Annotated in this window: 50 protein-coding genes (1 of these 50 cut by a window edge); 33 read left to right on the top strand and 17 right to left on the bottom strand. The window is 69.2% G+C overall.

Annotation, left to right across the window (positions count from 1 at the left end):
• The 4 genes from ABD866_RS07730 to gpmA all read right to left on the bottom strand — a co-directional run.
• Positions 1 to 152, bottom strand: partial view of a response regulator gene (locus ABD866_RS07730; protein ID WP_345062862.1) — the 5' end (the start) only. Its footprint begins 262 nt before the window's first position; the window shows 152 of its 414 coding nt (coding positions 1-152); it begins with the start codon at positions 150 to 152; the stop codon falls past the left edge of the window.
• Between the two features lie 109 nt (positions 153 to 261).
• The gene (locus ABD866_RS07725; protein ID WP_345062860.1) at positions 262 to 1,014 is read right to left on the bottom strand and encodes a HesA/MoeB/ThiF family protein; all 753 of its coding nucleotides are present in this window, start codon (positions 1,012 to 1,014) and stop codon (positions 262 to 264) included.
• Positions 1,015 to 1,108: 94 nt separating this feature from the next.
• Positions 1,109 to 2,551, bottom strand: a complete 1,443-nt coding sequence (locus ABD866_RS07720; protein WP_345062858.1) for a S41 family peptidase — start codon at positions 2,549 to 2,551, stop codon at positions 1,109 to 1,111.
• 147 nt (positions 2,552 to 2,698) lie between these two features.
• Positions 2,699 to 3,442, bottom strand: a complete 744-nt coding sequence (gene gpmA, locus ABD866_RS07715; RefSeq protein ID WP_345062856.1) for a 2,3-diphosphoglycerate-dependent phosphoglycerate mutase — start codon at positions 3,440 to 3,442, stop codon at positions 2,699 to 2,701.
• Positions 3,443 to 3,512: 70 nt separating this feature from the next.
• Here gpmA and ABD866_RS07710 point away from each other — a divergent pair, with 70 nt between their 5' ends.
• From ABD866_RS07710 to ABD866_RS07695, 4 genes are all read left to right on the top strand, one after another.
• On the top strand, positions 3,513 to 3,917 hold the full coding sequence (locus ABD866_RS07710) for a rhodanese-like domain-containing protein (RefSeq protein WP_345062854.1): 405 nt from the start codon (positions 3,513 to 3,515) through the stop codon (positions 3,915 to 3,917).
• Between the two features lie 23 nt (positions 3,918 to 3,940).
• Positions 3,941 to 4,201 (top strand): glutaredoxin 3, encoded by a 261-nt coding sequence (grxC, locus tag ABD866_RS07705; protein WP_345062852.1) that lies wholly within the window; start codon positions 3,941 to 3,943, stop codon positions 4,199 to 4,201.
• A 108-nt stretch (positions 4,202 to 4,309) separates the two neighbouring features.
• Positions 4,310 to 4,759, top strand: coding sequence for a protein-export chaperone SecB (gene secB, locus ABD866_RS07700; protein WP_345062850.1), 450 nt, complete (start codon positions 4,310 to 4,312; stop codon positions 4,757 to 4,759).
• A 74-nt stretch (positions 4,760 to 4,833) separates the two neighbouring features.
• A complete protein-coding gene (locus ABD866_RS07695; RefSeq protein WP_345063030.1) occupies positions 4,834 to 5,856 on the top strand; it encodes an NAD(P)H-dependent glycerol-3-phosphate dehydrogenase in 1,023 nt (340 codons plus the stop codon).
• A gap of 151 nt (positions 5,857 to 6,007) precedes the next feature.
• Here the strand turns inward: ABD866_RS07695 and lysA are convergent, their stop codons facing one another.
• Positions 6,008 to 7,255 carry a diaminopimelate decarboxylase gene (gene lysA, locus ABD866_RS07690; protein ID WP_345062848.1) on the bottom strand — a complete coding sequence of 416 codons (1,248 nt, stop codon included), beginning with the start codon at positions 7,253 to 7,255 and terminating at the stop codon, positions 6,008 to 6,010.
• A 140-nt stretch (positions 7,256 to 7,395) separates the two neighbouring features.
• Between lysA and ABD866_RS07685 the strand changes: the two genes are divergently transcribed.
• The gene (locus tag ABD866_RS07685; protein WP_345062846.1) at positions 7,396 to 8,466 is read left to right on the top strand and encodes a LysR family transcriptional regulator; all 1,071 of its coding nucleotides are present in this window, start codon (positions 7,396 to 7,398) and stop codon (positions 8,464 to 8,466) included.
• A gap of 288 nt (positions 8,467 to 8,754) precedes the next feature.
• On the opposite strand, the gene panC is transcribed toward ABD866_RS07685, so the two are convergent.
• Both panC and panB read right to left on the bottom strand, forming a co-directional pair.
• Entirely contained in the window at positions 8,755 to 9,609 is an 855-nt protein-coding gene (panC, locus tag ABD866_RS07680; protein WP_345062844.1) for a pantoate--beta-alanine ligase, read from the bottom strand.
• 29 nt (positions 9,610 to 9,638) lie between these two features.
• Positions 9,639 to 10,550: a 3-methyl-2-oxobutanoate hydroxymethyltransferase gene (gene panB, locus ABD866_RS07675; protein ID WP_345062842.1), complete on the bottom strand. Its 912-nt coding sequence runs from the start codon at positions 10,548 to 10,550 to the stop codon at positions 9,639 to 9,641.
• Between the two features lie 185 nt (positions 10,551 to 10,735).
• On the opposite strand from panB, the gene nadC reads away from it, so the two are divergent.
• The 3 genes from nadC (at position 10,736) to ABD866_RS07660 (ending at position 15,003) form a co-directional block, all read left to right on the top strand.
• Entirely contained in the window at positions 10,736 to 11,629 is an 894-nt protein-coding gene (nadC, locus tag ABD866_RS07670) for a carboxylating nicotinate-nucleotide diphosphorylase (RefSeq protein WP_345062840.1), read from the top strand.
• Positions 11,630 to 11,983: 354 nt separating this feature from the next.
• Positions 11,984 to 13,102, top strand: coding sequence for a quinolinate synthase NadA (nadA, locus tag ABD866_RS07665; RefSeq protein WP_345062838.1), 1,119 nt, complete (start codon positions 11,984 to 11,986; stop codon positions 13,100 to 13,102).
• A gap of 50 nt (positions 13,103 to 13,152) precedes the next feature.
• Positions 13,153 to 15,003 (top strand): chorismate-binding protein, encoded by a 1,851-nt coding sequence (locus ABD866_RS07660; RefSeq protein ID WP_345062836.1) that lies wholly within the window; start codon positions 13,153 to 13,155, stop codon positions 15,001 to 15,003.
• A gap of 102 nt (positions 15,004 to 15,105) precedes the next feature.
• Here ABD866_RS07660 and ABD866_RS07655 read toward each other — a convergent pair whose 3' ends face one another.
• The 4 genes from ABD866_RS07655 to ABD866_RS07640 form a co-directional block, all read right to left on the bottom strand.
• The gene (locus ABD866_RS07655; protein WP_345062834.1) at positions 15,106 to 15,465 is read right to left on the bottom strand and encodes a 5-carboxymethyl-2-hydroxymuconate Delta-isomerase; all 360 of its coding nucleotides are present in this window, start codon (positions 15,463 to 15,465) and stop codon (positions 15,106 to 15,108) included.
• A 51-nt stretch (positions 15,466 to 15,516) separates the two neighbouring features.
• Entirely contained in the window at positions 15,517 to 17,106 is a 1,590-nt protein-coding gene (nadB, locus tag ABD866_RS07650) for an L-aspartate oxidase (RefSeq protein ID WP_345062832.1), read from the bottom strand.
• Between the two features lie 137 nt (positions 17,107 to 17,243).
• Positions 17,244 to 18,107: a segregation and condensation protein A gene (locus tag ABD866_RS07645; protein WP_345062830.1), complete on the bottom strand. Its 864-nt coding sequence runs from the start codon at positions 18,105 to 18,107 to the stop codon at positions 17,244 to 17,246.
• 180 nt (positions 18,108 to 18,287) lie between these two features.
• A complete protein-coding gene (locus ABD866_RS07640) occupies positions 18,288 to 18,494 on the bottom strand; it encodes a DUF3460 family protein (protein WP_345062828.1) in 207 nt (68 codons plus the stop codon).
• A 45-nt stretch (positions 18,495 to 18,539) separates the two neighbouring features.
• Here ABD866_RS07640 and ABD866_RS07635 point away from each other — a divergent pair, with 45 nt between their 5' ends.
• Positions 18,540 to 19,124, top strand: coding sequence for an outer membrane protein assembly factor BamE (locus ABD866_RS07635; protein WP_345062826.1), 585 nt, complete (start codon positions 18,540 to 18,542; stop codon positions 19,122 to 19,124).
• A gap of 45 nt (positions 19,125 to 19,169) precedes the next feature.
• On the opposite strand, the gene ABD866_RS07630 is transcribed toward ABD866_RS07635, so the two are convergent.
• A complete protein-coding gene (locus ABD866_RS07630) occupies positions 19,170 to 20,933 on the bottom strand; it encodes a SulP family inorganic anion transporter (protein ID WP_345062824.1) in 1,764 nt (587 codons plus the stop codon).
• 277 nt (positions 20,934 to 21,210) lie between these two features.
• Here ABD866_RS07630 and ABD866_RS07625 point away from each other — a divergent pair, with 277 nt between their 5' ends.
• Positions 21,211 to 21,870, top strand: coding sequence for a YitT family protein (locus ABD866_RS07625; RefSeq protein ID WP_425549560.1), 660 nt, complete (start codon positions 21,211 to 21,213; stop codon positions 21,868 to 21,870).
• Positions 21,871 to 21,979: 109 nt separating this feature from the next.
• Here the strand turns inward: ABD866_RS07625 and metG are convergent, their stop codons facing one another.
• Positions 21,980 to 24,061 carry a methionine--tRNA ligase gene (gene metG, locus ABD866_RS07620; protein ID WP_345062822.1) on the bottom strand — a complete coding sequence of 694 codons (2,082 nt, stop codon included), beginning with the start codon at positions 24,059 to 24,061 and terminating at the stop codon, positions 21,980 to 21,982.
• Positions 24,062 to 24,348: 287 nt separating this feature from the next.
• Here metG and ABD866_RS07615 point away from each other — a divergent pair, with 287 nt between their 5' ends.
• Positions 24,349 to 25,419 (top strand): SMP-30/gluconolactonase/LRE family protein, encoded by a 1,071-nt coding sequence (locus tag ABD866_RS07615; RefSeq protein WP_345063024.1) that lies wholly within the window; start codon positions 24,349 to 24,351, stop codon positions 25,417 to 25,419.
• 174 nt (positions 25,420 to 25,593) lie between these two features.
• Positions 25,594 to 26,487 carry a hypothetical protein gene (locus ABD866_RS07610; RefSeq protein WP_345062820.1) on the top strand — a complete coding sequence of 298 codons (894 nt, stop codon included), beginning with the start codon at positions 25,594 to 25,596 and terminating at the stop codon, positions 26,485 to 26,487.
• 251 nt (positions 26,488 to 26,738) lie between these two features.
• Here the strand turns inward: ABD866_RS07610 and ABD866_RS07605 are convergent, their stop codons facing one another.
• Positions 26,739 to 27,977, bottom strand: a complete 1,239-nt coding sequence (locus ABD866_RS07605; protein WP_345062818.1) for a patatin-like phospholipase family protein — start codon at positions 27,975 to 27,977, stop codon at positions 26,739 to 26,741.
• Between the two features lie 87 nt (positions 27,978 to 28,064).
• The gene (locus ABD866_RS07600) at positions 28,065 to 28,640 is read right to left on the bottom strand and encodes a restriction endonuclease (protein ID WP_345062816.1); all 576 of its coding nucleotides are present in this window, start codon (positions 28,638 to 28,640) and stop codon (positions 28,065 to 28,067) included.
• A gap of 371 nt (positions 28,641 to 29,011) precedes the next feature.
• Here ABD866_RS07600 and apbC point away from each other — a divergent pair, with 371 nt between their 5' ends.
• The 19 genes from apbC (at position 29,012) to ABD866_RS07505 (ending at position 52,341) form a co-directional block, all read left to right on the top strand.
• Complete coding sequence (apbC, locus tag ABD866_RS07595; RefSeq protein WP_345062814.1) at positions 29,012 to 30,103, top strand: iron-sulfur cluster carrier protein ApbC; 1,092 nt, start codon at positions 29,012 to 29,014, stop codon at positions 30,101 to 30,103.
• A gap of 24 nt (positions 30,104 to 30,127) precedes the next feature.
• Entirely contained in the window at positions 30,128 to 31,084 is a 957-nt protein-coding gene (locus tag ABD866_RS07590) for a LysR family transcriptional regulator (protein ID WP_345062812.1), read from the top strand.
• Between the two features lie 99 nt (positions 31,085 to 31,183).
• Complete coding sequence (locus ABD866_RS07585; protein WP_345062810.1) at positions 31,184 to 33,136, top strand: NADH-ubiquinone oxidoreductase-F iron-sulfur binding region domain-containing protein; 1,953 nt, start codon at positions 31,184 to 31,186, stop codon at positions 33,134 to 33,136.
• A complete protein-coding gene (gene fdhF, locus ABD866_RS07580) occupies positions 33,133 to 36,015 on the top strand; it encodes a formate dehydrogenase subunit alpha (RefSeq protein ID WP_345062808.1) in 2,883 nt (960 codons plus the stop codon). The genes ABD866_RS07585 and fdhF overlap by 4 nt, the downstream gene beginning before the upstream one ends.
• Before the next feature lie 93 nt (positions 36,016 to 36,108).
• A complete protein-coding gene (locus ABD866_RS07575; RefSeq protein ID WP_345062806.1) occupies positions 36,109 to 36,660 on the top strand; it encodes a DUF3305 domain-containing protein in 552 nt (183 codons plus the stop codon).
• Positions 36,653 to 37,285, top strand: coding sequence for a DUF3306 domain-containing protein (locus ABD866_RS07570; protein WP_345062804.1), 633 nt, complete (start codon positions 36,653 to 36,655; stop codon positions 37,283 to 37,285). Before ABD866_RS07575 ends, ABD866_RS07570 begins: the two co-directional genes overlap by 8 nt.
• Entirely contained in the window at positions 37,212 to 39,314 is a 2,103-nt protein-coding gene (locus tag ABD866_RS07565) for a 4Fe-4S binding protein (RefSeq protein WP_345062802.1), read from the top strand. Before ABD866_RS07570 ends, ABD866_RS07565 begins: the two co-directional genes overlap by 74 nt.
• Positions 39,311 to 39,946 (top strand): TorD/DmsD family molecular chaperone, encoded by a 636-nt coding sequence (locus ABD866_RS07560; RefSeq protein WP_345062800.1) that lies wholly within the window; start codon positions 39,311 to 39,313, stop codon positions 39,944 to 39,946. The genes ABD866_RS07565 and ABD866_RS07560 overlap by 4 nt, the downstream gene beginning before the upstream one ends.
• Before the next feature lie 141 nt (positions 39,947 to 40,087).
• Positions 40,088 to 40,300 (top strand): twin-arginine translocation signal domain-containing protein, encoded by a 213-nt coding sequence (locus tag ABD866_RS07555; RefSeq protein WP_345062798.1) that lies wholly within the window; start codon positions 40,088 to 40,090, stop codon positions 40,298 to 40,300.
• 12 nt (positions 40,301 to 40,312) lie between these two features.
• Complete coding sequence (locus ABD866_RS07550) at positions 40,313 to 43,276, top strand: formate dehydrogenase subunit alpha (RefSeq protein WP_345062796.1); 2,964 nt, start codon at positions 40,313 to 40,315, stop codon at positions 43,274 to 43,276.
• 29 nt (positions 43,277 to 43,305) lie between these two features.
• Entirely contained in the window at positions 43,306 to 43,926 is a 621-nt protein-coding gene (gene fdh3B, locus ABD866_RS07545) for a formate dehydrogenase FDH3 subunit beta (protein ID WP_345062794.1), read from the top strand.
• Positions 43,923 to 44,165, top strand: a complete 243-nt coding sequence (locus ABD866_RS07540) for a hypothetical protein (protein ID WP_345062792.1) — start codon at positions 43,923 to 43,925, stop codon at positions 44,163 to 44,165. Before fdh3B ends, ABD866_RS07540 begins: the two co-directional genes overlap by 4 nt.
• A 14-nt stretch (positions 44,166 to 44,179) precedes the next feature.
• Positions 44,180 to 45,358, top strand: coding sequence for a formate dehydrogenase subunit gamma (locus ABD866_RS07535; RefSeq protein WP_345062790.1), 1,179 nt, complete (start codon positions 44,180 to 44,182; stop codon positions 45,356 to 45,358).
• A 16-nt stretch (positions 45,359 to 45,374) separates the two neighbouring features.
• Positions 45,375 to 45,770, top strand: a complete 396-nt coding sequence (locus ABD866_RS07530; protein ID WP_425549559.1) for a hypothetical protein — start codon at positions 45,375 to 45,377, stop codon at positions 45,768 to 45,770.
• Between the two features lie 127 nt (positions 45,771 to 45,897).
• On the top strand, positions 45,898 to 46,875 hold the full coding sequence (locus ABD866_RS07525; protein WP_345062788.1) for a formate dehydrogenase accessory sulfurtransferase FdhD: 978 nt from the start codon (positions 45,898 to 45,900) through the stop codon (positions 46,873 to 46,875).
• Between the two features lie 48 nt (positions 46,876 to 46,923).
• A complete protein-coding gene (locus ABD866_RS07520) occupies positions 46,924 to 48,507 on the top strand; it encodes a C13 family peptidase (RefSeq protein WP_345062786.1) in 1,584 nt (527 codons plus the stop codon).
• A 106-nt stretch (positions 48,508 to 48,613) separates the two neighbouring features.
• Positions 48,614 to 51,199 (top strand): ABC transporter permease, encoded by a 2,586-nt coding sequence (locus ABD866_RS07515; protein ID WP_345062784.1) that lies wholly within the window; start codon positions 48,614 to 48,616, stop codon positions 51,197 to 51,199.
• Between the two features lie 174 nt (positions 51,200 to 51,373).
• Entirely contained in the window at positions 51,374 to 51,784 is a 411-nt protein-coding gene (locus ABD866_RS07510) for a group II truncated hemoglobin (RefSeq protein ID WP_345062782.1), read from the top strand.
• Between the two features lie 47 nt (positions 51,785 to 51,831).
• Complete coding sequence (locus tag ABD866_RS07505; protein ID WP_345062780.1) at positions 51,832 to 52,341, top strand: DUF2199 domain-containing protein; 510 nt, start codon at positions 51,832 to 51,834, stop codon at positions 52,339 to 52,341.
• Between the two features lie 48 nt (positions 52,342 to 52,389).
• Here the strand turns inward: ABD866_RS07505 and ABD866_RS07500 are convergent, their stop codons facing one another.
• Both ABD866_RS07500 and radC read right to left on the bottom strand, forming a co-directional pair.
• Positions 52,390 to 53,121, bottom strand: coding sequence for a Smr/MutS family protein (locus tag ABD866_RS07500; protein WP_425549558.1), 732 nt, complete (start codon positions 53,119 to 53,121; stop codon positions 52,390 to 52,392).
• 13 nt (positions 53,122 to 53,134) lie between these two features.
• Complete coding sequence (radC, locus tag ABD866_RS07495) at positions 53,135 to 53,848, bottom strand: RadC family protein (RefSeq protein ID WP_345062778.1); 714 nt, start codon at positions 53,846 to 53,848, stop codon at positions 53,135 to 53,137.
• Positions 53,849 to 53,971: 123 nt separating this feature from the next.
• On the opposite strand from radC, the gene ABD866_RS07490 reads away from it, so the two are divergent.
• Positions 53,972 to 54,436 (top strand): FKBP-type peptidyl-prolyl cis-trans isomerase, encoded by a 465-nt coding sequence (locus ABD866_RS07490; protein WP_345062776.1) that lies wholly within the window; start codon positions 53,972 to 53,974, stop codon positions 54,434 to 54,436.
• Positions 54,437 to 54,518: 82 nt separating this feature from the next.
• The gene (gene ispH / locus ABD866_RS07485; RefSeq protein ID WP_345062774.1) at positions 54,519 to 55,505 is read left to right on the top strand and encodes a 4-hydroxy-3-methylbut-2-enyl diphosphate reductase; all 987 of its coding nucleotides are present in this window, start codon (positions 54,519 to 54,521) and stop codon (positions 55,503 to 55,505) included.
• Positions 55,506 to 56,047: the final 542 nt, after the last annotated feature.

The following is a 56,047-nucleotide window of genomic DNA, read 5'->3' as shown; positions in this document are numbered from 1 at the left end:
CAGTCTTGCGGGTGTTGCTGCAGCCAGCGCTTGCCTTCCTCTTCGGTTTCCGCAACGCCCACGGTCTCGACTGCGGCCAGTTCTTCCAGCGTTCCGATGAGGTTCTCACGGATGGTGGCGTTGTCTTCAACGATGTATGCGCGCAGTTTCACGGCCTGAATCCCGGGTGGCACCAGACCTCTCCGGTCGCCTGACTGCAATGTAGGGCAGCGCCGGGCGGGATTGTGCCAGCGGCGACGGGCTGAGCCTGTAGGTCCGCTCCTACAGGCGATCCGAGCACACCGGGCACCCGGGATCGCGGGCGGTGCGCAGGCTGCTCCATTCCATGGTGCGACCGTCGAGCATCAACAGTCGGCCTGCCAGTGACGGGCCTGCGCCGGTTACCAGTTTGAGCGCTTCGGCCGCCTGCATGGCCCCCACCACCCCCACCAGGGGAGCGAATACCCCCATGGTGGAGCAGCGCACCTCTTCGAAATCGGCTTCTGGTGGAAACAGGCACCCATAGCAGGGGGCGTCCGGCACGCGGGGATCCACCACCGTGATCTGGGCGTCGAAGCGGATGACCGCGCCGGCGACCAGCGGAACGTTGTGGCGTACGCAGGCCGCATTCACGGCCTGGCGGGTGCGGTAGTTATCGCTGCAGTCCAGCACGACATCCTTGCCCGCGACGAGCCGATCGAGCAGCGCTTCGTCGGCGCGTTCCGCCACAGTGGTCACCTGCACTTCGGGGTTGATGGAGTGCACAGCGCACGCGAGGGATTCGACCTTGTGGTGCCCGATCCGGTGGGTGGTGTGGGCGATCTGGCGCTGCAGGTTGGTCAGGTCCACGCGGTCGTGGTCCACCACCGTGAGCCGACCGACACCCGATGCGGCGAGGTACAGCACTGCCGGGCACCCCAGGCCGCCTGCGCCGATGACGAGCGCATGGGCCTCAAGTGCGCGCTCCTGTCCTTGGATGCCGACTTCATCGAGCAGGATGTGGCGTGAGTAGCGCAGCAGTTGATCGTCGTTCATGGCATTCGGGCAGTGCAGGATGGAAGACGGGCCGGACTTTCTTGCGAAAGACCGGCCCGTCGGTCGGATGCGCAGCGGCAGAGGCCGCTCAGCGTCAGTTTTCTTTCTTCTCGTCCGGGCGTTCCGTCAGGGTCTTGCTGACCATCACCGGCCGTCCCTTGAGCTGGTTGAGCGCCTGTTGCAACTGGAAGTCCTTGTCCGAGCCAAACTCGGGCAGCCGACGCTCGCTGCTGGCCTTGGCATTGCGGGCTTCTTCTTCCAGACGCTTGCGCGCTTCCTCCCGTGCTTTTTCACGGGCAGGGTCCTTGCGTTCTTCGCCCTGGCCGCCCGACAGGTGCTTGTCCAGGTCGGCCTCGCGCATGCGCAGGGCCGCAAACACGTTGCCTTCCTCAGACTCGTCCAGCATCACGTCGGGCACGATGCCCTTGGCCTGGATGGTTTTGCCACTGGGGGTGTAGTAGCGCGCCGTCGTCAGCTTGAGCGCAGTATCGGGCCCCAGCGGTCGTACGGTCTGCACCGAACCCTTGCCGAACGTCTGGCTGCCCATGATGGTGGCGCGCTTGTGGTCCTGCAAAGCACCCGCCACGATTTCGCTGGCCGAGGCCGAACCTTCGTTCACCAGCACCACCAGCGGCACATTCTTGAGCGAGGCCGGCAGGCGTTTGAGCGGATCCGGCCCGCCGCGGCGCTGGTAGTACTCGGGCGACGCCTTGAATGTCGCCTTGCTCTCAGGCAACTGGCCGTTGGTGGTCACCACCGTTACGTTCTCGGGCAGGAAAGCGGCCGAGATGGCCACCGCCGCATCCAGCAGGCCGCCGGGGTCGTTGCGCAGATCCAGCACCAGCCCCTTGAGCTGCGGATCCTGCTTGTAGACCTCTTCAACCTTGCGCACGAAGTCTTCCACTGTGCGCTCCTGGAACTGCGACACCCGGATCCAGGCGTAACCCGGTTCAATCAGCTTGCCCTTGACGGATTGTGTGCGGATCTCTTCGCGCGTGATCGTCACCGGGAAAGTGCGGTTTTCCTCGCGGCGGAAGATGGTGAGCGTGACCTTGGTGTTGGGCTCGCCACGCATGCGCTTGACGGCTTCGCTCAACGTCAGGCCTTTCACCGCCGTGTCGTCGATCTTGGTGATCAGGTCGTTGGTCTTGAGGCCCGCGCGGAAGGCGGGCGAGCCTTCGATCGGCGACACCACCTTGACCAGCCCGTCTTCCTGGCTGATCTCGATGCCCACGCCCACGAATCGCCCGGAGGTGCCTTCGCGGAATTCCTTGAACGACTTTTTGTCGAAATACTGCGAGTGCGGGTCGAGGCTGGCCACCATGCCCGAGATCGCGTCGGTGATGAGCTTTTTGTCGTCCACTGGCTCGACGTAGTCGGTCTTGACCAGACCGAACACGGCCGACAGTTGCTGGATCTCTTCCAGCGGCAGCGGTGTCATGGCGCCGCGCGCCACCGTCTGCAAAGACACGGTCGTGAGCGCACCCGCCACGACCCCGATCGACACCCACCCCGCAATTTTGAGTTTCTGACCCATACAGCACCTACAGAACCGCTTCAATATACACCTTGGAACGCGCGCAGGCGCGCCGGTTCCGCAGAGCGCAAAGCTTTGCGGGGTTTTCGTGTCCGCCAGAGGAGGGCTCCCGGCGCTTGGTGCGCTCCGGAGCCAGACGGGCGGCGGTCAGCCCTTGCCCTGGGCGGCCACGGCCGCTGCAGCACGGGCCGCTGCTTCGGCGTCGCCCAGGTAGTAGTGGCGCACGGGGCGCAGTTCAGCGTCCAGTTCGTACACCAGCGGAATGCCGTTGGGGATGTTCAGGCCCACGATGTCGGCGTCCGAGATGTTGTCCAGGTACTTGACCAGGGCGCGGATGGAATTGCCATGCGCCGCCAGTACCACGCGCTGGCCGGCGCGGATGGCCGGGGCCATGGTCTCGTTCCAGAAAGGCAGCACGCGCGCTACGGTGTCCTTGAGGCACTCGGTCAGCGGCACCTGGGCGGGGTCGAGGCCCGCGTAGCGGATGTCGCCGCGCTCGCAGCGCGGGTCGGTCGGCTCCAGCGCCGGTGGCGGCGTGTCGTAGCTGCGGCGCCAGACCAGCACCTGCTCGTCGCCGTACTGTTTGGCCATGTCGGCCTTGTTCAGGCCCTGCAGCGCGCCGTAGTGGCGTTCGTTCAGGCGCCAGCTGTGTTGCACAGGCAGCCAGGTGCGGTCCATCTCGTCCAGGCAGTGCCACAGTGTGCGCGTGGCGCGCTTGAGGACGCTGGTGTAGGCGATGTCAAACTCGTAGCCTTCGGCGCGCAGCAGGCGGCCGGCGTTCTTGGCCTGTTCGATGCCGGTGGCGGTCAGGTCCACGTCGGTCCAGCCGGTGAACCGGTTCTCCAGGTTCCAGGTCGATTCTCCGTGGCGAATCAGTACGAGTTTGTGCATGTTGTCCTTCAGCGGCGCGGGTCAAAACCGCGCATTCTAAAATCCAAGGTTCTGTAGCCCTTTCACGACCATGAAATTCGTCCTTGACAACTGGTATCTGATCGTCCTTGCGCTGGCTTCTGGCGGCCTCCTGCTGTGGCCTACGCTGCGCTCGGGCGGCGGCTCGCTCACGCCGGCCAGCGCCGTGCAGCTCATCAATCGCGAGAAAGCCGTGGTCATCGACGTGTGCGAAACCGAAGAGTTTGCGGCCGGCCATGTGGTGGGGGCCAAGAACCTTCCTCTGGGCCAGTTCGAAGAACGCCTCGCGGGCACCGTCAAGAACAAAGCCCTGCCGCTGGTCATCGTGTGCGCCAGCGGCGCGCGCGCGCAACGGGCTGTGGGTCTGGCCAAGAAGCTGGGCTACGAGAACGCCCAAGCCCTGTCGGGCGGCATGCGCGCATGGCGCGAGGCCAACCTGCCGGTCGAAAAGGCCTGACCCCCACTGCACCAGGAGCCGCCATGCCCGCCGTGAAGATGTACACCACCGCCGTCTGCCCCTACTGCATCCGTGCCAAGCAGATCCTGCACGCCAAGGGCGTCGAGTCCATCGAGGAGATCCGCGTGGACCAGAACCCCGAGGAGCGCATGCGCATGATGGAGATCACCGGCCGCCGCACCGTGCCGCAGATCTTCATCGGCGACACCCATGTGGGCGGCCACGACGACCTGGTGGCGCTGGACGCCCGCGGTGGCCTGATGCCCCTGCTGGCCGGTCAGTGAACCGGCTGTTGGCCGCTGCATAATGCAGGCCGTGTGCCCGCTCTGGGAGCCTCTCCCGGGCGGGCTTTGTTTTGTGACCCTTACCGTTGAGCAGAGAGAGACCTCACCATGGCCGACCAAGAGACCCCCGTGTTCCAGATCCAGCGCGTGTACCTGAAAGACCTGTCGCTCGAACAGCCGAACTCGCCCGCGATCCTGCTGGAACAGGAATCCCCGAGCGTGGACATCCAGCTCGGCGTGGAGGCCCTGCCGGTGGCCGAAGGCATTTTTGAAGTTTCGGTGACCGCCACGGTGCAGACCAAGATCCAGGACAAGACGGTGTTCCTGGTCGAGGCCAAGCAGGCTGGCATCTTCGAAATTCGCAACATTCCCGAAGACCAGATGGGCGCAATCATGGGCATTGCCTGTCCGCAGATCGTGTACCCCTACCTGCGTGGCAACGTGGCCGACGTGATCAACCGCGCAGGCTTCCCGCCCGTGCACCTGGCGGAAATCAACTTCCAGGCCATGTACGAGCAGCAAAGCCAGGCGGCCGCAGCGTCGTCTATCGCCCAGTAACGCACCACTCCCGGGCACACCTGGCAGCGGCAAGGCGCTGCCCGACCGTCACGCCCGGGCCTGCGATGAGCGCATTGCAGATTCTGGTGCTGGGGGCCGGGGCCTGGGGTACCGCCGTGGCGGCCAGCGCGGCCGCCCATCCCGCAGGCCATGCTGTCACGCTCTGGGCACGCAGCCCCGAGCAGGCAGCCCAGATGCAGGCCTGCCACGAAAACACCCGCTACCTGCCCGGCATTCCGCTGCCATCCGCCTTGCGGGTGGCCAGCGGCGACTGGGCGGCGCTGGCGCGCGCGGCCGATCTCGTCATCGTCGCCACGCCCATGGCCGGGTTGCGCGGCATGCTGCAGGCCCTGGCGCCCGTGGCCCGCGCCCCTGTGGCCTGGCTGTGCAAAGGGTTTGAGCAGCCCCAGCCCGGTGCCGCGGCTGGTGGCGCTGGTCTGCTCGCGCACGAGGTGTGCGAGCAGGTGGCGCCCGGCCTGCTGGCAGGCGTGCTCAGCGGTCCCAGCTTTGCCCAAGAGGTGGCCCGTGCCCAACCCACCGCCATGGTGGCCGCCAGCCCGCATGCGCCCGTGCGCGATGCGCTGGTACGGGCGCTGCACGGCCCCAGCGTGCGCGTGTACGCGAATGACGATTGGGTGGGCGTGGAAGTGGGCGGTGCGGTGAAGAACGTGCTGGCCATTGCCACCGGCCTGTGCGACGGCCTGCAACTGGGCCTGAACGCCCGCGCGGCCCTGGTCACGCGCGGCCTGGCCGAAACCACCCGCCTGGGCCTGGCCCTGGGCGCGCGCGCCGAGACCTTCATGGGCCTGTCGGGTCTGGGCGACCTGGTGCTCACGGCCACGGGCGACTTGTCGCGCAACCGGCGCGTGGGGCTGCTGCTCGCATCCGGCCAGACGCTGGCCCAGGCCGTCGAATCGCTGGGCCATGTGGCCGAGGGCGTGTACAGCGCCCGCACCGTGGCCGGGCGCGCACGCCAGTTGGGCATTGAAATGCCCATCACCGAGGCCGTGGTCGGCCTGCTGGACGGGCGTCTGGCCCCGGCCGAAGCCGTGGCCCAGCTCATGGGCCGCGACCCGGCCGCCGACCGGCCTGTGTGAACCCGCACGCTCCTGCGGGCGAGGCGTTCAACCCCCTGCCGGCAGCGCGGCCCCGTGCGTAGCCGGTGCAGCCCTTCAGCAGGGGGTCTGAGTCGTTTCAGCCCGTATTCCCGCAGCAGCGCTGTTTGGGGGCGGCACGGGCACCCCGGCCTCAGAGCCCGCGTTCGAGCGCCAGCAGTTCCTCCACCGTCTGGCGGCGGCGGATCAGCCGGTGCGCATCGCCGTCCACCAGCACTTCGGCCACCAGCGGGCGGGTGTTGTAGTTGGACGACATCGACGCGCCATACGCCCCGGTGTCGTGCAGCACCACCAGGTCGCCCACCGTGGCCGGCGTGAGCGGGCGCGGCTGCACCACGCCGCCGTCGCCCTGCGTGAACACGTCGCCCGATTCGCACAGCGGCCCGGCCAGCACGGTGGGGCGCGGTGCTGGCGTGCTGCCGTCGCGGCGCAGCACCGTCATGGCATGGAAGCTGCCGTACATCGACGGGCGCATCAGCTCGTTGAAGCCCGCATCCACCAGCACGAAATGGTTGCGGCCCACGTCTTTGGTGGCACGCACCTCGGCCAGCAGCACGCCCGATTCGGCCACTAGGAAGCGGCCCGGCTCCAGCTCCAGGGCCAGCGGGTGGCCCAGCACGGCCTCAGCCTGCTGGCGGGCGGCGTTCCACAGCCCGAAGTAGTGCTGCGTGTCCACCACCGCATCGCCTTCGCGGTAGGGAATCGACAGCCCGCCGCCGGCCGACAGGGCGTGCAGGTCCATGCCTGCCGCCTGGGTGGTACGCACCAGTTGCACCATGGCTCCGCAGACTTCCGAGAGGTGTCCGTAGTCCACGCCCGAGCCGATGTGCATGTGCAGGCCCACCAGGCGCAGCCCGTGCTGGCGGATGGCGGCCAGCGCAGCGGGCAGGTCGGTGTGCCAGATGCCGTGCTTGCTGTGCTCCCCGCCGGTGTTGGTCTTGTTGCTGTGGCCGTGGCCAAAGCCCGGGTTGATGCGCAGCCACACGGCATGGCCCGGCGAGCGCTCGCCCAGCTGGTGCAGCATGTCGATGGAGCCTGCGTTCACCGGCACGCGGTGCTCGACCACGCAGTCGAGCGTCGGCGCATCGAACAGGTCGGCCGTGAACACGATGCCCGAAGGCTCGGCATCGCCTGCGGTGTAGCCGGCCTCCAGCGCGCGCAGGATCTCGCCGCGCGAGACCGCGTCCACCTTCACGCCCTGCTCGCGCATCAGCCGCAGGATGTGCACGTTCGAGCAAGCCTTCTGCGCAAAGCGCACGGTGTCGAAGTTCGACACCTGGGCGATGCGCTCGCGGATCGTGGCGGCGTCGTACACCCACAGCGGCGTGCCATAGGTGCGGTCCAGGGTCCAGAGTTGGTCGGGGGTGAAGCGGTGGGCCATGGAGAATCCGGCAAAAAAGGGGGAGGAGGCTGCCGGCCATGCGCGGTACCGACCAGCGTAGCCCGCATGATGGCGCGCTACCGTCATGCTGTCCAATGCTCGTTATTGGTAGGTGTATGCAATCCGGATATGCTGGCGCAATGGCCTCCCATGCCCCTTCACCGCCCACGCCCGCATCGCCCCGCGCCCGCCGCCGTGGCAGCAATGGCCCGCGCACCACCGCGGTCGGGCCCACGCCCGATGCGGTGCCTGCGCGCGCAGCACCGCCGCGCATCACCCACCGCCAGCTTGAGGTGTTCCGCGCCGTCATGACCACCGGCAGCGTGACGGCGGCCGCAGCGCTGCTGCACAGCTCGCAACCCACGCTCAGCCGCGAGATCGCGCGCTTCGAGCAATTGCTGGGCTACCCGCTGTTCGAGCGCACGCCGGGCCGCCTGCGCCCCCATGCGCGTGCCCTGGCGCTGTGGGACGAGGTGCAGCGCGCCTGGACGGGGCTGGAGCGCGTGGCCGATCGCGCGCTGGCGCTGGGCCGCTCAGAAGCTGCCGAGCTTGCCGTGGCCTGCGTGCCCGCGCTGGCCCAGGCCCTGCTGCCCGGTGCGGCTGCGCGGCTGCTCGCGCAGCGGCCTGGCCTCGCGCTGTCGGTCACACCGCAAGAATCCCCCTTGCTGGAGGAATGGCTGAGCGCCCAGCGCTTTGACCTGGGCCTGAGCGAGCAGCGCGGCGCACCCCCGGGCACCACCGCCGAGCCGCTGCTAGCGGTGGACGAACTGGCCGTGCTGCCCGCAGGCCACCCGCTGGCCGCCAAGCCGCGCCTGCGCGCGCAAGACTTTGACGGTCTGCCTTTTGTGAGCCTGGCCCCCGACGACCCCTACCGCCGCGCCATCGACGCGTGGATGGCCGAGTCGGGCGTGGCACGCCGCATGGCCGTGCAAACCCACAGCGCCGTGGCCGTCTGCGCCATGGTGCAGCACGGCCTGGGCGTGGGCATCGTCAACCCGCTCACCGCCCTGGCCTGCGCAGGCCCGGGCCTGGTGCTGCGGCCGCTGGCCACGTCGCTGCCCTTTTGCGTGACCCTGCTGCGCCCCGCCCACCGCCCGCACGCGCCCGAGGCCGACCTGCTGGCCCAGGCGCTGCACGCCGAGGCCGCGGCGCTGCGCCAGCGCTTGGCTGCGCTGGTGGGGGAGGAGAAGATATTTGCTATCAAAAAGTGAGCTGCTCGTGCTTTATAAACAAGCACAAGCGGCCGATTTGGTTCTCTTTCATAAAGCTCGATCGGGCCATCGATGGCTCGGGCTGCCTCCAGAAGCTGCCGCGCAGCGGCTCAGGGGGGCCTTTCAAGACCTCCGCTTCGTCACCAAGGCGAAAACCGGCGCAGTCCGCCAAGCCCAGGGGCATCGAGCAAGGGTCGCCCCGCAGCGAGGATGCCGTCCCCCTGCCCGCAGGGCGCAGCCCTGCGAGAGCGGGGGGAAGCCGCGCAGCGGCTCAGGGGGGTGCCTCTTCTAGCACTCCAGGTTGTCAATCAAGCGCGTGCGCCCCAGCTTGGCTGCACCCAGCGCCACCAGGCTGCCCGGCGCATCGCTGGCCGTGGGGGGCAGCAGGTCGCTGCGGCGGCGCACCGTAAGGTAGTCGGGTTCCCAGCCGCGTGCGCGCAGGGTGTGCAGGGCCTCGGCTTCCAGGGCGGCCTGGGCCTCGGGTGTGGCCGGGGCGGTGGCCGCCCAGGCGGTGGCCAGACGGGCCAGGGCCTGGGGCAGGGCGGTGGCTTCGGCGCGCTCGGCCGGGCTCAGGTAGCCGTTGCGCGAGCTCAGCGCCAACCCATCGGGCGCGCGCTGCGTGGCCCCGGCCACGACCTGCACGGGCAGCGCAAACTGCTGCACCATGCGGCGCACCACCAGCAGTTGCTGGTAGTCCTTCTGCCCGAACACGGCGGTGCCGCCGGTGCGGCCCAGCACGAGCGCAAACAGCTTGAGCACCACGGTGCACACGCCCCCGAAGAAGCCGGGGCGAAAGCGGCCCTCCAGCAGGTCGGCCAGCGCCGGGTCGGGCTGCACGCGGAAGGTTTGCGGCTCGGGGTACAGGTCGGCCTCGCGCGGGGCAAACAGCACGTCGCAGCCGGCGGCCTCCAGCGCGGCGCAGTCGGCCGCGAAGGTGCGCGGGTAGCTGTCGAAGTCTTCATGCGGCAGAAACTGCAGCCGGTTCACGAAGATGCTGGCCACGGTGCAGTCACCCAGCGTGCGTGCCTGGCGCACCAGGGCGATGTGGCCGTCGTGCAGGTTGCCCATGGTGGGCACAAAAGCGGGGTGCTGGCGGCCGGCCAGGGCGGCGCGCAGTTCGTCGGGGGTGCGGGCGATGTGCATGGGGGCTCCAGTGGGGTTCGGGGGCGCGCTCACCAGGCGTGGCGCGTGTCGTCGGGAAAGCGCCCGTCCTTCACGGCGCGCACGTAGGCTTCGAACGCGCCGCGCACGCTGCCCGCATCGGCCAGAAAATCGTGCACGAAGCGCGGCACGCGGCCCAGGTGGGCGCCGAGCATGTCGTGCATCACCAGCACCTGTCCGGCCGTGCCGCGGCCTGCGCCAATGCCGATGGTGGCGCAGTGCGCGAGCGCGTCGGTGATCTCGGCCGCCAGCAGGGCGGGCACCATCTCCAGCACCAGCAGGCGGGCTCCGGCGTCTTGCAGCGCGAGTGCGTCGGCGCGCAGCTGGCGCGCGGCCTGGTCGCCCTGGCCCTGCACGCGGTAGCCGCCCAGCGCATGCACCGTCTGTGGCGTGAGGCCCAGGTGCGCGCACACCGGAATGCCGCGCTCGACCAGGAAGGCCACCGTGGGCACCGTCCAGCCGCCGCCTTCGAGCTTGACCATGTGCGCCCCCGCCTGCATGAGCTGGCAGGCGCTGCGCAGGGCCTGTTCGCGGCTTTCGGCGTAGCTGCCGTAGGGCAGGTCGGCTACCAACCATGCTGTGCCCTGCACGCGTTGCAGGCCACGTGCCACCGAGGCGGTGTGGTAGGCCATGGTGTCGAGCTGCACGCCCACGGTGCTGGGCAGGCCCTGGCAGACCATGCCCACCGAATCGCCCACCAGCAGGCAGTCCACGCCCGCCGCGTCGGCCACGGCGGCCAGCGTGGCGTCGTAGGCCGTGAGCATGGCGATCTTCTCGCCCGCGGCGCGCATCTGCTGCAGGCGCGGCAGGCTCACGGGCTTGCGCACGGGCAGGGGCGACGCCGGAGGCAGCGTGCCATAAGGCGTACCGGGCGTGGCCGGTGCGGCGGCGGTGCTCGCGGCGGGTGGCGGGGTGGGCGTCATGCGGGGCTCCTGCAAAAGGGGTCGGCAAAACTGCTGCGGTGCAGCAAAGTGCGCGGAGTCTAGGCGTTGCGCGCCAGGCCGCGTTAGAGACTCCTCTCGACCCATGCGGTTTTGCCGCGCGCGCGGCGCGGATACCCGGGCAGGCCCCGGCAGCCCCTGCGCCGATGCGGCTATGCTTCGCGCCCATGACCGCACCGACGACCGCTTTGCCCCAGGCTTTGACCCAGGAATACACCCTCGAATCCGTGGCCGCCCTGGCCCAGGCCGACGTGGCCCGCGCGCTGGCCGAAGACGTGGGCACCGGCGACCTGACCGCTGGACTGATCGACCCCGGCCGCCGCGCCCGCGCCCGCGTGATCGCGCGCGAGGCCGCCGTGCTGTGCGGCGCGCCCTGGGCCGACGCCGCCTTGCGCGCGCTGGACCCGACGGCCACCTCGACCTGGCATGTGCCCGAGGGTGGGCGCTGCGCTCCCGACCAAGTGCTGTGGGAGATTGAAGGCCAGGCGCGCGCGCTGCTGTCGGCCGAGCGCACGGCGCTGAACTTTCTGCAACTGCTGTCGGCCGTGGCCACCAAAACGCGGCAGTACGCCGACGTAGTGGCCGGTACGCGCGCGCGCATCGTGGATACGCGCAAGACGCTGCCCGGCCTGCGCCTGGCGCAAAAGTACGCCGTGTGGTGCGGCGGCGGCACCAACCACCGCATCGGCCTGCACGACGCCGTGCTGATCAAAGAGAACCACATTGCCGCCGCAGGCGGCGTGACGGCTGTGCTGCAGGCCGCCCGCGTGGTGGCCGCGCAGGCCAAGTTCATCGAAATCGAGGTGGAAACGCTGGACCAGCTGCGCGAAGCGCTGGACGCCGGGGCCACCATGGTGCTGCTGGACAACATGCCCCTGCCCATGCTGCGCGAGGCCGTGGCGCTGAACGCCGGGCGGGCGATTCTCGAAATCTCGGGCGGTGTGACGCTGGATGGCCTGCGCGCCCTGGCCGAAACCGGTGTGGACCGCATCTCGATTGGCACACTCACCAAGGACGTGAAGGCGGTGGACTTGTCGATGCGCTTGCAGGAGGTGGAGTGAACACCCCCCTGAGCCGCTGCGCGGCTTCCCCCCGCTCTCGCGGCGCTGCGCTTGCGGGCAGGGGGACGGCATCCTCGCTGCGGGGCGGCCCTTGCTTGATGCCCCTGGGCTTGGGAGGCCGCGCCGGTTTCCGCCGGTGTGACGAAGCGCACTCCCTGAGCCGCTGCGCGGCTTCCCCCCGCTCTCGCGGCGCTGCGCTTGCGGGCAGGGGGACGGCATCCTCGCTGCGGGGCGGCCCTTGCTTGATGCCCCTGGGCTTGGCAGGCCGCGCCGGTTTCAGTCGCCATGACGAAGCCGGGCGTTCGCAGGCCCGACCCTGAAAAGCCCTCACGCTGAATTCTGAGAAATCCCACCATGACGACTGTGATCGACGTCGAATACGAGCAGCCCGGCGAAGCCGCGAGCGGTGCCGTGTGTTCCACCAAGCACGCCTGGGCGCGGGTGCCGCCCGAGCCCACGGCCGACGAGCGCGCGGCGCTCAAGGACAAGATCCGCCGCCTGCTCAAGGAAAAAAACGCGGTGATGGTGTCGCACTACTACGTGCACCCCGACCTGCAGGACCTGGCCGAGGAAACCGGCGGCATCGTCAGCGATTCGCTGGAAATGGCGCGCTTTGGGCGCGACCACGCGGCGCAGACGCTGGTCGTGAGCGGCGTGCGCTTCATGGGCGAGACGGCCAAGATCCTGAGCCCTGAAAAAACCGTGCTCATGCCCGACCTCGACGCGACCTGCTCGCTCGACCTGGGCTGCCCGGCCGATGCGTTTGCGGCGTTCTGCGACCAGCACCCGGACCGCACCGTGGTGGTGTATGCCAACACCAGCGCCGCCGTGAAGGCGCGGGCCGACTGGCTGGTCACGTCGAGCTGCGCGCTCGACATCGTGCGCGCGCTCAAGGAGCGCGGCCACAAGATCCTCTGGGCGCCCGACCGCCACCTGGGCGCGTACATCCAGCGCGAAACCGGGGCCGACATGGTGTTCTGGAACGGCGCCTGCATCGTGCACGACGAATTCAAGGCGCTGGAGCTGGAGTTGCTGAAAAAGGCCCACCCCCAGGCCAAGGTGCTGGTGCACCCCGAAAGCCCGGCCGACGTGGTGGCCCTGGCCGACGCCGTGGGCTCCACCAGCGCCATCCTCAAAGCCGCGCGCGAGCTGGACGCCACTGAATTCATCGTGGCCACCGACAACGGCATGATGCACAAGCTGCGCACGCTGAACCCCGGCAAAACCTTCATCGAAGCGCCCACGGCCGGCAACAGCGCCACCTGCAAGAGCTGCGCGCACTGCCCCTGGATGGCCATGAACGGCCTGGCCGACGTGGCCCGCGTGCTGGAGACCGGGGCCAACGCCATCGACGTGGATGCCGCACTGATCCCGCGCGCGCGCCAGCCGATCGACCGCATGCTCGCCTTCACCGCCGCGCTCAAGAACGGTCAGCCCCTGGGCGCGCTGGTGCCGCACCTGGGCGCTGCCTGAGCGGGCCGCTTACTGCAATTTGCTCTGGTTTTGATAGCTGCTTAGCAAGCATGGACAAGCACGAGCAGCCTGTTGGGCCTGAAACTCTGGCCACTTCCGGTGCGCCGCACACCGCCTGGATCGACTTTGCCGACCCGGCCGGAGCCGACCGCCCGCGCCTGCGCCACGCCTGGGGCGCACCGCGGGCCGTGCTGGTGGCCCACACCGCGGCCGAGGTGCCTGCGGTGCTCGACGCCGTGGAGCGCGCCGCCACCGCTGGGGCCTGGTGCGTGGGCGGGCTGCGCTACGAGGCGGCCCGCGCGTTCGACGCGGCGCTTGCCACCCACCCGGCCGAAGGGCCGCTCGCCTGGTTTGCGGTGCACGACGCGCCCGAGCCCGATGCTGCCACCCCGGCAGATGCGGGCGGCGACTGGGCCGTGGACTGGCAGCCCTTTGCCGACCGCGCGCGCTTTGGCGCCGACCTGCAGCGCATTCACGCCGCCATCGCCGCGGGCGAGTTCTACCAGGTCAACCACACGGCGCGCTGGCGTGGTCAGTTGCAAGGGCCGGTGGGTGCGCTGTGGGCCGCGCTGCGCCGGGCCCAGCCCGGCGGCTATGCGCTGCGGCTGGCCCTGGGGCCCGAGGGCGGGGACGAACACCTGCTGTCGGTCTCGCCCGAGCTGTTTTTTGACTGGTGCGACGGCCGCCTGCTCACCCGCCCCATGAAGGGCACGGCCGCCCGCGGCCCCACACCCACCGAGGACGCCGCCCGCGCCCAGGCGCTGCGCAGCTCGCCCAAAGAGCGGGCCGAGAACGTGATGATCGTGGACCTGCTGCGCAACGACGTGTCGCGCATCGCCGTGCCGCACAGCGTGCAGGTGCCTGCGCTGTTCCACACCGAGCCGCTGCCCACCGTGTGGCAGATGACCTCGGACGTGGTCGCCCAGACGCGGCCCGGCACCACGCTCGCGCAGGTGTTTGCGGCGCTGTTTCCGTGCGGCTCGGTCACGGGCGCGCCCAAGGTGCGCGCCATGCAGCAGATCCGCGCGCTGGAGCCCGACGCGCGCGGCTGGTACTGCGGCGCATTGGGCGTGGTGCGGCCTGCGCCCGGCGGCGGCGTGCATGCCACCTTCAACGTGCCCATCCGCACGCTGGTGCTGGGGGCGGCTGCGGCCAATGGCACCCGGCCCGTGGCCTGCGGCATCGGCAGCGGCATCACCAGCGGTGCCGAGGCCGACGCCGAATGGGCCGAATGGCAGCACAAGCGCGCCTTTGTCGAACGCGCCAGCGCGCCGTTTGAGCTGCTCGAAACCCTGGCCCTGGTCGATGGCAGCCTGCGCCATGCCGACGCCCACCTGGCCCGCATGGCTGAGGCCGCCGCGCACTTTGGCTACCCCTGGCAACCTGCGGCCGTGCGGGCCGCGCTGCACGCCCTGGCTGCCGCGCACCCCGCAGGCGCGTGGCGCGTGCGGCTGCGGCTGGACGCGCAGGGCCAGGTGCACACCGAAGCCTTTGCGCTGGCCGCCACCGCCGCACCCGTGCGGCTGCAACTGGCCTCCCGGCCGTTCGAGGCTGCGCACAGCGAATTCGTGCGCCACAAAACCACGCGCCGCGCCCACTACGCGGCGTTTGCGCCCACCACGCCCGGCGTGTTCGACACCGTGCTGTGGAACACCGCGGGCGAGATCACCGAAACCACCTTCGGCAACATCGCCGCGCGGCTGGACGGCCGCTGGATCACGCCGCCGCTGGCCTGCGGCCTGCTGCCCGGTGTGGGCCGTGCCCAGGCGCTGGCCCAGGGCCTAGTGCACGAAGCCGTGCTGCGCCTGCAGGATGTGCCACGGGTCGAGGCCTGGGCGTTTGTGAACAGCCTGCGTGGGTGGCTGGATGCAACGCTGGCGCCGCCCGCTGTCCGGCTTTGAGCCTTGAGCCTTGAGCCTTGGGCCGCACCGCGCTGTGGCGTGCTGTCAAGGCCCTCACTCAGCCGTAGCGCCGGGCACGCCCCGTGGGGCCGAAGCCCGGTGTCACCACCGCTCTTTCTGGTACGACGCGCGGTCCATGTCCACCACCTCCACGCTCACCTGTACCTGCACGCCATCGGGGCGGGGCACCAGGGGGCGCAGGGCCTGCAGCACCAGGGCCGACAGGGCCTGCTTGGCCTCGGGTGTGCGGCCCGAGAGCAGGCGCAGCTGGGCGTGTACGAAGGCGCGGCGCTCAGGCTGGGTGCCGATGGCGAATGAGGCTACCGGCACGGTGCGGGTTTTGAGGTCGGACTCCTGCGCCACCTCGGGGTGGGCGCAGAGTGCGGCGTTGACGGCGTGCAGCACTTCGGCCTCGGGGAAGGGGGCGAGGTTCTGGCTGTATTCGAGGGTCAGGTGGGGCATGGCGGCAAGGGCGGGTGAACGGTCGGGGGGCTCGGCGGGCGGCCCGTGGGCTCAGCGCGCGGGCGGCACGAGGATGGTGGGCGCGGCCGGGGCGGCGCGTTCGGGGTAGTCGCGGCTGTAGTGCAGGCCGCGGCTTTCGCGGCGCATCTGCGCGCTCTTGACGATGAGCTCGGCCACCTGCACCAGGTTGCGCAGCTCCAGCAGGTCGCGCGTGACGTGGAAGTGCGAATAGAACTCGTGGATCTCGCCCTGCAGCAGTGCAATGCGGTGGGCGGCGCGCTCCAGGCGTTTGTTGGTGCGCACGATGCCCACGTAGTCCCACATGAAGCGGCGCAGTTCGTCCCAGTTGTGCGAGATGACCACGCATTCGTCGGCGTCGGTCACGCGGCTGTCGTCCCACGGGGGCAGCTGCGGCTGCGGGCTGGGCGGCGCGGCGGCAATGGTGCGGGCGGCGGCCTGGGCAAACACCATGCATTCGAGCAGCGAGTTGCTGGCCAGCCGGTTGGCCCCGTGCAGGCCGGTGCAGGCGGTTTCGCCAATCGCGTACAGGCCGGGCAGGTCGGTCGCGCCGCTCAGGTCGGTGAGCACGCCGCCGCAGGTGTAGTGGGCGGCCGGCACCACGGGAATGGGCTCGCGCGTGATGTCGATGCCCAGCTGCGCGCAGCGCGCGAGGATGTTGGGAAAGTGCTCCTGCAGAAACTGCGGGCTCTGGTGCGAGATGTCGAGGTGCACGCAGTCGAGCCCGTGCTTTTTCATCTCGAAGTCGATGGCGCGGGCCACCACGTCGCGCGGGGCAAGTTCGCCGCGCTCGTCGTGCTGGGGCATGAAGCGCGTGCCCCCGGCCTGCGGCGGCAGGCGCAGCTGGCCGCCTTCGCCGCGCACGGCTTCGGTGATGAGGAAGGACTTGGCGTGCGGGTGGTACAGGCAGGTGGGGTGGAACTGGATGAACTCCAGGTTGGCCACCCGGCAGCCTGCGCGCCAGGCGGCGGCAATGCCGTCGCCCGTGGCGGTGTCGGGGTTGGTGGTGTAGAGGTACACCTTGCCCGCGCCGCCCGTGGCCAGGATGGTGTGCGGCGCGCGGAAGGTTTCGACCTCGTCCGTGGCTTCGTTGAGCGCGTACAGGCCCAGGCAGCGCTCGGGCCCGGGCTGGCCGAGCTTGCGGGCGGTGATCAGGTCCACCAGCGTGTGGTGCTCCAGCAGGGTGATGCCGGGCGTGCTGCGCACGCGCTCCATCAGCGTCTGCTGCACGGCGGCGCCCGTGGCGTCGGTGGCGTGCACGATGCGCCGCGCGCTGTGGCCGCCTTCACGCGTGAGGTGCAGGGCGCCGTCTTCGAGCGAGAAGGGCACGCCCAGCTGCTGCAGCCAGGCAATGGCAGGCGGCGCGTTCTCGACCACGAAGCGCGTGGCCGCCAGGTCGCACAGGCCGCCACCGGCCACCAGGGTGTCTTGCACGTGCGCCTCGAAGCTGTCGCCTTCGGCCAGCACGGCGGCAATGCCGCCCTGGGCCCAGCCGCTGGCACCGTCGCCCAGGCTGCGCTTGGTGAGCACAGCCACGCGGTGCGTGGGGGCCAGGTGCAGCGCGGCCGACAGGCCGGCCAGGCCGCTGCCGATGATGAGCACGTCAAAGTCGTGGGATGCCATGGAAAGTGTCCAGTTGCCTGTGAAGTGGGCGAGGCTCTAGGCCGGGGCCACCGTGGCGCTGGCTTTGCCAGGCCACCGGTGGCGTCCCCCTCCCGCGCCGCGAGAGAGGGGGAAGCGGCGCAGCCGCTCAGGGGGTGTCATGTCGGTACATAGGCCAGGCGCACGTAGATGGGCGCAAAGGCTTCGGCCTGGGTGATCTCGATGAGCGTTTCTTTGGCCAGCTCCAGCAGGGCGATGAAGGTCACCACCAGCACGGTGCCGCCCTTGCTCGGGTCGAACAGGTCTTCAAAGCCCACGTAGCGCTGGCCCTGCAGGCGCTTGAGCACCATGCTCATGTATTCGCGCACCGACAGCTCTTCGCGCGTGATCTTGTGGTGCTGCACGAGCTTGGCGCGCTTCAGGATGTCGCGCCAGGCCTCTTGCAGGTCGGCCACGTGCACATCGGGAAAGCGCGGCTGCAGGCTCTGCTCGATGAAGACCTGCGCCTTCAGAAAATCGCGTCCGTACTGCGGCAGTGCGGCCAGGTCGAGCGCGGCCAGCTTCATCTGCTCGTATTCGAGCAGGCGGCGCACCAGCTCGGCGCGCGGGTCTTCGGCCTCTTCGCTGCCTTCCTGGCGGCGCGGGGGCAGCAGCATGCGCGACTTGATCTCGATGAGCATGGCCGCCATCAGCAGGTATTCGGCCGCCAGCTCCAGGTTGCGGCTGCGGATCTCGTCCACATACGCCAGGTACTGGCGCGTGACGCTCACCATCGGAATGTCGAGGATGTTGAAGTTCTGCTTGCGGATCAGGTAGAGCAGCAGATCCAGCGGGCCTTCAAAGGCTTCGAGAAAGACCTCCAGCGCATCGGGCGGGATGTAGAGGTCGGTGGGCAGGGCAAACAGCGGCTCGCCGTATAGCCGCGCCAGGGCCACCTGGTCCACCACACGCGGCAGGCCGTCGGGGCCGAGCGCGGCGGCGGCCTCGTCGGGGCCGGGGGCACGGTCGGTGGCCTGGGTCATGGGTTTGCTATGAATTTAATAGCTGCTCGTGCTTGGTTTTCAAGCACGAGCAGCCAAAAAAGCGTCAAGGTGCGCAGCGGGGTGTTGGGGCGTGCGCGGCGCTTCGGCCGCTTGGCAGCGCCCGCGCCGGGCGGTGGTCTGCGGTGGGCGCTGGCCTGGTGCGCACCGCAGCCGCCGCGCTCAGTCGTTGTTGGTCTGGTACACGTAAGGCTTCTGGCGCACCTGGGCCTGGCGGAATTCGGCCCAGGCCTGGCGGTCCACCTGCTTGTCCCACAGCAGGGCGCGGCCCTGGCGCTGCTGCTCGTCCAGCTCGGGGCGCTGGGTCTTGAGCTGCTGCAGGAACGCCGTGGCGTCGGAAACGTAATCGGGGCGGCGGAAGAATGGCATGGACTGTTAACCTCTCGGGGCCGCGATTTTACCGGGAGCCCATCCATGACCGTTCGCCTGCCTTCGTTCAACCCTGTCGCCGCATCGGCCCGGGGAGCCGCCACGCGCCATGCGCCGCGCGGGCCGGGGCGGGCAGGCCTCTGGGTGGCCGGGCTGGCAGTGGCCGTGCTGCTGGCGGGCTGCGATGCACAGCGCATGGCCGAGCTGCAACCCGGTGTGTCCACCGAGGCCGACGTGCGCAGCCGCATGGGCGAGCCCCATCGCGTGTGGGACGACGGCAACGGCGCGCGCAGCTTTGAATACCCACGCCAGCCCGCAGGCCAGGTCAATTACATCGCCCGCATTGGGGCCGACGGCAAGCTCATCGCCATCGACCAGGTGCTGCACCCGGCGCAGTTTGCCAAGGTGGTGCCCGGCATGCCCTTTGACGAGGTGGAGCGCCTGCTGGGCATGCCCGCCAGCCGGCAGGTGTACGCGCGCCAGCCCCAGCATGTGCAGGTGACCTGGCGCTACCTGCAGCCGCCCAGCCAGGCCATGGCCTTCACCGCCGTGTTTGGCACCGACGGCCGGGTGCTGAGCACGGCCACGGGCGAGGACACCACCACCCCCGAGATGCGCGGCGGGCGCTGAACCCGCTGCACGGCAGGGCCCGGTGCGGCACGGCAGGCCGCCGCCTCAGCGCGGCGCGGCGTGATCGCCGGTCGGGCCTGCCGCCTGTGTGTCGGCGTCGGGGGGGCCTTCCGGGGCAGCGTTCTGCGCAGGTTCCGCTGCCCGCACCTGCGCCCGCAACTGCGCGCCCAGGCCCGATCGCTCGATCAGCGAGGCCGGCTGCTCGCGCAGGTGCTCGATGCGCAGGCAGCCGCCGCGCTGCTGCACTGCGCGCAGCACTTGCGCCAGCACATCCACGCCCGTGGTGTCCAGTGCCATCAGGTCGCGCGCGTCCAGCACCAGCTCCAGCGGGCCGGGCGCTGCTTCCACCGCCTCCACCACCGGGTCAAGCTTGGCGGCGGCCCCGAAAAACAGCGCGCCTTCCAGCGCCCAGCGCTGGCGCGGCAGGGCCGCAGGCGCGTCGGCCGCCATCGCCGCGCCAGGGGCGGCCTCGGCCACCCGCTCGGCGCGGAACAGCGCGCCCATGCGTTTGACGAACAGCAAGCAGGCCAGCAGCAGGCCGACTTCCACCGCCACCGTCAGGTCGAACACCACCGTAAGCCCAAACGTGCCCACCATCAGCAGCCGGTAGTGCAGGCTGAACTGGCGCAGGCGCACGAATTCGTGCCATTCGCCCATGTTCCAGGCCACAAACAGCAGGATGCCCGCCAGCACCGCCAGCGGAATGTGCAGCGCCAGCGGCGCGGCCAGCAGCACGATGGCCGCCAGCGTGGCCGCGTGCACCATGCCCGCCACAGGCGAGGTGGCCCCGGCGCGGATGTTGGTGACGGTGCGTGCAATCGTGCCCGTGGCGGGCATGCCGCCAAAGAACGGCACCACGAGGTTGGCCACGCCCTGGGCCATCAACTCCTGGTTGGGATCGTGCTTGCGGTGGTGCGGGCCCTGCGCAAGCTGGTCGGCCACGCGCGCGCAGAGCAGCGACTCGATCGCGCCCAGCAGCGCAATCGTGAGCGTGGGGCTGACCAGCTCGCGCGCGGTCTCCCAGGTCAGCGCCGGGATGGCGAAGCCCGGCAGCCCCTGCGGGATGCCGCCAAAGCGCGAGCCGATGGTTTCCACCGGCCACTGCAGGGCCCAGGCCAGCAGGCTCAGCGTGACCAGCGCCACCACCGGGGCGGGCACGCGCACAAAACCGCGCACGGTGCGGCCTTCGAGCACCTTGAGCACCGGCGAACCCTGGCCCCACAGCCGCGGCCATGCAAACAGCCCGGCCACGCACAGCAGCCCGAGCGCCAGCGCGTAGGGGTTGACGGCCTGTGCGTGCGCGGCCAGCGCCTGTACCTGGCCGGCAAAGTGCGCGGGCATGCGCTCAATGGGCAGGCCCAGCAGATCCTTAAGCTGCGACAGCGCAATCAGCACCGCAATGCCGTTGGTGAAGCCGATCACGATGCTCACCGGCACAAAGCGCACCAGCGTGCCCAGGCGCAGCGCGCCCAGCAGCACCAGCAGCGCCCCGGCGCACACGGTGGCGGCCAGCAAGTGGGCCACACCGTAGCGCTCGACGATGCCGTACACCACCACGATGAAGGCCCCGGCCGGACCACCGATCTGCACCTGCGTGCCGCCCAGGGCCGAGATCAGAAACCCCGCCAGGATGGCTGTCCACAACCCGGCTGCGGGCGGTAGGCCACTGGCAATCGCAAAGGCCATGGCCAGCGGCAGCGCGACGATGCCCACCGTGATACCGGCCCCCAGATCGGCCGTCCAGCGCTGGCGGTCGTAGCCCCGCAGGGCGTCCAGCAGGCGGGGGCGAAACGGCGCAAGCGGCGGCATGGTGGGGCTCCGGCAGGTTCAGTGGTGCAGGGGGTGGCAGAGCGGTCGCAGAGGCTGGCTGCGCTGCGGTGGCCGGGCAGCGGGCGGCAGGATGGGCGCTGCGCCCGCGTGGGCCAGGGGGCCGCACAGGGCCGCGGGCGGGCAGGGTGACCGCAAGGGGTCACGGGCAGGCGGGCATCGCATCGGTGTTTTGAGTGTACGCCTGTGTGGGCGCGCGCAGGCCGCTGGCGCGGGCCTTGCTTGCGTTGGTGCATCCGCTTCACCGCCTGCTTTGGCCATGTCCCACCCTATGCCGCCTGCCGCTGCGCCCACCCCGTCCAACGCCGCCGACGCCCCTGCGCCCGGTCTGCGCCACGGCCGCTACGAAGACCTTCAGGCGCTGTTTGCGGGCACGCTGTTCGTGGCCATGGGGCTGATGCTGTTCAACCAGGCCGGGCTGCTGATCGGCAGCACGGCGGGCATCGCCTTTTTGCTGCACTACCTGACGGACGTGAGCTTCGGCAAACTGTTCTTTCTGGTGAACCTGCCGTTCTACGGCTTTGCCTGGAAGCACATGGGCCGCGAGTTCACGCTCAAGACCTTTGGCTGCATTGCGCTGCTGTCGCTCTTGACCGAGCTGTTTCCGCACGTGATGCAGGTGCAGTACGTGAACCCGCTGTTTGCCGCCGTGCTGGCCGGGCTGCTGCTGGGCACGGGCTGCCTGTTTCTGGCACGGCACCGCGCGAGCCTGGGTGGGGCGACCATCGTCTCGCTGTACCTGCAGGAGCGCCACGGCCTGCGCGCCGGGCAGGTGCAACTGGCCATCGACACCACGGTGCTGCTGCTGGCGCTGGCCGTGGTGCCCTGGGAGCGCGTGGCGTACTCGGTGCTGGCGGCGGTGGTGATGAACGTGTTTTTGTGGATCAGCCACCGGCCGGGCCGCTACACCGGCCGCTGAGGCGTGCCTGGGGCCTGGGCGGCTGCCTGGCCCAAAAAGCAAAACAAAAGGGCCCCGAAGGGCCCTGGGGCAGGGCAGGCCGCAGGCCTGCCCCGGGAGCGCGAGGTGCTCAGCGCACGCGCATGCCTGGCTGTGCGCCGGCCACGGGTTCCAGCACGTAGATGCCCGGCTGCTGTTTTTCGTCGGCATGGCTGGCGGCCAGCACCATGCCTTCGGAGATGCCGAACTTCATCTTGCGCGGCGCGAGGTTGGCCACCATCACCGTGTGCTTGCCCACCAGGTCTTCGGGCTGGTAGGCGCTGGCAATGCCGCTGAACACGTTGCGCGTACGGCCTTCGCCCACGTCCAGCGTCAGGCGCAGCAGCTTGGTCGAGCCTTCGACGCGCTCGCATTGCACGATGCGCGCAATGCGCAGGTCCACCTTGGCAAAGTCGTCGATGGTGATCACGGGGGCAATGTCCTCGCCACCGGGTGCTACAACTTCTGTAGCGGCTTGTGCTTGACTTTGCTGGGCTGGGGGCTCAAACAAGGCCTCAAGCTGCTTGAGGTCCACGCGCTGCATCAGGTGCTGGTAGGTGCCGATGCGATGGCCCGCGCCCAGCGGCTGCTGGGCGCTGTCAAAGCGCAGCGGCGCCACCTGCAGGAAGCCTTCGACCTGCGCGGCCAGCGCAGGCAACACGGGCTTGAGCAGGATGGTGAGGATGCGGAAGGCCTCGATGCAGGTGGTGCACACGTCGTGCAGGCGGGCTTCCATGCCGTCCTGCTTGGCCAGCTCCCAGGGCTTGTTCTGGTCCACGTACTCGTTCACGCGGTCGGCCAGCAGCATGGTTTCGCGCAAGGCCTTGCCGTACTCGCGCTCGGCCAGCAGTTCGACAATGGCCGGGGCGGCTGCGCGCAGGTGTTCGAGCAGCGCATCGCCGTCGGCCGACACCTCGCCCAGGGCGCCGCCAAAGCGCTTGCTGATGAAGCCGGCCGCGCGGCTGGCGATGTTGACGTACTTGCCGATCAGGTCGCTGTTGACGCGCGCCAGGAAGTCGTCGGCGTTGAAGTCGATGTCTTCGTTGCGCGCGCTGAGCTTGGCCGCCAGGTAGTAGCGCAGCCATTCGGCGTTCATGCCCAGGCTCAGGTACTTGAGCGGGTCCAGCCCCGTGCCGCGGCTCTTGCTCATCTTCTCGCCGTTGTTCACCGTGAGGAAGCCGTGCACGAACACGCTATTGGGCACCTTGCGGCCGCTGAACTTGAGCATGGCCGGCCAGAACAGCGTGTGGAAGGTCACGATGTCCTTGCCGATGAAGTGGTACTGCTCCAGCTGCGGGTCGGCCATGTAGGCGGCGTAGTCTTCGCCGCGGCGCGCCAGCAGGTTCTTGAGCGAGGCCAGGTAGCCAATCGGCGCGTCCAGCCACACATAGAAGTATTTGCCCGGCGCACCCGGAATCTCGATACCGAAGTAAGGCGCATCGCGCGAGATGTCCCAGTCGCCCAGGCCTTCGCTGGTGGTGCCGTCGGGGTTGGTGCGCACGCTGAACCATTCCTTGACTTTGTTGGCCACCTCGGGCTGCAGGCGGCCGTCCTGCGTCCAGTCTTCAAGAAACGCCACGCAGCGCGGGTCCGACAGTTTGAAGAAGAAATGGTCCGAACTCTTGAGCACGGGCTTGGCACCCGACAGTGCCGAGTACGGCTCGATCAGGTCGGTGGGCGCGTACACCGCGCCGCAGTTCTCGCAGTTGTCGCCATATTGGTCTTTGGCGTGGCAGCGGGGGCATTCGCCCTTGATGAAGCGGTCGGGCAGGAACATGTTCTTCTCGGGGTCGAAGAACTGTTCGATGGTGCGGGTCTCGATCAGGCCGTTGGCCTTGAGGTCCAGGTAGATCTGCTGGGCCAGTTCGTGGTTTTCGGGCGCATCGGTGCTGTGCCAGTTGTCGAACTGGATGTGAAAGCCGTCCAGGTACTGCTTGCGGCCCGCGGCAATGTCGGCCACGAACTGCTGCGGCGTCTTGCCGGCCTTTTCGGCCGCAATCATGATGGGCGCGCCGTGCGTGTCGTCGGCGCCGACGAAGTTCACCTCGTGGCCCAGCAGCCGCTGCGTGCGCACCCAGATGTCGGCCTGGATGTACTCCATGATGTGGCCGATGTGGAAGTTGCCGTTGGCATAGGGCAGGGCGGTGGTGACAAACAGTTTGCGTGCGGGCATGGGTCCAGCTCTCGGGGGCGGTAGCGCTCGGCGGCGAAACCCGCGATTTTAGGGCGGCGGCCCAAGCCCCTGCCGTCTGTCGCGCGGGCGTCCACGGCTGCGCATTCGGCGCTTGCCAGCGCCGCGGCCTGGGGCGACGATCTGCACCATCCTTGTGCGCCCCGCATGTGCGGGGCCAGGGTCTGCTTCTGCTGAGCTCTGCCATGTATTCCAGCCCGCCCCGCCCGATCCCCACCCAACGTCCCTCTGCCTGGCCCCGCGTGCTCGGTGCTGTGGGCGTGGTGGCGCTGGCGCTGGTGGCCTATCTGGCCGCCTGGCCGGTGCCCATTGAGCCTGTGGCCTGGCGCGCGCCGCCTGCACAGGGCTATGTGGGCGTGCACGCGCCCAACGAGCGCCTGAAGGGCCTCAAGACCATCGACCTGGGCGGCGAGATCGGCCCCGAGCACATTGCCTTCGGGCCCGACGGCAAGCTCTACACCACGGTGGCCAGCGGCGCCATCCTGCGCATGAACGCCGACGGCAGCGGCCGCAGCGTGTTTGCGCGCACCGGCGGGCGCGTGCTGGGCTTTGACTTCGACGCCCGCGGCCGCCTGATCGCGGCCGATGCCATGCGCGGCCTGCTCGCGATTACGCCCGACGGCCGCGTGGAGGTGCTGGCCGACCGTGTGGACGGCGACCCGATCCGCTACGCCGACGCCGTGGTGGTAGCCCCCAACGGCCGCATGTACCTGAGCGATGCCTCCACCCGCTTTGCCCCGGCCGACTGGGGCGGCACCTTCGAGGCCAGCGTGCTCGACATCCTGGAGCAGCGCAGCACCGGCCGCGTGCTCGAATACGACCCGGCCACGCGCCGCACCCGTGTGGTGGCCCAGGGCCTGAGCTTTGCCAACGGTGTGGCGCTGAGCGCCGACGGCCGCCACCTGTTTGTGAACGAGACCGGCAAGTACCGGGTGTGGAAGATTGCGGTGGACGCCGACCGGCTTGACCTGCTGGCCCCAGCGCCCGGCCCCAAGGCCCGGGTGCTGCTCGACAACCTGCCCGGCTACCCCGACAACCTGATGCGTGGGCGCGACGGCCGCATCTGGCTGGGCTTTGCCAAGCCGCGCAACCCCACCATCGACGCCATGGCGGGCAAGCCCTGGCTGCGCAGTGTCACGCTGCGGCTCCCGCGCGCGCTCTGGCCCATTCCCAAGGCCTATGGCCATGTGATCGCCTTCACCGAAGACGGCCGCATCGTGGCCGACCTGCAAGACCCTTCGGGCGCCTACCCCGAAACCACCGCCATCACCGAAACCGCCGACCGCTGGTACGTGCAGAGCCTGCACGCGCCGGTGCTGGGCTGGCTGCCCAAGCCCTGAACGCAGGGCCCCAGCCGCGCCCGGCGCATGGGCCCCTGATGCGGATTCCGGCCGTGGTGGCCATGGACCTGCGTGCCGCAGGTTGTAACTGGATGTGCCATGATCGTTGGCACTTTGGGATGTGCTGCTTCGAGCTGCGCAGACCTCGCCCGCCTTTATCCCGTCCTGTTCTCCATGCCTCGTTCTGGTCTCAAGCGCTTTCGCGGATTGCCGAGTATTTGCCTGCAGGTCCGTTCGTTGTGCCGTGGAGGCACCGTGGCGGCGTTTGCCTTGGCCGCTTGGGCGGCGTGCACGCCGCTGCGGGCTGCGCCGGTGATCACCACCATCGCCGAAGATTCTTTCGCGTACACGGCCAACGCTCCCTTGCCCGGCAACAACGGCGGCACGGGATGGTCTGGGCCCTGGGCGTCGGACAGCAACTTCTTCACGAGTTTTAACGTGGGGGCTGCCAGCCTGACCGTGCCCGGGCTGACCAGTAGCGGGGGGCGCATCGTGTTCCGCACGGGCGGCTCGCTGCTCAACGACTCGGCCCGGTCCTTGCCTTTGCAGAACACGGGGGTGGTGTTCGTGCAGTTTCTCTCGCAATTCAGCACACAGTCGGGTGGTGGCACCCCGTCCATCCGGCTGTTTTCGGGTAGTACGATCGCGGGCGGTGCGGGCAACAACGGGTCCTGTGGCAGCCCGGTGTACGCCATTCTGGACAGTACCCTGCAAGCGCCGATTGCGTCGGCGTGCAGCACCGTGCCACTGAGTACGCTGGCCGCGGTGGTGCTGCGCATCGACTACACGGCCAACAACACCCGCATGTGGGTGCTGTCCAGTCTCACCGGCTTTGACTACCTGAATCCGCCCGCGCCCTCGGCCGAGTACGCCGGACTGGCGCCGGCCTTCAACAAGATCGCGGTCTACACCCGCAACCCGGGCACCCTGGACGAACTCAAGGTGTTCCGCGTGTCCGAGAGTCCTGCGGCGCCGCAGCCGGTGCCGGTGGGCGGCCTGGCCCTGTGGGGTGCGATGGCAGGCGCGTTGGCACTGTTGGCGGCAAGGCGCCTGCACAGCAAGCGCTGACGCAGGCGCGTCGGCCACGCGACAAGACTCGCATGACCGACCACATGCCCCCCGCAGCGCCCATGGGGTGCGCAGTGCGTGCCTTCGGGCACGAGGGACGCTTGGCACGACGCTCTGCAGTCTGCGCGGGCACGGCTCTGGCAGACTACTGCGTTGCCATTCCTGCCAATCGCCGCGCGATCGGATGCAAAACCGCCTCGTGCCCCCTGATTGGCATCCGCGCATCCTTGCGAGGCTTGTGCAGAGCCTCCCTAGCGGTGTTCGCGCCGCTGCACCGGATCGCCCCGGTCGTGCCAGCCGAAGAAGCGGCACACCGCGTCGCGCTGCGCCAGCGTGTCGGCACGGCCCAGTTCCATCAGTTCGCGCGTGTAGCCCTGCTCGAACAGCAGGTAGCTGGCCAGTGCCGCGCCGCGCACGTCGGCCATGTTGGAGGTGACGCCCAGCGCCCCGAGCATGGCCCGCACCGGCCGCGGCAGGTCGCCCACGTGGCGCGCGGCCACGGCGTCCAGCCGCTGCGACGGGGCGATCACCAGCAGGTCAATCGGGCGCAGCGCGCTGTGCACGCGGGCCTCGGGCGGAATCAGCGACAGCGTCTGGTTGATGCGCAGTACGCGCTCCACGTCCACGGCCAGTGCGTCCAGAAAAATGTTGGACAGCGCATGGCCTGCGATCTGCGCAAGTGACGGATAGGTGGGGGTTGCGGCGGTGCTGCTGGGGTCTTTGGGCTCGTGCATGCGCCCAGCCCCGATCACGACAATGCGCTCAGCTCCCAGGTGGATGGCCGGTGCTATGGGCGCCGACTGCCGCATGGAGCCGTCGCCAAAGAACTCGGTGCGGCCGTCCATGTGGATGGCCTTGGCCGGAAACACGAACGGAATCGCCGACGAGGCCAGCAGGTGCTCGTGGGTGATGCGGTCTCGCGCCGCGCGGCGCTGCGAGCGCACCCAGGGTTGCAGTTCGGCCTGCGTTTCAAAGAAGGTGACGTGCTCGCCCGTGGTGTAGCTCGACGCGGTGACAGCCAGCGCCTTCAGGTGCCCCTGGCGCAGCAGCCGCGGCAGGCGCACCAGCGGCACCATCTTGGTCAGCAGGTGTTCGAGTGGGGTGTTGTCGAGCAGCGAGCGCGGCCGCATGCGCCGCCAACGGGCCAGCGCCCAGCCCAGCGACAGCAGCGTGAGCCAGCGTGCCCCGCTGCGCGCGACGCTCAGGGAGTCGGCTCCGTACACATGGTGGGCGTGGAAATTGCGCCACACCCGGGCCACGCGGCGCACCGCGCGGTCAAAGTTGTCGGCCCCGCAGGCCAGCGCGGCGGCGTTGATCGCCCCTGCCGACGTGCCGGTGATGATGGGAAAGGGGTTGGGCTCGCGCTCGGCCCCGCAGGTGCGGCGCAGGTCGGCAATGGCTTCGAGCACGCCCACCTGGTAGGCTGCGCGCGCGCCGCCACCGGTGAGCAGCAGGCCGGTGGGCGATGCAGTGTCAGGGGGCGTGGGCATGGGTGGGCATCGTGGGTCTGCCCAACAGTGTTCGGGCGCCCGCCGCTGCCCGCCATGCGGGAAAGCCCGGGGATGCGCGGCCTGCGTTCAGCGCGACGCGATCAGCAGCGCCCCGATGGCATTCCCGTCGAGCACGGTGATGCCGTGGTCGCGCGCAAAGATGCGCGCACTGTCGCTGAGCGTGCCGTTGCCCGCCAGATACAGGCCACTGTCTGCACCCTCGCGCTGGATGGCCGCATGCAGCTCGCGAAGCGGCTCCACACCGTGGGTGGCTGCCTTCCAGCGGCGCGCGCTCACCAGCGTGATCCGTCCGTTGCGCTCCAGGCGCCAATCGGCTGCGTTACTGCCCAGCGCCTGCACGCTGTAGCCGCCGCGCTCCCACGTGCGCTGCAGCCGTTCAGACGCGGCGCGCGACGGCAGTGCAGCGAGCCCAGCAAGGGCCTCTGCGACCTTGGCGGCGCTGGGCTGGCGCCACTGCCGCCAGGCGGCCATGCAGCCGATCACCACGAAAGGCAGCGAGGTCAGTGCGCCTACGATGGCGAAGTCGGTGCGCAGCAACGCAAACGACAGCGCCACGATGGCGCCGACCACGGCGAAGCTGACCCACCACGGCGAGCGCAGCAGGATGGCGAACAGTGAATTGGGTGCGGGCTTGAATTTCACGGGTACGGGGGCCTGTTCACACTATTTTTGCCTGTGCGAAGGCCATGGAAAAGGCGCCAATCTAGGCGCGTGACGACGCCAAGGCCGGGGCCTTGGCTAGAAATGCAACAACGAGTGGCGCCTTTTCCATGGCCTTCCCTTCGGGTTGCAACCCAAAAGAGCCATCCGCGTCGTTGCCAAGCCTCGCTGGGGCCGCACCCCAGCTTCTTTTGGCGACTAGCGCTTGGCTCTTTCGGATTGCAACGCATCTGGCAAAAATTGTGTGAGCAGGCCTTAGTGTGGACGATGTCGGTGATGCGGCGCGCATTGTCCCCCACGGCGCGAGGGTGGGTCGCAGCGCCTAGACTAACGGCCCCCACAGGAGAATTCGAATGGCAGTCACCGAACAAGCCCTCATGGCCGCACTGGCCAGCGTGCAGGACCCCCACACCGGCAAGGATTTCGTATCGTCGCGCGCAGTGCGCAACGTACAGATCGACGGCGGCGACGTGGCCTTTGACGTGGAATTGGGCTATCCCGCGCGCAGCATCGAGGGCGATCTGCGCCGCGCCCTGGTGGCCGCTGCGCGCGGTGTGCCCGGGGTGGACAACGTGTCGGTGCGCATCCAGACGAACGTGGTGGCGCATGCGGTACAGCGCGGCGTGCAGCTGCTGCCGCAGGTCAAGAACATCATTGCCGTGGCGTCGGGCAAGGGCGGCGTGGGCAAAAGCACCACCGCCGCCAACCTGGCCCTGGCCCTGGCCGCCGAGGGCGCGCGCGTGGGCGTGCTCGACGCCGACATCTACGGCCCGAGCCAGCCCATGATGCTGGGCATTGCCCGCCGCCCCGAAAGCGACGACGGCAAGACCATGGAGCCGCTCGAAAACTACGGCGTGCAGGTCATGTCGATCGGCTTCCTGATCGACCCCGACGAGGCCATGATCTGGCGCGGCCCCATGGCCACGCAGGCGCTCGAGCAATTGCTGCGCCAGACCAACTGGAAGGAACTGGACTACCTGATCGTGGACATGCCCCCGGGCACGGGCGACATCCAGCTCACGCTCTCGCAGCGCGTGCCCATGACGGGCGCGGTCATCGTCACCACCCCGCAAGACATCGCGCTGCTCGACGCCAAGAAGGGCATCAAGATGTTCGAGAAGGTGGGCGTGCCCATCCTGGGCATCGTCGAGAACATGGCGGTGCACGTGTGCAGCCAGTGCGGCCACACCGAGCACATCTTCGGCGCCGATGGGGGCAAGAAGATGGCCGCGCAGTACGGCATGGACTACCTGGGCGCGCTGCCGTTGGACATGCAGATCCGCCTGCAGGCCGACAGCGGCAAGCCCACGGTGGTCTCCGACCCCGACAGCGAGGTGGCCGCGATCTACCGCAAGGTGGCGCGCGACGTGGCGGTGAAGATCGCGCAGAAGGCCAAAGACTTCTCGTCCAAGTTTCCCACCATCTCGGTCAGCAAGAACACCTGAAGTCCCCACCGCGCGCCCCCGGCCATGAACCTGCTGACCGCGCTGCGCTACCTGGTGGCGCTGCAGGAGCACCGGCACTTTGGCCGCGCGGCGCAGGCCTGCCACATCACGCAACCTGCGCTGTCGAACGCGCTGCGCGCGGTGGAGCGCGAATTTGGCGTGGCCGTGGTGCGCCGTGCGCGGCAGTTTGAGGGCTTCACGCCGGAAGGCGAGCGCGTGCTGGCCGCCGCCCGCCGCATGCTGCGCGAGCACGAGGCGCTCACGCAGGAGCTGGCCAGCGACGCTCTGGGTCCGCGCGGCCGCCTGCGCCTGGCCGCCGTGCCCACGGCCATGCCGCTGCTGGCGCGCTTTGCAGCCCGGCTGCGCGCGCGGCACCCGGGCATCGTGCCCCAGGTGCTGGCCATGAGTTCGCAGGCGCTGGAAGACGGCCTGCAGGCCTTGTCGGTGGACCTGGCGCTGGGCTACCTCGACCGCCTGCCGCCCGACCGCGCGGCCCTGGCCGCCTGGCCCCAATACACCGAGCACTACCACCTGCTGCAGGCCGACGAGCGCGCCCCCGCCCTGGCTGCGGGCCCGCCATTGGCCTGGGCCGACGCCGCCCGGCTGCCGCTGTGCCTGCTCACGCCCGACATGCACAACCGCCGCATCGTGGACGCGGCCTTCGAGCGCGCGGGCGTGGCCGTGCAACCCGCCATCGAGACCGATTCGGTGCTGGCCCTGGCTCTCACGGTGGCCGCAGGCGGCGTGGTCAGCGTGCTGCCTGGGGCCGTGGTGGCCGCGCTGCGCGGCCAAGCCGGGTTGCGCGCGCACCCGCTGGTGTCTCCCGTGGTGCAGACGCCCATGGGCTTCATCGCCCACGCGCGCCAGGCCCCGCCGCGTGCGCTGCAGGCCGCTCTGGCGCTGGTGCAAGACGCCGACTGGCAGCGCGAAGCGGCGGCCCACAGCGGCCCGCAGCCGGTGCCGGGCGATTCAGCCGCGTGATCGCGCCATACATCCATCTGATTTGACGCGCCGCGCGCTGCAGGGCCACACTGCGCGCACGCCGCCCCGCCCACCGCCAGGCGGCCTGATTGCTGCACGATGACCGCCCAGACCCTGCCCCTTGCCCCACGCCCTCCTGCCAACGCCCAAGCCCTGGGCAGCGCCGACGACCTGCGCGCCAGCCTGCGCCGCCGCGCCCACCTCAAGGGACGCCAGCCCGACGACGCCGCGCTGGCCGAGGTGCGTGCGCTGATCGGCGATCCGCCGCCCGGCGGCCACCGGCCCGATCTGCTGATCGAGCATCTGCACCAGCTGCAGGACGCTTTTGGCGCGCTGTTCGACCGGCACCTGGTCGCGCTGGCGCGGCTCACTGGCCGTTCCATGGCCGAGGTGCACGAGGTCGCGAGCTTCTATCACCACTTTGACCGCCGCACCGACGGAGAAGCCGCCCCGCGCCTGGTGCTGCGTGTGTGCGACAGCCTCAGCTGCAGCCTGGCCGGGGCCGATGCCTTGCTCGATGGCCTGCGCACGCGCCTGGCCGCGCTGGGGGTGGCCGACGTGGCCGTGCAGCCCGAGCCCTGCGTGGGCCGCTGCGAGCAGGCCCCGGTGGCCGTGCTGCACCAGCTTCCGGTGCCCGAGGCCAGTGTTGAGGGGGTGCTGGCGTTGCTCGATTCCATGCCAAATCGGGCTGTAGCCCAGCATTCATTAGCACGAGCAGCTATTGATTTTGTAGCGTCCGACTTTGCTGGACAGCCGCTGCCCGCAGCCGACGACCCGGTCAGCCCCGCCTTCACCGACCTTGCGCGCTACCGCGCCAGCGGGGGGTACGCGCTGGCCGCCGCCGTGGCCCACGGCACGCGCGACGCCGAGTCGGTGTTGCAAGCGATGGAAGACGCGGGCCTGCGTGGCCTGGGCGGTGCAGGCTTTCCGGCCGGGCGCAAGTGGCGCATCGTGCGCGATCACGCGGCCCGCGCGGCAGCCGCCGGGCGGGGCGGGGCGCTGATGGCCGTCAACATCGACGAAGGCGAGCCCGGCACCTTCAAGGACCGCACCTACCTGGAACGCGACCCGCACCGCTTTCTCGAAGGCCTGCTGATCGCCGCGCAGGTGGTGGGCGTCGACGCCGTCTACATCTACCTGCGCGACGAATACCACGGCGCGCGCGCCCTGCTGGCCCGCGAACTGGAGCGCCTGCAGGCCGAGCCGCCGTACCCGCTGCCGCACATCGAACTGCGCCGGGGCGCCGGGGCTTACATCTGCGGCGAGGAGTCGGCCATGCTCGAAAGCATCGAAGGCCGCCGTGGCGAGCCGCGCCTGCGCCCGCCCTACATTGCGGAGGCAGGGCTGTTCGGCCGCCCGACGCTGGCCCACAACTTTGAAACCCTGTACTGGGTGCGCGACATTCTGGAGCGCGGCCCGCAGTGGTTTGCCGGCTTTGGCCGCCACGGCCGCCGCGGGCTGCGCTCGTTCAGCGTGAGCGGGCGGGTGCGCTCGCCGGGCGTCAAGCTGGCCCCGGCGGGCATCACGCTGCGCGAGCTGGTGGACGAATACTGCGGCGGCATGCTGCCCGGACATACGCTGTACGCCTACCTGCCCGGCGGGGCGTCGGGTGGCATCCTGCCGGCAGCCCTGGCCGATGTACCGCTGGACTTCGACACGCTGCAGCCGCACGGCTGCTTTATCGGTTCGGCCGCGGTCATCGTGCTCAGCCAGCACGACCGTGCGCGCGACGCCGCGCTGAACGTGATGCGCTTTTTTGCGCACGAAAGCTGCGGCCAGTGCACGCCCTGCCGCGTGGGCACCGACAAGGCCGCGCGCCTGATGGAGGCCCCGCAATGGGACGCTGACCTGCTGGACGACCTGGCGCAGGTCATGGCCGACGCCTCCATTTGTGGGCTCGGCCAGGCCGCGCCCAACCCGATCCGCTGCGTGCACAAGTACTTTGCCCACGAGGTGGGTGAGGGGCATTGGCCCGGCGACTTGCCGCCGCCGCGCGGCGCGCCGCTGGCCGAACGGCTGGGCGGCAGCGAGACCCCGGAGGTGTTGGCATGAACGCGCGCATCCCCCTGCACCCGCTGCCCGGCGCGGCCGTCCTGGCCGGTGGCGCGACCGAAGCCGTGCCCTTTGTGCTCGACGGCCAGCCTGTGCAGGCCCAGCCGGGCGAAAGCCTGCTGGCCGCCGCCCGCCGCCACGGGGTGGAGCTGCCCCACCTGTGCCACAAGGATGGCCTGCGGCCCGACGGCAACTGCCGCGCCTGCGTGGTCGAGATTGCGGGCGAGCGCACGCTGGCCCCGAGCTGCTGCCGCGCGCCCACCCCGGGCATGCAGGTGCAGGCGAGCAGCCCGCGTGCCCGGCAGGCCCGGGCCATGGTGCTCGAACTGCTGCTGGCCGACCTGCCCGAGCAGGGCCACAAGTGGCTGCAGGACGACCCGGCCCACCCGCATGGTGAACTCAGCGCCTGGGCGCAGTCGGAGGGCGTGACGGTGCGCCCGGCCCTGGCCGCGCTGCGCCGCGAAGCCCCGCCGCCCGACCTGAGCCACCCGGCCATGGCCGTGCAGCTCGATGCCTGCATCCAGTGCAACCGCTGCGTGCGTGCCTGCCGCGAAGAGCAGGTCAACGACGTGATCGGCACCGCGCTGCGCGGGGCGGACAGCCGCATCGTGTTCGACCTGGGCGACCCCATGGGCGCCAGCACCTGCGTGGGCTGCGGCGAATGCGTGCAGGCCTGCCCTACGGGCGCGCTCATGCCCAAGACGCACCTGGGCCCGCAGCGCGTGGACCGCTCGGTCGATTCGGTCTGCCCGTTCTGCGGCGTGGGCTGCCTGGTCACCTACCACGTGCGCGACGAGAAGATCGTGAGCGTCGAAGGCCGCGCAGGCCCGGCCAACGCCGGGCGGCTGTGCGTCAAGGGGCGCTTTGGCTTTGACTACGTGCACCACCCCGAGCGGCTCACGCAGCCGCTGGTGCGCCGTGCGGGCGTGCCCAAAGACCCGGCGCTGCTCGGCACCCCGCGCGACTGGCGCGAGGTGTTCGAGCCCGTGGGCTGGGACGAAGCCCTGGAGCGCGCCACCGCGCCGCTGCGCGCCCTGCGCGCGCAGCATGGCCCGGCGGCGCTGGCGGGCTTCGGCTCGGCCAAGGGCAGCAACGAAGAAGCCTACCTGTTCCAGAAGCTGGTGCGCACCGTGTTCGGCAGCAACAACGTGGACCATTGCACCCGCCTGTGCCATGCCTCCAGCGTGGCGGCGCTGCTCGAAGGCGTGGGCTCAGGGGCGGTGAGCAACCCGGTGGCCGACGTGGCCGAGGCCGAGCTGATTTTGGTGATCGGCTCCAACCCCACCGCCAACCACCCGGTGGCCGCCACCTGGATGAAGAACGCTGCACGCCGCGGGGCCCGCATCGTGCTGGCCGATCCGCGCGTGACCGACCTGGCGCGCCACGCCTGGCGGGTGCTGCCCTTCAAGGCCGACAGCGATGTGGCCCTGCTCAACGCGCTTCTGCACACCATCGTCGAGGAAGGGTTGGTGAACGAGGCCTTTGTGCGCGAACGCGCGGCCAACGTCGAGGCCCTGCGCGCCCATGTGCGTGACTTCAGCCCCGAGGCCATGGCCCCGGTGTGCGGCATTGCGGCCGAGACGCTGCGCGAGGTGGCGCGCGCCTATGCCACGGCGCGCAGTGCGATAATTTTGTGGGGCATGGGCGTGAGCCAGCATGTACATGGCACCGACAACGTGCGCTGCCTGATCGCGCTGGCCACGCTCACCGGCCAGATCGGCCGGCCCGGCACGGGGCTGCACCCGCTGCGCGGGCAGAACAACGTGCAGGGCGCGAGCGACGCCGGGCTGATCCCGATGATGTTCCCCAACTACCAGCGCGTGGACCGCCCCGAGGCCCATGCGTGGTTCGAGGCCTTCTGGGGCGCGCAGCTTGATGACAAGCCGGGCGCGACCGTGGTCGAAATCCTGAACCGCGCGCTCGCCCCCACCGAGGACCCGCAGAAGGTGCGTGGCATGTACATCATGGGCGAGAACCCGGCCATGAGCGACCCCGACCTGCACCACGCACGCGCGGCGCTGGCAGCGCTCGACCATCTGGTGGTGCAGGACATCTTCCTCACCGAAACCGCGTGGCTGGCCGACGTGGTGCTGCCTGCGTCGGCCTGGCCCGAGAAAACCGGCACCGTGAGCAACACCGACCGCATGGTGCAGATGGGCCGCCGCGCCTTGAACCCGCCGGGCGATGCCAGGCCCGACCTTTGGATCGTGCAGCAGATGGGGCAGCGCCTGGGCCTGTATGCCCCCAAGCCGGGGGCCGCAACGGGGGCCACGGGATGGGAATATCCTGGCCCCGAGTCGGGCGTGGCCGCCGTGTTCGACGAGATGCGCACGGCCATGCAGGCGGCCATTGGCGGCATCACCTGGGAGCGGCTGGGGGCGGCTTCCACCGTGACCTATCCCTGCCTCACGCCCGAGGACCCGGGCCAGCCAGTGGTCTTCACCGAGCGGTTTCCGACCCCCAGCGGGCGCGTGCAGCTGGTGCCTGCAGGGTTGGTGCCGGCCGCCGAACGGCCCGATGCCGAATACCCGCTCGTGCTCATCACCGGCCGCCAGCTCGAGCATTGGCACACTGGCAGCATGACGCGGCGCAGCCAGGTGCTGGACGCGCTGGAGCCCGAGGCCACAGCCTCGGTGCATGGTGACGACCTGGCCGCCTGGGGCCTGGCGCCTGGCGACTGGGCCGAGCTGCGCTCGCGCCGCGGCAGCGTGCGGGTGCGTCTGCGCCGCGACGATGGCACGCCGCGCGGCAGCGTGTTCCTGCCCTTTGCCTACGCCGAGGCGGCGGCCAATCTGCTCACCCATGCGGCGCTCGATCCGTTCGGCAAGATTCCCGAATTCAAGTACTGCGCGGTCGCCCTGCGACCTGCCCCTGCCTGACACACGCCTGACCGCTGCGGATGCGCGACTGCGGCACCCGGACTTTCCCGCCCCGGTGCGCGCAGCGCCGGGGCGAAGGGGTACATTCCCCGCATGTCTGTACGCCCTTCCACCCAGGTTGCCGTCGTGATGCGCTGCGAGCGCATCACCAACCGCTGGCAACCCTGGCGTTGGGTGCTCGCCGAGGTCGTGCCCCATGAGCCGGCCTTTGGCGCGGAGCCGCGCAAGCTGCGCGACGATGCCGAGGGCATGAGCTGGTTGTTTCCCGACTTTGAAGTGGCGCTGTTCCGCGACGAAGCCGAGGGCTACTGGCTCAACCTGGAGTCGCCCGCGCCCTGTTGGTTTGTGCTGTGGAGGCTGGATGAGGTGCAGGAGCCCGACGCCATCCCGCTGGCAAGGCCTGTGGCGGTGAGCCTGAGCTACCACGAAGCCGGGCGCTGGCTCGATGCGCAGGAGACCGTGGAGCAGGTGCCCGCGCCCGAGCCGGTGCTGGACACCTTGCGCGCCTTCGTGGCCGAGCACTACGTGCCCGAGCCGCGCCGCCGCAAGCGGCCCGATAGTTTTCAGCCGCTGCAAGACCGTTTTGGCAACCCGGCGTCCGTGTCCACTGGCAAGCCGCAGCGGGGCGGGGGTGGGCATGGCTGACGGATTCCTGGGCCGCTGGGCACGCCGCAAGGCCGATGCCCGCGAGGGCAAGCCGCTGGACGAACCGGTGCACGCACCGGCGACCCCGGTGGCGGCCCCAGCGGTCGCCGTGCCTGCGCCGCCGCCGGTGGCTGCCTCTAGGGCGGAGCCTGCGGGCGAGCCACCCGCGCCGCCGCCGACCCTGGAAGACGCCCGGCAGCTTACGCCCGAGGCCGACTTTCGCCGCTTTGTGGCGCGCGACGTACCGCCTGAGGTGCGCAACACCGCGGTCAAGAAGCTGTTTGCCGATCCGCACTTCAATGTGATGGACGGGCTCGATATCTACATCGACGACTACAACAAGCCCGACCCGCTGCCCGCCGGCATGCTGCGCCAGATGGCGAGCGCACAGTTCCTGGGCTTCTTCCGCGACGAAGCAGACAAGGCATCCCCTGCCGCACCGGACGCCCAGCGCGATGCCGCAGCGGTGGCCGAGCCCGATTCCTCCAGCCCGCCGGAGCGGGTGGCCACCCCCGCGGGCGGCCCGACAGCCCCTGCCAGCCAAGACGACCATGCCCACTCTGATCTGCGACTGCAACCAGACGATGCCTCTCGACGCGAAAGCGCTGGGCACCGCACTGCGTGAAGACCTGACTTTGCATTCCACGCTCTGCCGCCGCGAGGCCGGAGCCTTCCAGGCCGCGGTGCGCGGCCCGGGCGAGGTGGTGGTGGCCTGCACGCAGGAGCAGCGCCTGTTTGGCGAGCTGGGCCAGCAGACCGAAGGCGCGGTGGCGCCGGTGCGCTTCGTCAACATCCGCGAAACCGGCGGCTGGAGCCGCGATGCCCGCGAGGCCACGCCCAAGATCGCCGCACTGCTGGCCATGGCGCGGCTGCCCGAGCCGCCACCCGTGCCCACCGTCACCTACCGCAGTGGCGGCCGGGCGCTGGTCATCGGCCCGGTTGACGCTGCCGAGCGCGCGGCCGCTCTGGTGTCCGACGTGCTGGACGTGACGGTGTTTGCCACCGGCCCTGGTCAGGCCGGTGGTGCGCAGGCGCGGCGCTTTCCAGTGCTGGGCGGTCGCCTGCGCCAGATCACGGGCTGGCTGGGCGCGTTCGAGATCCGCTGGACAGCCGACAACCCCATCGACCTGGACCTGTGCACACGCTGCAACGCCTGCGTGGCCGCCTGTCCGGAAAACGCCATCGGCCTCGACTACCAGATCGACCTCGACGCCTGCACCGGCCACCGCGCCTGTGTGAAGGCCTGCCAGGTGGCCGGTGCCATCGACTTCCAGCGCGAGGCCGAGGAGCAGACCGAGCGCTTTGACCTGGTGCTGGACCTGCGCGCCGCCGACGCCACGCCCACGTTTGTGCAGCATGCGCTGCCGCAAGGCTACTTCCGCTGGGACGGCCGCGACCCGGGCGTGCTGTTGCGCCTGCGCGATATGGTGGGCGAGTTTGAGAAGCCGCGTTTCTTCCAGTACAAGCAAAAGCTCTGCGCGCACAGCCGCAATGAACAGATTGGTTGCCGCGCCTGCGTGGACATCTGCTCGGCCGAGGCCATCCGCAGCGAACCCGCGCGCCAGCAGATCCAGGTCAACCCCCATCTGTGCGTGGGTTGCGGGGCCTGCACCACGGTATGCCCTACGGGCGCACTGACCTACGCGTACCCGGCCGTGCCCGACCTGGGCCAGCGGCTCCGTACGGTGCTGTCCACGTATCTCGCTGCAGGGGGCAAGGCTCCGGTGCTGCTCTTGCACAGCCAGGATGCGGGGCAGGCCATGGTCGACGAGCTGGGGCGTGCGGCACAGCTCAAGCTGGCGCACGGTGTGCCAGCCTCTGTCATTCCAGTGCCCTTGTGGCATTCGGCCAGCACCGGCATCGATCTGTGGCTCAGCGCCATTGCCTGGGGTGCTCGACAGGTGGCCGTGCTGACCACCGGCGCGGAGGCCCCGCAATACCTCGACGGCCTGCGCGCGCAAATGGACGTGGCCCAGACGCTGCTGCAAGGGCTGGGCTACACGGGCACGCACCTGCACCTGCTGCAGGCCCGCACCGCGCAGGATCTGGACGCACTGCTGCGCCCCCTGGCGGCGCAGCGCCCTGCTGTGCCGGCCGTGACTGCACGGCATGCCGCGGTGGGCGAAAAGCGCAGCACGCTGGACATGGCGCTGGACCACCTGATCGCGCACACTCCGCTGGCGGCTGCGCAGCAGCCCGAGGCCATCGCACTGCCAGCGGGGGCATCGCCGCTGGGGTCGGTCGTGGTCAACGCCGACCGTTGCACCCTGTGCATGAGCTGTGTCGGTGCGTGCCCCGCGAGCGCCCTGCTTGACAACCCGCAAGCGCCCCAGCTGCGCTTTGTCGAGAAGAACTGCGTTCAGTGCGGTCTGTGCGTGCAGACCTGCCCGGAAGACGCACTGTCGCTGGTGCCTCGCCTGCTGCTGGGGCCCGCACGGGCCGAAACCCGTGTGATCAACGCCACCAAGCCCTGGCACTGCGTGCGCTGTCACAAGCCCTTCGGCACCCTCAAGGCCATCGAGGCCATGCTGGGCCGCTTGTCGGGGCATCCGATGTTCCAGGGTGAGGCGTTGGAGCGCCTCAAGATGTGCGGCGACTGCCGCGTGATCGACCTGTATTCCGCCTCTGGCGAAACGAAAGTGACCGACCTGTGAGCGCTCCTGTCCACCTGCACCGTCCTTCGGCTACCAGTTCGGCGCTGGACGAAGAAACCGCGCGCGCCGAGCTGTACGGGTTGCTTGCGCAGCTGTTCTATGCCCCGCCCGAGCCTGCACTGTGGGATGCGCTGCGCGTGGCCGTGACCGAGGCACCGGCCACAGGGGCTTTCTTGCAGGAGCCCTGGCAACAACTGGTCGCCACTGCGCGGGCCATGGAGCGCAGTGCCGTGGTGGCAGAGTTTGATCGCCTGTTCGGCGGTGTGGGCAAGCCCGAGGTCATGCTGTACGCCTCGCATTACCTCAGCGGCTTTCTCAACGAGAAGCCGCTTGTGCGCCTGCGCGACGATCTGGCCCGGCTGGGCCTGGGCCGCGACGACCAGATGCCGGAAACCGAGGACCACATCGCCTACGTGTGCGAGGTGATGCGGTATCTGATCGCAGGGGATGACATGGAGGTCTGCAACCTGAGGGTGCAGCAGGCGTTTTTCGCCGCCCATCTCCAGGGCTGGACGCCTGCGCTGTGCAATGCGCTGCAAGAGCACCCTGCCGCCCGGTTCTATGCCGCACTGGCCCGCTTGGCGCAGGCTTTTTTCTCAGTAGAAACCCAGGGGTTCGATCTACTGGATTGACCCGTTGGAGCACTGTCGCCGTAAGTCTCGTGTTCGAGTAGGCGACTAAAGTGCTTGGAATGCCTGACAGCCGTTTGCATGCGCTTACATGCTGTCTTAGAGTGTGTCTACTAATTCCCTCGTCCGCCACTGGAGACAAGCATGCAGGACCGTCAACCCGATTCCTCACGTCGCAGATTCTTTGGTGGTGCGGCCACCGTGGGTGCTGCCGCAGCCGCCGTGGTGGCGCTGCCGCAGGTCATGCCGGCGGTGGGCTCCCCCGCGCAGGAGACCTTGCTGCCCCCGCCCGAGCGAGGCGGTGGCTACCAGCTCTCCGAGCATGTCAAGCGCTACTACCGTACCACCCACATCTGAGCAGGACGCGCCATGTTGCTGACCAAGAAGTCTTCTCGCGCGCCCGAGGGTGCGCCGTCGTCTCCATTTGTGCACAGCCTGCGCCGTGGGCTCGCACATGCGCTGCCCACCATGGACCGCCGCGCATTTCTGCGCCGCTCTGGCCTCGGTGTGGGCGTGGGGCTCGCGGCTTCCCAGCTCACGCTGGTCAAGAAGTCGCAAGCGGCCCAGGGCAAGATCGCCGTGGGCGACAGCAAGATCGAAGTGCGCCGCACGGTGTGCACCCACTGCTCCGTGGGTTGTGCGGTCGACGCCATTGTGGAGAACGGTGTCTGGGTGCGCCAGGAGCCGGTGTTCGATTCACCGATCAACCTTGGGGCCCACTGCGCCAAGGGGGCGGCCCTGCGTGAGCACGGCCACGGTGAATTCCGGCTGCGCTACCCGATGAAACTGGTCAACGGCAAGTACGAGCGCATCAGCTGGGATCAGGCGCTGGACGAAATTTCCGCCAAGATGCAGGAGCTGCGCAAGGCCAGCGGGCCTGACAGCGTGTACTTCATCGGCTCGTCCAAGCACAACAACGAGCAGGCCTATCTGCTGCGCAAGTTCGTCAGCTACTGGGGTACCAACAACTGCGACCACCAGGCGCGCATCTGCCACTCCACCACCGTGGCCGGCGTAGCCAACACCTGGGGTTACGGTGCGATGACCAACTCGTACAACGACATGCAGAACAGCAAGCTGGCGTTGTACATCGGCTCCAATGCGGCCGAAGCCCATCCGGTGAGCATGTTGCACATGCTGCACGCCAAGGAAACGGGCTGCAAGATGATCGTGGTCGATCCCCGCTTCACGCGCACGGCGGCCAAGGCCGACGAGTTCGTGCGCATCCGGTCGGGCTCGGACATCCCGTTCCTGTTCGGCATCCTGTACCACATCTTCAAGAACGGCTGGGAAGACAAGCAGTACATCAACGACCGGGTCTGGGGCATGGACAAGGTCCGTGCCGAAGTGCTGGCCAAGTGGACGCCCGACAAGGTGGAAGAGGCCTGCGGCGTCAATGAGGCGCAGGTGCTCAAGGTCGCGACCATGATGCACCAGCACCGCCCGGGCACCATCGTCTGGTGCATGGGCCAGACCCAGCACACCATTGGCAATGCCATGGTGCGCGCGTCGTGCCTGTTGCAGCTGGCACTGGGCAATGTGGGCAAGTCCGGTGGCGGTACCAACATCTTCCGCGGCCACGACAACGTGCAGGGTGCCACCGACGTTGGCCCCAACCCTGATTCGCTGCCGGGCTACTACGGCGTGGCCGAAGGCGCGTGGAAGCACTTTGCGGCGGTCTGGGGCGTGGAATTCGACTGGATCAAGAGCCGCTATTCCAGCCCGGCGATGATGACCAAGTCGGGCATGACGGTGTCGCGCTGGATTGACGGCGTGCTCGAAAAGAACGAGCTGATCGACCAGGATTCGAACCTGCGCGGCGTTTTCTTCTGGGGTCACGCACCCAACTCGCAGACGCGCGGCCTGGAAATGAAAAAGGCCATGGACAAGCTGGATCTGTTGGTGGTGGTCGATCCGTACCCCTCGGCCACGGCTGCGATGGCGGCGATGCCGGGCAAGGCCGAGGATCTGAACCCCAACCGCACGGTGTATCTGCTGCCCGCGGCCACGCAGTTCGAGACCAGCGGCTCGTGCACGGCATCGAACCGGTCACTCCAGTGGCGCGAGAAGGTGATCGAGCCGCTGTGGGAAAGCCGCAGCGACCACATGATCATGTACCAGCTGGCCGGCAAGCTGGGTTTTGGTGCCGAACTGGTCAAGAACTACAAGCTGCAAAAGGTCAAGGGCATGGATGAGCCCGTGGTCGAGGACATCCTGCGCGAAATCAACCGCAGCGTCTGGACCATTGGCTACACCGGTCAGAGCCCGGAACGGCTGAAGGCCCACATGCGCAACATGCACCTGTTCGACGTCAAGACCCTGAAGGCCAAGGGCGGCAAGGACAAGGAAACCGGCTACGACTTCAGCGGCGATTACTTCGGTCTGCCCTGGCCCTGCTATGGCACGCCCGAGCTCAAGCACCCGGGTTCGCCCAACCTCTACGACACGTCCAAGCACGTGATGGACGGCGGCGGCAACTTCCGCGCCAACTTTGGGGTGGAACGCGACGGCCAGAGCCTGCTCGCCGAAGATGGCTCGCATTCGCTGGGGGCCGACATCACCACGGGCTACCCCGAGTTCGACCATGTGCTGCTCAAGAAGCTGGGCTGGTGGGACGAACTGACCGACGCTGAGAAAAAAGCCGCCGAAGGCAAGAACTGGAAGACCGATCCGAGCGGCGGCATCATCCGCGTGACCATGAAGAACCACGGCTGCCATCCATTCGGCAATGCCAAGGCCCGCGCCGTGGTCTGGAACTTCCCCGACCCGATTCCGCAGCACCGCGAGCCGCTGTACGGCACGCGCCCGGACCTGATGGCCAAGTACCCGACGCACGACGACCGCAAGGCGTTCTGGCGCTTGCCCACGCTCTACAAGAGCGTGCAAGAGAAGAACCTGGCGGACAAGCTGCACGAGAAGTTCCCGCTGATCCTGACCTCGGGCCGCCTGGTCGAATACGAAGGGGGTGGCGAGGAGACCCGCTCGAACCCCTGGCTGGCCGAGCTGCAGCAGGAAGCGTACGTCGAGATCAACCCCAAGACGGCCGCGGACCGCAGCATCCGCAACGGCGAGCGCGTGTGGCTCTCTTCGCCCACAGGTGCCCGCATCAACGTGCAGGCGCTGGTGACCGAGCGCGTGGCGCCCGATACGGTGTGGATGCCCTTCCACTTCTCGGGCCGCTGGCAGGGGGCCGACATGCTGGCGCATTACCCCAAGGGCGCGGCGCCCATCGTGCGCGGCGAAGCCGTGAACACCGCGACCACCTATGGTTACGACACCGTGACCATGATGCAGGAAACCAAGACCACGATCTGCAACGTGGAACGGGCCTGAGCGCTCGACACTGACGAGGAGACACAGCAATGGCCCGAATGAAGTTCATCTGCGATGCAGAACGCTGCATCGAATGCAACGGCTGCGTGACCGCCTGCAAGAACGAGCACGAAGTGCCCTGGGGTGTGAACCGCCGCCGCGTGGTGACGCTCAACGACGGCGTGCCCGGTGAGAAGTCCATCTCGGTGGCCTGCATGCACTGCAGCGACGCGCCGTGCATGGCTGTCTGCCCGGTCAACTGCTTCTACCGCACCGACGAAGGTGTGGTGCTGCACGACAAGGACGTGTGCATCGGCTGCGGTTACTGCTCGTACGCCTGCCCGTTTGGTGCGCCCCAGTTCCCGTCCTCGGGCACTTTTGGTCTGCGCGGCAAGATGGACAAATGCACGTTCTGTGCGGGCGGCCCTGAAAAGCACGGGAGCGAAGCCGAATTCGAGAAGTACGGTCGCAACCGCCTGGCCGAAGGCAAGCTGCCGGCTTGCGCCGAAATGTGCTCGACCAAGGCGCTGCTGGCTGGCGACGGCGACGTGGTGGCCGACATCTTCCGCAACCGCGTGATCCAGCGCGGCAAGGGTGCTGAAGTGTGGGGCTGGGGTACGGCCTACGGCACCAAGACATCGGGCCAAGCCCCGGCAGGAGCCAAGTCATGAGCACGCGTTCCATCGCATTGGCGGCCCTGGTGGCCGCAGCTGGGTTGGTAGGCTGCTCCGAAAAGCCGCAGACCGGTGGCGGCATTCGCCACGACGCCGCTCCTTACACGGGCACTGGCAGCAACTTCATGCAGTCTGGCTGGAAGGCGGGCGACAAGACAAGCTGGGAGCAGCAGCTCAAGGCGCGGCAGCTGTACGGGCAAAACGAGTACACGCGCAACCAACAGCCTGCGCAGTGACGAAGGGGGCTCCCATGAAGCAACTCCTGTGGACTTTGCTGCTGGCTGCGGCCACCGGCCTGGGTGGTGTGCACGCGCAAACAGCTCCGGCCGACACCGGCGCACCGCAGTCGGCGGCCGCACCCGCTGCGATGGCGGGCGTGAAGAGCCAGAACATTTTCGAGCTCAAGGATGCGAGCAACGAGCCGAACTATGCCGGCCAGACGAACGCCGAGCGCGCCCAGGTACAGCCGGGCAACAACGCGCCGATGTGGCGGCAGGTGGGCGAGGGGGTGAACGGCTACAGCAGCCTGCCCAAAAGCCAGGCGCCTGAGGCTGGCAACCTGATTCAGCCTTTCGTGCAGTACCCGGGCTCTCGCTGGACCAACGCCGGGGAAGCCTGGCGCCAGGTGCGCAACCAGTGGATCATTCCGTACGGTGGTGCGTTGCTCGTGATCGTGGCGGTGGCCATCGGGCTGTTCTATTGGCGCAAAGGCACGATCATGCTCCACGGGACCGAAACGGGGCGCAAGATCGAACGCTTCACCCCGTTCGAGCGTGCCGCGCACTGGGTCAACGCCATCGCCTTCGTGGCTCTGGCCGTCTCCGGCATCGTGATGGCCTTTGGCAAATACTTCATGCTGCCCGTGATGGGCAGCACCCTGTTTGGCTGGCTCAGCTACGCACTCAAGAACATCCACAATTTTGCCGGGCCGTTGTTTGCGGTGTCGCTGATTGTGGTGTTTGCGACCTTCGTGCGGGACAACCTGCCAAGCAAGGAGGATGTGCAGTGGATCCTCAAGGGGGGGGGTCTTCTGTCGGAGCACGAGGTGCCATCGCACCGCTTCAACGCGGGTGAAAAGGTGTTGTTCTGGGCGGGCGTGTTCTTCCTCGGGGCCATCGTCGTGGCATCGGGCCTTGTGCTCGACAAAGTGATCCCGGGCCTGTTGTATGAGCGCTCGACCATGCAGATCGCGCACATGTTCCACGGCGTGGCCACGGTGCTGATGATGGTGATGTTCATGGGTCATATCTACATGGGCACCGTCGGTATGCAAGGCGCCTACCAAGCCATGAGAACCGGCTATGTGGACGAAACCTGGGCCAAGGAACACCATGAGCTCTGGTACGACGATATCCAGGCCGGCAAGATTCCGCGCGAGCGCAGTGTCAGCGGCCCACAGGCGACGGCTGGTCGCCCTGCGCAGGCTTGAGATGGAGGAGATTCCGATGACAGTACACCCCACGTTTCTTGCTCGACTGTCCTCCGCGCTGGCAGGCGGACTGCTGATGGGCCTCTCGCTCACCGCGCAGGCCAAGCTGCCGCCGCCTTCGCCCGAAGCGGCCGCCAAAGCGGCCGAGGCTGCGGCCAAGTCGGCGCATGCGGCCAAGGTGGACAACTACAAGCTGTGCCTGTACCAGGACAAGGCGGCAGCGCACTACCGCAAGACCGCCAAAGACGCCAAGCCCGCGACCACGACACCTGCCTGCGCCGACCCCGGGCCGTTTGTGTACACGCCGCCCGCCGACAAGCCCGCCGAGGCCGCGGCTGCACCGTCGTCTGCTGGCGTTGCAGCCAGCCCGCCAAGCACCAAGGCACCGTCTGCGTCCGCGCCCAAGTCCTGAGCGGAGCGTGCGGTCAGGGGTGATCTGATCGATCCACCCCGGCCGCATCAAGACCTGACCATCCGGCCGCACGAACCTCTGGTGAGGACGTGCGGCTTTTTCATGCCCGTGGCATGCTTGCTGCACCATGCTGAATCCCTCTGACCCGTCTCTCGGGCAAGACGCTTCCTTGCGGCCCCTGGCGTTGCCCCGGCTGACGCAGGCCCATGCTCCGCTCACGCGCACCGTCCAGGCCCTCAACGAGCGCGGAGAGACCGAATGGCTGCAGATTCCGGCCGAGCGTCCGCTGACGGTGTACGTGGACAAGCGCGAGATCGTGACCCTCATGACCCTGGGCGCCCACCCAGAATGGCTGGTGCTCGGCTACCTGCGCAACCAACGCCTGGTGGATGCCGTCGACGACATCGAATCGGTCACGGTGGACTGGGAGGTGGGTGCGGCCGCGGTGCGCACCCGTGCGGGCATTGAGCGCATCGAGGAACGCACCGCCCACAAGGTGGTGACCAGCGGCTGCGGACAGGGCAGCGTGTTTGGCCACTGGATCGACGAGATCGAGCGCATCGCCTTGCCGCAGGCGCGCATCACGCAGGCGCAGCTCTACGGCATCGTCAATGCCATCCGGCTGCAGGAGAGTACGTACAAATCGGCAGGCTCTGTACACGGCTGCGCGCTGTTCCGCGGCGAAGCCCTGCTGCTGTTCGTGGAGGACGTGGGCCGCCACAACGCCATCGACACCATTGCCGGCTGGATGTGGCTGCATGGCGATGGGCCACCCGATCAACCGGTGCAAACCGACCGCGCCCGTTGGGCGCAAGCGGCCGGCATGCGCGGCGACGACAAGGTGTTCTACACCACCGGGCGCCTCACGAGCGAGATGGTCATCAAGTCGGCGCAGATGGGGGTGCCGGTGGTCGTGTCGCGCAGCGGCATGACGCAGATGGGCCATGCGGTGGCCGAGCGCCTCGGGCTGTGCGCCATCGGCCGTGCCATGAACCGGCGCTTTGTCTGCTACAGCGGTGCCGAACGACTGCAATGGCAGCCGGAGCTGGCGCAGGCGGCCATTGCGCCGTCGCGTGAGGGTGGATCGCTCCCTGCAACCGACTGAGCCGGCTGCGCGGCTCTGGCCTGCGCCCGCGAGCACTCTGGCAACGGCATGCAGCAATGGCATCATGCGCGCATGCGCAAGAACAACGATCCTCGCGACTGGGCGGACACCTTGCCCAGCCAGTTCGGACCCTACGAATCGCTGCCGCCTGGAGCCGAGCCTCAAGAGCCCCCGTTCGGCACCCATCCGGCCGCAGCGGCAAGCCCTGCAAGTCCTGCGACGCCGCAGGCCCTCGGCGCAGACGAATGGCCCTGGCACCGCTGGATTCGCGAGGGGCTGCGCGGAACCATGCTCCGGGCCCCCGCTCCGTGGCCGGTAGGTCCGGGGCCGCTGCAGACCCTGGTGCTGGTGCTGCTGCCCGCCTTGCTGCTGCTGGCGGTGGACCGCTGGGGCATTGACGCACCGGTGACGTTCGATGTCCGGGCCTGGCTGGCCCCGTGGTGGACCACCCTCGTGCTGGCCTGGCTGGCCTGGTGGGCGATGGCCCCGCGCCAAGACCTTCCATCCAGGAGCCTCGCAGCCTGGCTGGTGCTCACAGCCTGGTCGCCCTGGCTTCCCACGGCGCTGCTGTATGGCCTGATGGGGTGGATGGCACGCGCGCCGGGCGTGTGGGCGTCGGAGGCGATGACCTGGCTCTCTTGGGGGTTGTACGTGGGCCTGCTGCTGTGGGTCGTGGCCGCGTTGGTGCGCAGCACTGCAGCGCTGGCTGCGTCCCGCGGGCGGGCGGCCGTTTTTGCGCTCGGTTTGCTCGCAGTGCTGGCTGCGGCGACCTGGTGGTTTCCAGACCGCCCCTGGGCGCCCGACCGGGACAGCCTGGCCCAGTCCACCGACGGCGACCTGGCGGCACCCCCCGCGCTGGCCCTGCGCCCTGAGGTGTTCGAAGACCAGCAGACGCTGTGGCAGGCGCAGGCCGATGCGCTGCTGCCCGAACGCCCGGGCGTGACCGACCTGTACGCGCTGGTGTTTGCCCCCTACGCCGACGAAGAGGTCTTTCGCCGCGAAAGCACCATGGTGGCGCGCTTGATGGCCGAGCGCTTCGATGCCCAGGGCCGGGTGTTGCACCTGCTCAACCACGCGCACACGTCGGCCACGCATGCCTGGGCCACACCGGCCAACCTGCGCCGGGCCGTCAAGCTGCTGGCCGAGCGCATGGACCGCGAGCACGACGTGCTGTTTGTGTACCTGACCTCCCATGGTGCCAAAGACCACGCCCTGGCCGCCACCCTGGCGCCGCTGCAGATCGAGTCGCTCACGCCGCGCGATGTGCGCGAGGCGCTCGATGAAGCCGGCATTCGCCACCGGGTGATCGCAGTGTCGGCCTGCTATTCGGGCGGTTGGGTAGAGCCCCTGGCCACGCCGACCACTCTGGTGATGACCGCAGCCGATGCAGACCACACCTCGTACGGCTGCGGCACACGCTCCGAGCTCACCTTCTTTGGCCGTGCCGTGTTCCATGAGCAGCTGCGCCAGACCCATTCGTTTGCCGAGGCCTTTGAGCGCGCCGTGCCGGTGATTGCGCGGCGCGAGTTGGATGCCGGCAAGGACGACGGGTTTTCCAACCCGCAGATCCGGGTGGGCCCCGAGATCGCGCCCACCCTGCAGGCCTTGCAGGAGCGGCTGGCCGGCATCTGAAAGCGCGCGCCAGCGCCCGGGGCAGGCAGGGTGCTGGCCCGGCTGGCCCGGGTGCACAAGTCCCCAGGCGCGGCCAGACGTCGGGCTTTGCGCTATGGTGCGGCCCATGACCCCTTCGTTTTTCAGACTGGGCTGGCGCACCCTGCTGCGCGACCTGCGCGCGGGCGAGCTGCGCCTGCTGATCGTGGCTGTGACCCTGGCCGTGGGTGCGTTGACCTCGGTCGGCTTTTTTGCCGACCGCCTGCAGGGCGGCCTGCAGCGCGACGCTCTGCAGATGCTGGGCGGCGATGCCGTGGTGGCCAGCGACAACCCCACGCCCGCCAGTTTTGTGGAGCAGGCGCGCCAGCAGGGCCTGCAGGCCGTGACCACGCTGAGCTTTCCGACCATGGCGCGCGCGCCCGATGCGCAGGGCGGCGGTGCACGGCTCGTGGCCCTCAAGAGCGTGGAGCCCGGCTATCCGCTGCGCGGCACGGTGCGCATTGCGCCGCAGCCCGGCGCGCCCGACGCGGCCACGCAAGACATTCCCGCGCCCGGCCAGGTGTGGGTGGACGCACCGCTGCTCGGCGCGCTGGGCCTGTCCGTGGGCGACACCCTGCTGCTGGGCGACGCCGCCCTGCGCGTGTCGGCCGTGATCACCATCGAGCCTGACCGCGGCGCGGGATTCATGAACTTCGCGCCCCGCGTGATGGTGAACGCCCAGGACCTGCCCGCCACCGGCCTCGTGCAGCCTGCCAGCCGCCTGACCTACCGCTTTGCCGTGGCGGGTGACGAGCGCGCCGTGCGCCGCTTTGCCGACTGGGCCAACGCCCAGGTGCGCCTGCCCGAGGTGCACGGCGTGCGCGTGGAATCGCTGGAAAGCGGCCGCCCCGAAATGCGCCAGACACTCGACCGTGCGCAGAAATTCCTCTCGCTCGTGGCGCTGCTGGCGGCCCTGCTGTCGGCCGTGGCCGTGGCCCTGGCAGCCCGCAGTTTTGCGGCCGACCACCTCGACGCGTCGGCCCTGCTGCGCGTGCTGGGGCAAAGCCAGCGCACCATCGCCGGGGCCTACATCACCGAATTTGCGCTGGTGGGCCTCTTGGCCAGCCTGCTGGGTGTGGCACTGGGCTATGGGGTGCACCATGGTTTTGTGCTGCTGCTGGCGGGCCTGGTCGAATCGTCGCTGCCTGCGCCCAGCCTCTGGCCCGTGGCCTTTGGCGTGGGCATGGGGCTGACCCTGCTGGTGGCCTTTGGGCTGCCGCCGGTGCTGCAACTGGCGCAGGTGCCGCCGCTGCGCGTGATCCGGCGCGATGTGGGCGGGCTGCGCCCGGCGTCGCTGGCTGTGCTCGGCCTGGGGGTGGCCGGTTTTGCCGCACTGCTGCTGGCCGTGAGCAGCGACCTGCGCCTGGGGGCGATTGCGGTGGGTGGCTTTGCCGCCGCAGTGGGCCTGTTTGCGGCGCTGAGCTGGCTGGCCGTGTGGGTGCTGCGCCGCAGCGTGAACGAAGCCACCGCCCCCCGCTGGCTGGTGCTGGCCACGCGGCAGATTGCCGCGCGCCCGGTGTATGCGGTGGTGCAGGTCAGCAGCCTGGCCGTGGGCCTGCTGGCGCTGGTGCTGCTGGTGCTGCTGCGCACCGACCTCATCAGCAGCTGGCGGCAGGCCACGCCGCCCGACGCGCCCAACCGCTTCGTCATCAACGTGATGCCCGAGCAGGCCGAGCCCTTCCAGCAGCAGCTGCAGGCCGCGGGCGTGCAGCGCTACGACTGGTATCCGATGATCCGCGGCCGCCTCGTGGCCGTGAACGACCGCCCCGTGGGCCCGGACGATTACACCGAAGACCGCGCCAAGCGCCTGGTGGACCGCGAATTCAACCTCTCGCACGCTGAGCAGGCTCCGCCGCATAACACCGTGGTGGCCGGCCGCTGGACGCCCGGCGAGGCCGACGGGCTGAGCGTGGAAGACGGCATTGCCGAGACGCTGGGCCTCAAGCTCGGCGACCGCCTGCGCTTTGACATGGGCGGCGTGCAGCGCGAAGCGCGCATCACCAGCCTGCGCAAGGTGGACTGGGGCTCGATGCGCGCCAACTTTTTCGTGATGTTCCCGGTGGCGCAGATGGAAGGCGTGCCGCTGACCTACCTGGCCGCCTACCGGGCACCCGAAGTCTGGCCGCCCGCTGGGGCGCAGCCGCCGCTGCCTGCCACGGGCGCTGCGCCCTCCGGCACGGGCAGCGCGGGCTTCGACAACGCGCTGGTGCGGCAGTTTCCGAACGTCACCAACGTGGACATGACGGCCACCATCGCCCAGGTGCAGCGGGTGCTGGAGCAGGTGATCCGCGCCGTGGAGTTCCTGTTCGCCTTCACGCTGGCCGCGGGGCTGGTGGTGCTGTTTGCGGCCGTGACGGCCACGCGCGAAGAGCGCGCGCGCGAGTTCGCCATCATGCGGGCCGTGGGCGCGGGCTCCGGCCTGCTGCGGCAGGTGCAGCGGGCCGAACTGCTGGGCGTGGGCCTGCTGGCGGGCTTTCTGGCCAGCAGCGTGGCCGTGGCGGTGGGCTGGGGCCTGGCGCGCTACGTGTTCGAATTCACCTGGACGGCCGCGCCCTGGGTGCCGCTGGCCGGGGCCCTGGCTGGTGCGCTGCTGGCGCTGGCGGCGGGCTGGTGGGGCCTGCGTGAAGTGCTGCGCCGCCCGGTGGTGGCCACCTTGCGCCGCGCGGCAGAATAGCGCCAGGCTGCATCCCGGGCCCTGGCTGGGGCCGGGCCGAGGCCCGCACCCCGGCCACAGCTTGTAAAGGGCCACCGGGGGTGCAAGGCTGGGTTGCCGTCCTCTGGTTGTTTGCTCCTGTTTTGATAGCTACTCGTGCTTGATTTGTAAGCACGAGCGGCCAATTTGGCTTGTATGACCGATTCCGACACTCCAGACGCCTCGCCCACCACCCCGTTTGAATGGATCGGCGGCGAGGAGCGCGTGCGCGCGCTCACCGAGCGCTTTTACGACCTGATGGACCTGGAGCCCCGCTATGCCGCGCTGCGCGCCGCGCACGGCAGCGACCTGGTCTCGGCCCGGCAAAAGCTGTTCTGGTTTTTGTGCGGCTGGCTCGGCGGGCCGGATTACTACATCGAACGATTCGGCCACCCGCGCTTGCGGGCGCGGCACCTGCCGTTTTCCATCGGCATTCTGGAGCGCGACCAATGGGTGGCCTGCATGGACCAGGCCATGGCCGAAACCGGCGTTCCAGCGGACTTGCGCACGCGTCTGCAGGCCAGCTTCATGAACACCGCCGACTGGATGCGCAACCGCGGGGGGTGAGCATGCCGCCCAGAAATCCTTCGGCACCCGCGGGCAGAAAGCCCCGTGTGGCGCGCAAGCCCGCACCCAGCGGCTTTCGCTGCGCGGGCTGCGGCGAATGGCACGAGGAACTGCTCACCGACGTCGGCTGTGGCCTGCCCGATGCGGTGTTTGCGCTCGGCTACCTGGAGCGCTACCGCCGCGCGCGCCACAACGCCGACTTTTGCACCCTGGACGGCACGCGCCACTTCATCCGCTGCGTACTGCCCGTGCCCTTCGCCTACCGCGACGACTTCTTTGGCTGGGGCGTGTGGGTCGAAGTGGAACCGGCCGCGCACGACGCCTGGCTGCACTGTTTTGATGGCGGGGCCGAGCGCATGCCGCCGGTGACCGGTGTGCTGGCCAACGCGCTCAAGGCCTATCGCGCCACCACGGGGCTGCCGGTGCGCCTGGATTTCGCGGACGACCGCCGTCCGTTCGCCTGGATCGCGCCCCGCTCGCGCCACGCCCTGGCGCTGGAGCAGCGCCGCGGCATCGACGAAGCCCGCCACCACGCGCTGGCCGACCTGTTCCGCTGACGTCCGCCGGGCCGGGCCCGCTGCGTGTGCGGGGTCTGGCGGCGCGGTTCAGCGCGCCTGCATCTTGCGCGCCGAGCGCAGCAGCACCACCAGCGCCCCGGCGCCGCCCTCGTCGCCGCGCGCCTGCACAAAGGCCAGCACCTCGTTCTTTTGCACCAGCCAGCTGTGCACGCGGCCTTTGAGCACCGGGCTCTTGCCCGGAGAGCCCAGGCCCTTGCCGTGCACGATGCGCACGCAGCGTTTGCCCTGCTTTTGCGCGTCGCGCAGGAACTGGCCCAGCGCCTCGCGCGCCTCGTCGGTGCGCAGGCCGTGCAGGTCGAGCTGCGCCTGCAGCGTCCATTCGCCACGGCGCAGGCGGCGCGTGATGTCGGGGCCTACGCCGGGGCGCCGGTAGCTCAGGGCCTCGTCAGTCTCCAGCAGGGTGCTCACGTCGAAGTCGTCGCTGATCGATTCCAGCAGCACGCGCTGGTCGTCCAGTTGCTGCTGCACGGCCACGGGTGCGGGTTGGGGCAGCGCGTGCTCCACGGTGTTGCGCGTGCGCAGGCGCTGCACCGGGCCCACGGCCAGCTCGAACAGACGGTGGGCGTTGCGCTGGCGTTCTTCCTCGGCGCGGCGCGCCTTTTCGGTGGCCAGGGCGGCTTCGCGCTGCTGGGCCATGCGCTTGCGCACGGCCTTGAGGTCTTGCAGCGAGTGAACGACCAGGCCCGTGGCGGTGGCAGTGGCCGTGGCTGTGGGCGCAGCCGCAGCGGGCGGCAGGGGAGGGCGGCGGGGGGCGGTCATGCAGCGCGCCCCGTCACAGCAGGCCCTGCTCAGCCATCGACAGCGCCTGGCCGGGGCCGACGATTACGTGGTCGAGCACGCGCACGTCCACCAGCGCCAGCGTGGTCTTGAGGGTCTGCGTCAGCGCCTCGTCGGCGCGGCTGGGCTGCACGCTGCCGCTGGGGTGGTTGTGGGCCAGCACCACGGCCGCAGCCTGGTGGTGCAGGGCGCGCAGCACCACCTCGCGCGGGTACACGCTGGTCTGCGTGAGCGTGCCGCGGAACAGCTCTTCCAGCGCCAGCAGCCGGTGCTGGCTGTCGAGGAACAGCACCGCAAACACCTCGTGCCCCTTGGCCGCCAGATGCAGCTGCAGGTAGTGCTTCACGGTCTCGGGTGCGTCGAACACGGTGCGCTCTTGCAACTGCTGGGCCAGGGCACGGCGGGCGAGTTCGAGCACCGCCACCAGCTCGGCCCGCTTGGCCGGGCCCAGGCCCTTGATGCGGGCGAGATCGGCCGCGCTTGCGTGCAGCAGCCCGGCAATGCCGCCAAAGCCGCCCGCCGGGCGGCCCGTGGCCGGGTCGGTGCAGGGCGGGGCCAGCAGCTCTTCGGCCAGCGCCAACACGCCCTTGCCCGCCAGGCCCGTGCGCAGCAGGATGGCCAGCAGCTCCGCATCGGCCAGCGCTGCCGGGCCGCGCGCAAGCAGCTTCTCGCGCGGCTGGGCATCGGCAGGCAGGTCTTTGAGGGGCATGGGGCGGCGGGCGTGCAGTGGGAGGGTGGCAGGGCAGGGGGGCCGCCTGCGGCAGGGCTTGACCGGCGCGGCCCGGGGCCATGGCCGGTTTTCTACAATCGGGCCCAGTTTATCGGGACTTGCATGACCTCTGACGCCACCCCCCTTCCCACCGTTCAGCCGGGCTCCTTCCTCACCTTGCACTACCGGCTGGCCGGCCCTGCGGGCGACGTGATCAACACCTTCACCGACAAGCCCGCCACGCTGTCGCTGGGCACGGGCGAGCTGTCGCCTGCGATGGAGCAGCGCCTGCTGGGCCTGGCCGAAGGCACGCGCAGCACCTTCACGCTGGCCGCAGGCGAGGCCTTTGGCGAGCGCAACCCCGACATGGTGCAGTGGGTGGCGCGCAAGCTGCTGAACGAGCTGGGCGACCCGCACGAGCAGTACCAGGTGGGCGATGTGGTGCAGTTTCCCACGCCCGACGGTCTGGGCAGCTACGCCGGGGCGGTGCAGCAGGTGCGGGGCGACGGCGCAGTGCTGTTCGACTTCAACCACCCGCTGGCGGGCCAGCCCGTCACGTTCGAGGTGCAGATCATCGGCGTGCTGTGATGCGCCGGGTGCCGCCGCGCGGCCACCCCGCACTGCCTGCCGTCAACGCTGCTGGCCGCCGCCAGCGTGAGGAACATTCCCTATGAACCATCCCCAGGAGATCCTGCTGGCCGAACCCCGAGGCTTTTGCGCCGGGGTGGACCGCGCCATCGAGATCGTCGAGCGCGCACTGCAGAAGTTCGGCGCGCCGATCTACGTGCGCCACGAAATCGTGCACAACACCTACGTGGTCAACGACCTCAAGGCCAAGGGCGCCATCTTCATCGAAGACCTGGCCGACGTGCCGCCCGGCGCTACGCTGGTTTTCAGCGCCCACGGCGTGAGCCGCGCCGTGCAGGAAGAAGCCCAGGCGCGCGGGTTCTCGATCTTTGACGCCACCTGCCCGCTGGTGAGCAAGGTGCACGTCGAGGTGGCCAAGCTCGCCAAGGAAGGCTACGAATTCATCATGATCGGCCACAAGGGCCACCCCGAGGTGGAGGGCACCATGGGCCAGCTCGACTCGGGCATCCACCTGGTGGAAGACGTGGCCGATGTGGCCCGCGTGCAGCCCGGGCAGACGGCCAAGCTCGCCGTGGTCACGCAGACCACGCTGTCGGTGGACGACGCGGCCGAGATCCTGGCGGCCGTGCGCCAGCGCTTTCCGCAGGTGCGCGAGCCCAAGCAACAGGACATCTGCTACGCCACGCAGAACCGACAGGACGCCGTCAAACTGCTGAGCCGCCAGGTGGACCTGGTGATCGTGGTGGGCAGCCCCACCAGCTCCAACAGCAACCGCCTGCGCGAACTGGCCGCCAAACTGGGCACAACCGCCTACATGGTGGACAGCGCCGACGAACTGCGCTCCGAATGGTTCATGGGCGTGGCCCGCGTGGGGCTGACGGCGGGCGCTTCGGCCCCCGAAATCCTGGTCAAGCAGGTGATCGAGCGCATCAAGGCGTTGGGCGCGGTGTCGGTGCGCAGCATGGACGGCATCGAGGAGACGGTGAAGTTTCCGCTGCCCAAGGGGTTGAAGATCGATGCGGTGACGGGGCTGGAGTTGCGGGAGCGGTCGCCGGAGACGGGGGCTTGAAGGGTTTTGGGTTACTCGTGCTTTCTGGGTAAGCACGAGCAGCTATCAAAGTCATAGCGTTTTGGTCTGTTGTTTGTAGTTTGCCGCTGGGGTGTGTCGCGTGCCGGAACCGGGTCTCGGCCCGGCGGCCGACCTCCTTTTCTTTGCTTCGCCAAAGAAAAGGAGGCAAAAGAAAGGCGACCCTACAGGCTGCGACCCCAGACGCACGGGAGTGCGTCTGGGGCAACCTGCGGTGCTCGCGCCTGGGGTGCGCCGCATAACTCACTTCGCGCTTGCAGCGCTGCGTTCGGACAAATGCGGCGAGCTAGAGGACCAAGCCTGCGTGTCCTGCGGCACGCAGGCCACCCCAGGCGCTGCGCTCCTCGGCGCATCCTGAAGGGGTGGGGGCGGGCCATCGCTGCGCTCGGCCCAACGGGGGCACCACCGCTCCGCAGTTTTCCAACGTCGATGGTCGTGGTGCGCCCGGAGTCGGCGTCACTGCGCAGCAGCAGCCGACCCCTCTGGCCCCTCGGCTGCGACGAGGAGCGCAGGGCGCGGGGCGG

It is taken from the genome of Acidovorax lacteus (genome assembly GCF_039540375.1).
Lineage (GTDB): Bacteria > Pseudomonadota > Gammaproteobacteria > Burkholderiales > Burkholderiaceae_C > Acidovorax_G > Acidovorax_G lacteus.
Note: the sequence above shows the minus strand (reverse complement) of the source record. Positions and strands in the feature narration are given on the sequence as shown.

Excerpts from the sequence above, each read along its gene's own strand:
- ABD866_RS07725 (WP_345062860.1), bottom strand. The coding sequence starts at position 1,014 with ATGAACGACGATCAACTGCTGCGCTACTCACGCCACATCCTGCTCGAT.
- ABD866_RS07720 (WP_345062858.1), bottom strand. The coding sequence starts at position 2,551 with ATGGGTCAGAAACTCAAAATTGCGGGGTGGGTGTCGATCGGGGTCGTG.
- gpmA (WP_345062856.1), bottom strand. The coding sequence starts at position 3,442 with ATGCACAAACTCGTACTGATTCGCCACGGAGAATCGACCTGGAACCTG.
- ABD866_RS07710 (WP_345062854.1), top strand. The coding sequence starts at position 3,513 with ATGAAATTCGTCCTTGACAACTGGTATCTGATCGTCCTTGCGCTGGCT.
- grxC (WP_345062852.1), top strand. The coding sequence starts at position 3,941 with ATGCCCGCCGTGAAGATGTACACCACCGCCGTCTGCCCCTACTGCATC.
- secB (WP_345062850.1), top strand. The coding sequence starts at position 4,310 with ATGGCCGACCAAGAGACCCCCGTGTTCCAGATCCAGCGCGTGTACCTG.
- lysA (WP_345062848.1), bottom strand. The coding sequence starts at position 7,255 with ATGGCCCACCGCTTCACCCCCGACCAACTCTGGACCCTGGACCGCACC.
- ABD866_RS07685 (WP_345062846.1), top strand. The coding sequence starts at position 7,396 with ATGGCCTCCCATGCCCCTTCACCGCCCACGCCCGCATCGCCCCGCGCC.
- panC (WP_345062844.1), bottom strand. The coding sequence starts at position 9,609 with ATGCACATCGCCCGCACCCCCGACGAACTGCGCGCCGCCCTGGCCGGC.
- panB (WP_345062842.1), bottom strand. The coding sequence starts at position 10,550 with ATGACGCCCACCCCGCCACCCGCCGCGAGCACCGCCGCCGCACCGGCC.
- nadC (WP_345062840.1), top strand. The coding sequence starts at position 10,736 with ATGACCGCACCGACGACCGCTTTGCCCCAGGCTTTGACCCAGGAATAC.
- nadA (WP_345062838.1), top strand. The coding sequence starts at position 11,984 with ATGACGACTGTGATCGACGTCGAATACGAGCAGCCCGGCGAAGCCGCG.
- ABD866_RS07660 (WP_345062836.1), top strand. The coding sequence starts at position 13,153 with ATGGACAAGCACGAGCAGCCTGTTGGGCCTGAAACTCTGGCCACTTCC.
- ABD866_RS07655 (WP_345062834.1), bottom strand. The coding sequence starts at position 15,465 with ATGCCCCACCTGACCCTCGAATACAGCCAGAACCTCGCCCCCTTCCCC.
- nadB (WP_345062832.1), bottom strand. The coding sequence starts at position 17,106 with ATGGCATCCCACGACTTTGACGTGCTCATCATCGGCAGCGGCCTGGCC.
- ABD866_RS07645 (WP_345062830.1), bottom strand. The coding sequence starts at position 18,107 with ATGACCCAGGCCACCGACCGTGCCCCCGGCCCCGACGAGGCCGCCGCC.
- ABD866_RS07640 (WP_345062828.1), bottom strand. The coding sequence starts at position 18,494 with ATGCCATTCTTCCGCCGCCCCGATTACGTTTCCGACGCCACGGCGTTC.
- ABD866_RS07635 (WP_345062826.1), top strand. The coding sequence starts at position 18,540 with ATGACCGTTCGCCTGCCTTCGTTCAACCCTGTCGCCGCATCGGCCCGG.
- ABD866_RS07630 (WP_345062824.1), bottom strand. The coding sequence starts at position 20,933 with ATGCCGCCGCTTGCGCCGTTTCGCCCCCGCCTGCTGGACGCCCTGCGG.
- ABD866_RS07625 (WP_425549560.1), top strand. The coding sequence starts at position 21,211 with ATGTCCCACCCTATGCCGCCTGCCGCTGCGCCCACCCCGTCCAACGCC.
- metG (WP_345062822.1), bottom strand. The coding sequence starts at position 24,061 with ATGCCCGCACGCAAACTGTTTGTCACCACCGCCCTGCCCTATGCCAAC.
- ABD866_RS07610 (WP_345062820.1), top strand. The coding sequence starts at position 25,594 with ATGCCTCGTTCTGGTCTCAAGCGCTTTCGCGGATTGCCGAGTATTTGC.
- ABD866_RS07605 (WP_345062818.1), bottom strand. The coding sequence starts at position 27,977 with ATGCCCACGCCCCCTGACACTGCATCGCCCACCGGCCTGCTGCTCACC.
- apbC (WP_345062814.1), top strand. The coding sequence starts at position 29,012 with ATGGCAGTCACCGAACAAGCCCTCATGGCCGCACTGGCCAGCGTGCAG.
- ABD866_RS07590 (WP_345062812.1), top strand. The coding sequence starts at position 30,128 with ATGAACCTGCTGACCGCGCTGCGCTACCTGGTGGCGCTGCAGGAGCAC.
- ABD866_RS07585 (WP_345062810.1), top strand. The coding sequence starts at position 31,184 with ATGACCGCCCAGACCCTGCCCCTTGCCCCACGCCCTCCTGCCAACGCC.
- fdhF (WP_345062808.1), top strand. The coding sequence starts at position 33,133 with ATGAACGCGCGCATCCCCCTGCACCCGCTGCCCGGCGCGGCCGTCCTG.
- ABD866_RS07575 (WP_345062806.1), top strand. The coding sequence starts at position 36,109 with ATGTCTGTACGCCCTTCCACCCAGGTTGCCGTCGTGATGCGCTGCGAG.
- ABD866_RS07570 (WP_345062804.1), top strand. The coding sequence starts at position 36,653 with ATGGCTGACGGATTCCTGGGCCGCTGGGCACGCCGCAAGGCCGATGCC.
- ABD866_RS07565 (WP_345062802.1), top strand. The coding sequence starts at position 37,212 with ATGCCCACTCTGATCTGCGACTGCAACCAGACGATGCCTCTCGACGCG.
- ABD866_RS07555 (WP_345062798.1), top strand. The coding sequence starts at position 40,088 with ATGCAGGACCGTCAACCCGATTCCTCACGTCGCAGATTCTTTGGTGGT.
- ABD866_RS07550 (WP_345062796.1), top strand. The coding sequence starts at position 40,313 with ATGTTGCTGACCAAGAAGTCTTCTCGCGCGCCCGAGGGTGCGCCGTCG.
- fdh3B (WP_345062794.1), top strand. The coding sequence starts at position 43,306 with ATGGCCCGAATGAAGTTCATCTGCGATGCAGAACGCTGCATCGAATGC.
- ABD866_RS07540 (WP_345062792.1), top strand. The coding sequence starts at position 43,923 with ATGAGCACGCGTTCCATCGCATTGGCGGCCCTGGTGGCCGCAGCTGGG.
- ABD866_RS07535 (WP_345062790.1), top strand. The coding sequence starts at position 44,180 with ATGAAGCAACTCCTGTGGACTTTGCTGCTGGCTGCGGCCACCGGCCTG.
- ABD866_RS07530 (WP_425549559.1), top strand. The coding sequence starts at position 45,375 with ATGACAGTACACCCCACGTTTCTTGCTCGACTGTCCTCCGCGCTGGCA.
- ABD866_RS07525 (WP_345062788.1), top strand. The coding sequence starts at position 45,898 with ATGCTGAATCCCTCTGACCCGTCTCTCGGGCAAGACGCTTCCTTGCGG.
- ABD866_RS07520 (WP_345062786.1), top strand. The coding sequence starts at position 46,924 with ATGCAGCAATGGCATCATGCGCGCATGCGCAAGAACAACGATCCTCGC.
- ABD866_RS07515 (WP_345062784.1), top strand. The coding sequence starts at position 48,614 with ATGACCCCTTCGTTTTTCAGACTGGGCTGGCGCACCCTGCTGCGCGAC.
- ABD866_RS07510 (WP_345062782.1), top strand. The coding sequence starts at position 51,374 with ATGACCGATTCCGACACTCCAGACGCCTCGCCCACCACCCCGTTTGAA.
- ABD866_RS07500 (WP_425549558.1), bottom strand. The coding sequence starts at position 53,121 with ATGACCGCCCCCCGCCGCCCTCCCCTGCCGCCCGCTGCGGCTGCGCCC.
- radC (WP_345062778.1), bottom strand. The coding sequence starts at position 53,848 with ATGCCCCTCAAAGACCTGCCTGCCGATGCCCAGCCGCGCGAGAAGCTG.
- ABD866_RS07490 (WP_345062776.1), top strand. The coding sequence starts at position 53,972 with ATGACCTCTGACGCCACCCCCCTTCCCACCGTTCAGCCGGGCTCCTTC.
- ispH (WP_345062774.1), top strand. The coding sequence starts at position 54,519 with ATGAACCATCCCCAGGAGATCCTGCTGGCCGAACCCCGAGGCTTTTGC.